The 55,923-nt window shown below is 67.2% G+C and carries 57 protein-coding genes and 1 riboswitch (2 of these 58 running past the window's edge); of the genes, 25 read left to right on the top strand and 32 right to left on the bottom strand.

Annotated elements, in window-relative coordinates; all coding sequences use genetic code 11:
* Positions 1–724 carry the 5' portion of an SDR family NAD(P)-dependent oxidoreductase gene (locus ACQPW1_RS46380; RefSeq protein WP_433660173.1) on the bottom strand. Its footprint begins 125 nt before the window's first position, so only the first 724 of its 849 coding nucleotides appear in the window; its start codon is at positions 722–724; the stop codon falls past the left edge of the window.
* Positions 721–2,310, bottom strand: coding sequence for a flavin-containing monooxygenase (locus ACQPW1_RS46375; RefSeq protein ID WP_433660171.1), 1,590 nt, complete (start codon positions 2,308–2,310; stop codon positions 721–723). Before ACQPW1_RS46375 ends, ACQPW1_RS46380 begins: the two co-directional genes overlap by 4 nt.
* 141 nt (positions 2,311–2,451) lie before the next feature.
* On the opposite strand from ACQPW1_RS46375, the gene ACQPW1_RS46370 reads away from it, so the two are divergent.
* Positions 2,452–3,174 carry a TetR/AcrR family transcriptional regulator gene (locus ACQPW1_RS46370; protein WP_433660169.1) on the top strand — a complete coding sequence of 241 codons (723 nt, stop codon included), beginning with the start codon at positions 2,452–2,454 and terminating at the stop codon, positions 3,172–3,174.
* 178 nt (positions 3,175–3,352) lie between these two features.
* Here ACQPW1_RS46370 and thiD read toward each other — a convergent pair whose 3' ends face one another.
* Complete coding sequence (thiD, locus tag ACQPW1_RS46365; RefSeq protein ID WP_433660167.1) at positions 3,353–4,198, bottom strand: bifunctional hydroxymethylpyrimidine kinase/phosphomethylpyrimidine kinase; 846 nt, start codon at positions 4,196–4,198, stop codon at positions 3,353–3,355.
* Positions 4,199–4,289: 91 nt separating this feature from the next.
* On the opposite strand from thiD, the gene ACQPW1_RS46360 reads away from it, so the two are divergent.
* The gene (locus tag ACQPW1_RS46360) at positions 4,290–5,438 is read left to right on the top strand and encodes a GTP-binding protein (protein ID WP_433660165.1); all 1,149 of its coding nucleotides are present in this window, start codon (positions 4,290–4,292) and stop codon (positions 5,436–5,438) included.
* Between the two features lie 66 nt (positions 5,439–5,504).
* On the opposite strand, the gene ACQPW1_RS46355 is transcribed toward ACQPW1_RS46360, so the two are convergent.
* The 3 genes from ACQPW1_RS46355 to ACQPW1_RS46345 all read right to left on the bottom strand — a co-directional run bounded on the left by ACQPW1_RS46355 (position 5,505) and on the right by ACQPW1_RS46345 (position 8,567).
* A complete protein-coding gene (locus ACQPW1_RS46355) occupies positions 5,505–6,128 on the bottom strand; it encodes an NAD(P)-dependent oxidoreductase (RefSeq protein ID WP_433660163.1) in 624 nt (207 codons plus the stop codon).
* 171 nt (positions 6,129–6,299) lie between these two features.
* The gene (locus tag ACQPW1_RS46350) at positions 6,300–7,436 is read right to left on the bottom strand and encodes an epoxide hydrolase family protein (RefSeq protein WP_433660161.1); all 1,137 of its coding nucleotides are present in this window, start codon (positions 7,434–7,436) and stop codon (positions 6,300–6,302) included.
* A 45-nt stretch (positions 7,437–7,481) separates the two neighbouring features.
* On the bottom strand, positions 7,482–8,567 hold the full coding sequence (locus tag ACQPW1_RS46345; RefSeq protein WP_433660159.1) for an epoxide hydrolase family protein: 1,086 nt from the start codon (positions 8,565–8,567) through the stop codon (positions 7,482–7,484).
* 86 nt (positions 8,568–8,653) lie between these two features.
* On the opposite strand from ACQPW1_RS46345, the gene ACQPW1_RS46340 reads away from it, so the two are divergent.
* From ACQPW1_RS46340 to ACQPW1_RS46320, 5 genes are all read left to right on the top strand, one after another.
* Complete coding sequence (locus tag ACQPW1_RS46340; protein WP_433660157.1) at positions 8,654–9,298, top strand: TetR/AcrR family transcriptional regulator; 645 nt, start codon at positions 8,654–8,656, stop codon at positions 9,296–9,298.
* 81 nt (positions 9,299–9,379) lie between these two features.
* Entirely contained in the window at positions 9,380–9,787 is a 408-nt protein-coding gene (locus ACQPW1_RS46335) for a VOC family protein (RefSeq protein ID WP_433660155.1), read from the top strand.
* A gap of 261 nt (positions 9,788–10,048) precedes the next feature.
* Positions 10,049–10,216 (top strand): hypothetical protein, encoded by a 168-nt coding sequence (locus tag ACQPW1_RS46330; protein WP_433660153.1) that lies wholly within the window; start codon positions 10,049–10,051, stop codon positions 10,214–10,216.
* A 220-nt stretch (positions 10,217–10,436) separates the two neighbouring features.
* Positions 10,437–10,913 (top strand): hypothetical protein, encoded by a 477-nt coding sequence (locus ACQPW1_RS46325; protein WP_433660151.1) that lies wholly within the window; start codon positions 10,437–10,439, stop codon positions 10,911–10,913.
* Positions 10,898–11,266: a hypothetical protein gene (locus ACQPW1_RS46320; protein ID WP_433660150.1), complete on the top strand. Its 369-nt coding sequence runs from the start codon at positions 10,898–10,900 to the stop codon at positions 11,264–11,266. The genes ACQPW1_RS46325 and ACQPW1_RS46320 overlap by 16 nt, the downstream gene beginning before the upstream one ends.
* Positions 11,267–11,304: 38 nt before the next feature.
* On the opposite strand, the gene ACQPW1_RS46315 is transcribed toward ACQPW1_RS46320, so the two are convergent.
* On the bottom strand, positions 11,305–11,703 hold the full coding sequence (locus tag ACQPW1_RS46315; RefSeq protein WP_433660149.1) for a hypothetical protein: 399 nt from the start codon (positions 11,701–11,703) through the stop codon (positions 11,305–11,307).
* Between the two features lie 436 nt (positions 11,704–12,139).
* Between ACQPW1_RS46315 and ACQPW1_RS46310 the strand changes: the two genes are divergently transcribed.
* Complete coding sequence (locus tag ACQPW1_RS46310) at positions 12,140–12,877, top strand: alpha/beta hydrolase (protein WP_433660147.1); 738 nt, start codon at positions 12,140–12,142, stop codon at positions 12,875–12,877.
* Positions 12,878–12,919: 42 nt separating this feature from the next.
* Here ACQPW1_RS46310 and ACQPW1_RS46305 read toward each other — a convergent pair whose 3' ends face one another.
* Positions 12,920–13,828, bottom strand: a complete 909-nt coding sequence (locus tag ACQPW1_RS46305) for an alpha/beta fold hydrolase (protein WP_433660146.1) — start codon at positions 13,826–13,828, stop codon at positions 12,920–12,922.
* A gap of 83 nt (positions 13,829–13,911) precedes the next feature.
* Between ACQPW1_RS46305 and ACQPW1_RS46300 the strand changes: the two genes are divergently transcribed.
* The 3 genes from ACQPW1_RS46300 (at position 13,912) to ACQPW1_RS46290 (ending at position 17,651) form a co-directional block, all read left to right on the top strand.
* Complete coding sequence (locus ACQPW1_RS46300; protein WP_433660144.1) at positions 13,912–14,538, top strand: winged helix-turn-helix transcriptional regulator; 627 nt, start codon at positions 13,912–13,914, stop codon at positions 14,536–14,538.
* Between the two features lie 132 nt (positions 14,539–14,670).
* A complete protein-coding gene (locus ACQPW1_RS46295; protein ID WP_433660142.1) occupies positions 14,671–16,704 on the top strand; it encodes a WD40 repeat domain-containing serine/threonine protein kinase in 2,034 nt (677 codons plus the stop codon).
* Positions 16,705–16,757: 53 nt separating this feature from the next.
* Positions 16,758–17,651: a hypothetical protein gene (locus ACQPW1_RS46290; RefSeq protein WP_433660140.1), complete on the top strand. Its 894-nt coding sequence runs from the start codon at positions 16,758–16,760 to the stop codon at positions 17,649–17,651.
* 64 nt (positions 17,652–17,715) lie between these two features.
* Here ACQPW1_RS46290 and thiC read toward each other — a convergent pair whose 3' ends face one another.
* Together thiC and ACQPW1_RS46280 are read right to left on the bottom strand one after the other, a co-directional pair.
* The gene (thiC, locus tag ACQPW1_RS46285) at positions 17,716–19,365 is read right to left on the bottom strand and encodes a phosphomethylpyrimidine synthase ThiC (RefSeq protein ID WP_433660138.1); all 1,650 of its coding nucleotides are present in this window, start codon (positions 19,363–19,365) and stop codon (positions 17,716–17,718) included.
* Positions 19,358–19,466: riboswitch (TPP riboswitch) on the bottom strand. It overlaps the preceding gene by 8 nt.
* A 130-nt stretch (positions 19,467–19,596) precedes the next feature.
* Positions 19,597–21,000, bottom strand: a complete 1,404-nt coding sequence (locus ACQPW1_RS46280) for a lipase family protein (protein WP_433660137.1) — start codon at positions 20,998–21,000, stop codon at positions 19,597–19,599.
* 97 nt (positions 21,001–21,097) lie between these two features.
* Between ACQPW1_RS46280 and ACQPW1_RS46275 the strand changes: the two genes are divergently transcribed.
* Entirely contained in the window at positions 21,098–21,787 is a 690-nt protein-coding gene (locus ACQPW1_RS46275) for a TetR/AcrR family transcriptional regulator (RefSeq protein ID WP_433660135.1), read from the top strand.
* 66 nt (positions 21,788–21,853) lie between these two features.
* On the opposite strand, the gene fahA is transcribed toward ACQPW1_RS46275, so the two are convergent.
* The 3 genes from fahA to ACQPW1_RS46260 form a co-directional block, all read right to left on the bottom strand.
* Positions 21,854–23,035: a fumarylacetoacetase gene (fahA, locus tag ACQPW1_RS46270; protein ID WP_433660134.1), complete on the bottom strand. Its 1,182-nt coding sequence runs from the start codon at positions 23,033–23,035 to the stop codon at positions 21,854–21,856.
* On the bottom strand, positions 23,032–24,228 hold the full coding sequence (locus ACQPW1_RS46265; RefSeq protein ID WP_433660132.1) for a homogentisate 1,2-dioxygenase: 1,197 nt from the start codon (positions 24,226–24,228) through the stop codon (positions 23,032–23,034). The genes fahA and ACQPW1_RS46265 overlap by 4 nt, the downstream gene beginning before the upstream one ends.
* A 327-nt stretch (positions 24,229–24,555) precedes the next feature.
* Complete coding sequence (locus tag ACQPW1_RS46260) at positions 24,556–25,182, bottom strand: TetR/AcrR family transcriptional regulator (RefSeq protein WP_433660130.1); 627 nt, start codon at positions 25,180–25,182, stop codon at positions 24,556–24,558.
* 183 nt (positions 25,183–25,365) lie between these two features.
* On the opposite strand from ACQPW1_RS46260, the gene ACQPW1_RS46255 reads away from it, so the two are divergent.
* A complete protein-coding gene (locus ACQPW1_RS46255; protein ID WP_433660128.1) occupies positions 25,366–27,288 on the top strand; it encodes an acyl-CoA dehydrogenase family protein in 1,923 nt (640 codons plus the stop codon).
* A gap of 215 nt (positions 27,289–27,503) precedes the next feature.
* Positions 27,504–28,061: a Uma2 family endonuclease gene (locus tag ACQPW1_RS46250; RefSeq protein ID WP_433660126.1), complete on the top strand. Its 558-nt coding sequence runs from the start codon at positions 27,504–27,506 to the stop codon at positions 28,059–28,061.
* 12 nt (positions 28,062–28,073) lie between these two features.
* Here the strand turns inward: ACQPW1_RS46250 and ACQPW1_RS46245 are convergent, their stop codons facing one another.
* Genes ACQPW1_RS46245 through ACQPW1_RS46235 form a run of 3 tightly spaced genes read right to left on the bottom strand, consistent with a single transcriptional unit; the run spans position 28,074 to position 30,510 of the window.
* Positions 28,074–28,889 (bottom strand): exodeoxyribonuclease III, encoded by an 816-nt coding sequence (locus tag ACQPW1_RS46245; RefSeq protein WP_433660124.1) that lies wholly within the window; start codon positions 28,887–28,889, stop codon positions 28,074–28,076.
* Between the two features lie 33 nt (positions 28,890–28,922).
* A complete protein-coding gene (locus ACQPW1_RS46240; protein ID WP_433660122.1) occupies positions 28,923–29,930 on the bottom strand; it encodes an N-acetylglutamate synthase, CG3035 family in 1,008 nt (335 codons plus the stop codon).
* Positions 29,920–30,510 carry a peptide deformylase gene (locus ACQPW1_RS46235; protein ID WP_433660120.1) on the bottom strand — a complete coding sequence of 197 codons (591 nt, stop codon included), beginning with the start codon at positions 30,508–30,510 and terminating at the stop codon, positions 29,920–29,922. The genes ACQPW1_RS46240 and ACQPW1_RS46235 overlap by 11 nt, the downstream gene beginning before the upstream one ends.
* 188 nt (positions 30,511–30,698) lie before the next feature.
* On the opposite strand from ACQPW1_RS46235, the gene ACQPW1_RS46230 reads away from it, so the two are divergent.
* The 5 genes from ACQPW1_RS46230 to ACQPW1_RS46210 all read left to right on the top strand — a co-directional run bounded on the left by ACQPW1_RS46230 (position 30,699) and on the right by ACQPW1_RS46210 (position 35,101).
* Positions 30,699–31,037, top strand: a complete 339-nt coding sequence (locus ACQPW1_RS46230) for a DUF3263 domain-containing protein (RefSeq protein WP_433660118.1) — start codon at positions 30,699–30,701, stop codon at positions 31,035–31,037.
* A gap of 19 nt (positions 31,038–31,056) precedes the next feature.
* Positions 31,057–31,650, top strand: coding sequence for a LytR C-terminal domain-containing protein (locus ACQPW1_RS46225; RefSeq protein WP_433660116.1), 594 nt, complete (start codon positions 31,057–31,059; stop codon positions 31,648–31,650).
* Between the two features lie 158 nt (positions 31,651–31,808).
* Positions 31,809–32,495, top strand: coding sequence for a superoxide dismutase[Cu-Zn] (gene sodC, locus ACQPW1_RS46220; RefSeq protein WP_433660115.1), 687 nt, complete (start codon positions 31,809–31,811; stop codon positions 32,493–32,495).
* Between the two features lie 13 nt (positions 32,496–32,508).
* Positions 32,509–33,654: a glutamate--cysteine ligase gene (locus tag ACQPW1_RS46215; RefSeq protein ID WP_433660113.1), complete on the top strand. Its 1,146-nt coding sequence runs from the start codon at positions 32,509–32,511 to the stop codon at positions 33,652–33,654.
* Positions 33,655–33,796: 142 nt separating this feature from the next.
* Complete coding sequence (locus tag ACQPW1_RS46210) at positions 33,797–35,101, top strand: DUF5933 domain-containing protein (protein WP_433665540.1); 1,305 nt, start codon at positions 33,797–33,799, stop codon at positions 35,099–35,101.
* 17 nt (positions 35,102–35,118) lie between these two features.
* Here the strand turns inward: ACQPW1_RS46210 and ACQPW1_RS46205 are convergent, their stop codons facing one another.
* The 12 genes from ACQPW1_RS46205 to ACQPW1_RS46150 all read right to left on the bottom strand — a co-directional run bounded on the left by ACQPW1_RS46205 (position 35,119) and on the right by ACQPW1_RS46150 (position 46,600).
* A complete protein-coding gene (locus ACQPW1_RS46205) occupies positions 35,119–35,376 on the bottom strand; it encodes a Txe/YoeB family addiction module toxin (RefSeq protein ID WP_433660111.1) in 258 nt (85 codons plus the stop codon).
* A complete protein-coding gene (locus ACQPW1_RS46200; protein ID WP_433660109.1) occupies positions 35,373–35,660 on the bottom strand; it encodes a type II toxin-antitoxin system Phd/YefM family antitoxin in 288 nt (95 codons plus the stop codon). Before ACQPW1_RS46200 ends, ACQPW1_RS46205 begins: the two co-directional genes overlap by 4 nt.
* Before the next feature lie 73 nt (positions 35,661–35,733).
* Positions 35,734–36,066 carry a monovalent cation/H(+) antiporter subunit G gene (gene mnhG, locus ACQPW1_RS46195; protein ID WP_433660107.1) on the bottom strand — a complete coding sequence of 111 codons (333 nt, stop codon included), beginning with the start codon at positions 36,064–36,066 and terminating at the stop codon, positions 35,734–35,736.
* 46 nt (positions 36,067–36,112) lie between these two features.
* Entirely contained in the window at positions 36,113–36,373 is a 261-nt protein-coding gene (locus ACQPW1_RS46190) for a monovalent cation/H+ antiporter complex subunit F (protein WP_379284312.1), read from the bottom strand.
* Positions 36,370–36,915 (bottom strand): Na+/H+ antiporter subunit E, encoded by a 546-nt coding sequence (locus ACQPW1_RS46185; RefSeq protein ID WP_433665539.1) that lies wholly within the window; start codon positions 36,913–36,915, stop codon positions 36,370–36,372. The genes ACQPW1_RS46190 and ACQPW1_RS46185 overlap by 4 nt, the downstream gene beginning before the upstream one ends.
* Positions 36,916–36,920: 5 nt before the next feature.
* The gene (locus ACQPW1_RS46180) at positions 36,921–38,501 is read right to left on the bottom strand and encodes a Na+/H+ antiporter subunit D (RefSeq protein ID WP_433665538.1); all 1,581 of its coding nucleotides are present in this window, start codon (positions 38,499–38,501) and stop codon (positions 36,921–36,923) included.
* A gap of 29 nt (positions 38,502–38,530) precedes the next feature.
* Complete coding sequence (locus tag ACQPW1_RS46175; protein ID WP_433660105.1) at positions 38,531–38,914, bottom strand: Na(+)/H(+) antiporter subunit C; 384 nt, start codon at positions 38,912–38,914, stop codon at positions 38,531–38,533.
* Entirely contained in the window at positions 38,911–41,829 is a 2,919-nt protein-coding gene (locus ACQPW1_RS46170) for a Na+/H+ antiporter subunit A (protein ID WP_433660103.1), read from the bottom strand. The genes ACQPW1_RS46175 and ACQPW1_RS46170 overlap by 4 nt, the downstream gene beginning before the upstream one ends.
* Positions 41,830–41,942: 113 nt before the next feature.
* Positions 41,943–43,292, bottom strand: a complete 1,350-nt coding sequence (locus ACQPW1_RS46165; RefSeq protein WP_433660101.1) for a hypothetical protein — start codon at positions 43,290–43,292, stop codon at positions 41,943–41,945.
* Positions 43,293–43,373: 81 nt separating this feature from the next.
* Positions 43,374–45,674 (bottom strand): AAA family ATPase, encoded by a 2,301-nt coding sequence (locus ACQPW1_RS46160; protein ID WP_433660099.1) that lies wholly within the window; start codon positions 45,672–45,674, stop codon positions 43,374–43,376.
* 49 nt (positions 45,675–45,723) lie between these two features.
* Positions 45,724–46,164, bottom strand: coding sequence for a hypothetical protein (locus tag ACQPW1_RS46155; protein WP_433660097.1), 441 nt, complete (start codon positions 46,162–46,164; stop codon positions 45,724–45,726).
* Between the two features lie 82 nt (positions 46,165–46,246).
* On the bottom strand, positions 46,247–46,600 hold the full coding sequence (locus ACQPW1_RS46150; RefSeq protein WP_433660096.1) for a UBP-type zinc finger domain-containing protein: 354 nt from the start codon (positions 46,598–46,600) through the stop codon (positions 46,247–46,249).
* 90 nt (positions 46,601–46,690) lie between these two features.
* Between ACQPW1_RS46150 and ACQPW1_RS46145 the strand changes: the two genes are divergently transcribed.
* Complete coding sequence (locus tag ACQPW1_RS46145) at positions 46,691–47,839, top strand: RNA-guided endonuclease InsQ/TnpB family protein (RefSeq protein WP_433660095.1); 1,149 nt, start codon at positions 46,691–46,693, stop codon at positions 47,837–47,839.
* A gap of 38 nt (positions 47,840–47,877) precedes the next feature.
* Here the strand turns inward: ACQPW1_RS46145 and ACQPW1_RS46140 are convergent, their stop codons facing one another.
* The 3 genes from ACQPW1_RS46140 to ACQPW1_RS46130 form a co-directional block, all read right to left on the bottom strand.
* Positions 47,878–49,389 (bottom strand): ATP-binding protein, encoded by a 1,512-nt coding sequence (locus ACQPW1_RS46140; RefSeq protein WP_433660093.1) that lies wholly within the window; start codon positions 49,387–49,389, stop codon positions 47,878–47,880.
* Between the two features lie 15 nt (positions 49,390–49,404).
* Positions 49,405–51,072, bottom strand: a complete 1,668-nt coding sequence (locus ACQPW1_RS46135; protein ID WP_433660092.1) for an FAD-dependent oxidoreductase — start codon at positions 51,070–51,072, stop codon at positions 49,405–49,407.
* A 67-nt stretch (positions 51,073–51,139) separates the two neighbouring features.
* A complete protein-coding gene (locus ACQPW1_RS46130; RefSeq protein WP_433660090.1) occupies positions 51,140–51,304 on the bottom strand; it encodes a hypothetical protein in 165 nt (54 codons plus the stop codon).
* 206 nt (positions 51,305–51,510) lie between these two features.
* On the opposite strand from ACQPW1_RS46130, the gene ACQPW1_RS46125 reads away from it, so the two are divergent.
* Together ACQPW1_RS46125 and ACQPW1_RS46120 are read left to right on the top strand one after the other, a co-directional pair.
* Entirely contained in the window at positions 51,511–51,966 is a 456-nt protein-coding gene (locus ACQPW1_RS46125) for an SRPBCC family protein (protein ID WP_433660088.1), read from the top strand.
* A gap of 51 nt (positions 51,967–52,017) precedes the next feature.
* A complete protein-coding gene (locus ACQPW1_RS46120) occupies positions 52,018–52,734 on the top strand; it encodes an SIMPL domain-containing protein (RefSeq protein WP_433660087.1) in 717 nt (238 codons plus the stop codon).
* 16 nt (positions 52,735–52,750) lie between these two features.
* On the opposite strand, the gene ACQPW1_RS46115 is transcribed toward ACQPW1_RS46120, so the two are convergent.
* Positions 52,751–53,788, bottom strand: a complete 1,038-nt coding sequence (locus tag ACQPW1_RS46115) for a beta-ketoacyl-ACP synthase III (RefSeq protein WP_433660085.1) — start codon at positions 53,786–53,788, stop codon at positions 52,751–52,753.
* A 261-nt stretch (positions 53,789–54,049) separates the two neighbouring features.
* Between ACQPW1_RS46115 and ACQPW1_RS46110 the strand changes: the two genes are divergently transcribed.
* The 3 genes from ACQPW1_RS46110 to ACQPW1_RS46100 form a co-directional block, all read left to right on the top strand.
* A complete protein-coding gene (locus ACQPW1_RS46110) occupies positions 54,050–54,322 on the top strand; it encodes a GlsB/YeaQ/YmgE family stress response membrane protein (protein WP_433660083.1) in 273 nt (90 codons plus the stop codon).
* A 99-nt stretch (positions 54,323–54,421) separates the two neighbouring features.
* On the top strand, positions 54,422–55,156 hold the full coding sequence (locus ACQPW1_RS46105) for a phosphatidylserine decarboxylase (protein WP_433660081.1): 735 nt from the start codon (positions 54,422–54,424) through the stop codon (positions 55,154–55,156).
* On the top strand, positions 55,156–55,923 hold the 5' portion of the coding sequence (locus ACQPW1_RS46100) for a CDP-alcohol phosphatidyltransferase family protein (RefSeq protein WP_433660079.1). 135 nt of this gene lie beyond the right edge of the window; only the first 768 of its 903 coding nucleotides appear in the window; its start codon is at positions 55,156–55,158; the stop codon falls past the right edge of the window. Before ACQPW1_RS46105 ends, ACQPW1_RS46100 begins: the two co-directional genes overlap by 1 nt.

The following is a 55,923-nucleotide window of genomic DNA, read 5'->3' as shown; positions in this document are numbered from 1 at the left end:
TCAATACCCGGGCCTTGTTCTTCTCGACGCCGTGCAGGATGGTCTTCGCCGCGGCGCCCGGGCTGGTCAGGGTGATGGCGTCCCAGCTGCGGCGCAACGTCTCGATGTCCACGTCGTCGGGAATGCCGCGCGCGTTCACCGCGATATTCGTCGTCACCCCGCCGGGGTGTACGCAGGTGACGCCGACCGGATGCCTGGCGATGCGCATCTCCTGCCGCAGCGCCTCGGTGAATCCACGCACCGCGAATTTTGCTGCGTTGTAGGCACTTTGGGAGGGCACGCCGACGAGGCCGAATACCGAGGACACATTGACGATGTGGCCGTCGCCGGAGGCGATGAGGTCGGGCAGGAAGGCCTTGGTGCCGTGCGCGACACCCCAGAAGTTGATGTTCATCAGCCAGTCGAAGTCGTCCCACTCCATGTCCTCGACGTCGGCCCCGAGCGCGACGCCCGCGTTGTTGAAGACCAGGTTCACCCGCCCGAATTCGCCGCGCACGTCCGCGGCGTGGGCGTACACCGCCGCCCGGTGTGCCACGTCGAGCTCATAGGGAATGGCTGTGGCGCCGAGCTTTTCGCAGCGACCGGCGGTATCGGCGACCGACTCGGTGTTGATGTCGGACAGCGCCAGCTGCGCGCCGCGCCGGGCGATTTCCAGCGCGAGGCCGCGGCCGATGCCGGAGCCCGCGCCGGTGATCACGGCGACTTTGTCTTTGAAGCTCTTCATTGAACGTCCTCGGGGTTACGGGCTGGGATCGGCCGGCCGTTGGTCAGAGTGGTGGGAAACGTTTGTGCCGGATGGTCTTCCAGTACCAAGGTGGGACGCGTCGGCGAACTCGCCGCGGGACTGAAGAATTCGTACTCCGCGGGGTCGAGCCTTCTGGTCTGTAGCCAGTACTGCCAGGTGAAGCCCGACCACAGCGTGCGGTTGCTTCCGTGTTCGTCCAGATACCAGCTCTGACATCCGCCGGTGTTCCATACCGAGCGCGCCAGTCCGTCTTGCAGCCGGGCGTTGAATCGATCCTGCGCCGCCCGCCGCGGCGCCAACGCGACCGCGCCCTGCTCGCGCACCTGCCGAATGGCTTGCAGCACATAGTGGATCTGCGCCTCGATCATGAAGATCATCGAGTTGTGGCCGAGGCCGGTGTTCGGGCCGACCAGGAAGAAGGCGTTGGGCATGTCGGCGACCGTGATCCCGCGATGTGCCTGCACGCCTTCCCGGTCCCAGCGTTCGGCCAGGTCGACGCCGCGCAGCCCGACCATCGGCAGATTCTTGAACGAGTCGATGACGTGAAAGCCGGTGCCGTAGATGATCACATCGGCCTTGCGCTCGACGCCGTCCGCGGTAACGATGCCGTCCGCGGTGAACCGGTCGATGCGCTCGGTGACCAGCTCGGTCTTCGGATCGGCGAGCGCCGGATAGTAGGTGTCGGAGCCGAGTAGCCGCTTGCAGCCTGCCCGATAGTCGGGCGTAACCTGCGCCCGCAGTACCGGATCGGCGACCTGTCGCTCGATGTGCCGCCTGCCGACCCGCTCCAGCACCTTCAGCAGCGCGGGCCGCCAGTTCATCGCATACCCGCCCACCTCGGCACCCCAGTAGATGCCGTTGCGCAGGGCCAGGCGCAGGCCCGGCACCCGCGCGAGCGCACGCCGGAACCGCCCGGAGAACGCCACGTCTGCGCGCGGCATCACCCACGGCGCGGTGCGCTGGTACACCGTCAACTCCGCCACGTCGTCGACGATCTCGGGCACGAATTGGATTGCGCTGGCGCCGGTTCCGATCACGGCGACCCGCTTGCCTGCGAGCTCGGCCCCGTGATCCCACTGCGCCGAGTGGAACGCCGCACCCGTGAAGTCCTCGCTACCGCGAAACTCCGGAATGCTCGGAATGTGCAGCGCCCCAACCGCGGACACGAGGAACTGGGCGACGTACTCCTGACCGTCGGCACTGAACGCGTGCCAGCGCTGCTCGGTCTCGTCCCAGTACCCGTGATCCATCTGCTGGTGGAAGCGGATGTGCGGACGCAGTCGGTACTTCTCGGTGACTTCCTTCAGGTAGTCGAAGATCTCCTGTTGCCCGGAGAACAGCCGCCGCCAATTCGTCCGTGGCTCAAAGGAATACGAATATAGGTGGGACGGCACATCGCAGGCGCAACCGGGATAGGTGTTGTCCCGCCAGGTTCCGCCGATCTCGGCGGCCTTCTCCACGATGAGGTAGTCGTCGAGGCCCGCTTCGTCGAGCGCGATGCCCATGCCGAGGCCGGAGAACCCGCTGCCGACGATCAGGACGCGGGTGTGGATTGCGGACGCCATCGTCCCCACCGGCTCTCTGTGCTAAGTATCCAATACCACCGGTTCCGTGTACTTTTCCGAGTGTGTCCCACGCCTCATCCGATGTCAACGCCTCGACGCGGTCATCGGTACCGCTGGTAGCAGGTAGCATCCGGAATTGTGATGCGCAGCGGCCGGAAAACAGACGAGGTGCCACGCAAGCGCGTCGACGCACGGACCGAGCGCTGGCGGGAGCACCGGCTGAAGGTGCGTGAGGAGTTCGTCGACGCGGCGTTCCGCGCGCTGGACAAGTTCGGGCCGGAAGTCAGCATGGGCGATATCGCCAAGGAGGCCGGCGCGGCAAAGCCGAAGCTGTATCGGCATTTCGAGGACAAGACCGACCTTTACAACGCGATCGTCGATCGGGTCCGCGACATGCTGTGGGAGCAGCTGATCTCCGGCGTCGACCTGACCAACGACTCGGCCCGCGAACTCGTGCGCCGCGGTGCCGCCGAGTACGCGCTGGTGGTGTCGGAGCACCCCAACGTCTTCCGCTTCATGTTGCACAGTCACTTCGCGCAGCAGTCCGACGATTCCGAACGCGCGCTGCAATCCGCCCGTCAGTCGGCGAAGCGGGCCGCCGACCTGTTCGCCGACTTGGCGGCCGACACCTCGGTCGACGTGGACAGTGTCGAACTCGTCATCTACTCGATCTTCGGCGCGGTCGGCTCGGCCACCGATTGGTGGCTCGGCGCGAATCGGTTGAAGACACAGCCGATGCCGATCGAGAAGTTCGTCGCCTATCTCGCCGAAACCATCGCCGCGCTCACGGCGGCCAATGCCCGGCTCAACGGCATCGTCATCGACACTGATCTGCCACTGCACCTAGCCTTTTCCGGCGAGTAGCGCCTTGCTCTGCTGACCCCGGCCAGCACTGAATCCGTCGTCGCATCCACCCGAACAACGCCGTTCTCGTTGGGCCGCCTCGTCGAGGCCAACTGCTTCTGCGACACCCTTATTGTCTCAGGACCCACCGACAAGAATCGGCCCGCTAAGTGGGGATCTGACGAATCACCGGCAGTGGTCAGTTGGTGTGCAGCCGCCAGAGCGGTGACACCGGTCCGTGGCCCGCGCCGAGGTTGTACGAGGCGGCGAGGCAGCGGTAGGTCCAGTCCTTGGCGAACTCCACGGCCTCGGGTACCGAGTAGCCGTTGGCCAGTGCGCACGCGATTGCTGCGGCGAGGGTGTCGCCGCCGCCGTGGTCGTTGCCGGTGCTGATTCGGGGGGCGGTGAATTCGAGGAACTTGTCGCCGTCGAAGAGCAGGTCGGTGCTGTATTCCGAGGCGCGCAGATGGCCGCCCTTCACGATCGCCCACTGGGAGCCGAGCTTGTGTAAGGCCTCGGCGGCTAGGCGGGCCGAGGCGTCGTCGGTGACCTCGATGCCGGTGATCAGGCGCACCTCGTCGAGGTTCGGCGTCACCACCGTCGCCAGCGGCATCAGCGTGTGCCGCACCGCGTCCAGTGCTTCCTCGTGCAGCAGCGGGTCGCCGTGCATGGAGGCGGCGACCGGATCGACGACCAGCGGAATGTCCCCGTCGCGGCCGATGCCCACCTCGCGGCAGACGCCCGCGACGGCCTCGATGATGGCGGTCGAGGCCAGCATGCCGGTCTTCGCCGCGCCGATGCCGATATCGGTCGCCACGGTGCGCACCTGACCGGCCACGATGTGCGGCGGAATCTCGTGGAAATCGCTGACCCCCACCGAGTTCTGCACCGTCACCGCCGCGACCGCGACACAGGCATGCACCCCGCACAGGGCCATGGTGCGCGAATCGGCCTGGATCCCGGCGCCTCCACCCGAGTCGGTCCCGGCAATGGTGAGCACCCGGACGGGGGTCTGCCCGTCGGGGGTCAATGGCAGCAGCTTCACGAGACAAACCCTACGACCGTCGGCCCGCGCGGCCACGCGCAACCGGCGACCCTGCTCTCTGGCGGCAAATGAAAACCATTATCATTAACGAATGATCACCTCGCCGACCCCCGACCTGCTCCCCGTCACCGTGCTGTCCGGTTTTCTCGGTGCGGGCAAGACGACCCTGCTCAACCACATCCTCGCCAACCGGGAGGGCCGCCGGGTGGCGGTCATCGTCAACGACATGAGCGAGGTCAATATCGATGCCGCGCTCGTCGCGGGACAGGGGCAGCTGGATCGGACCGAGGAGAAGTTGGTCGAGCTGACCAACGGCTGCATCTGCTGCACGCTGCGCGAGGACCTCATCGAGGCGGTCGGCAGGCTGGCACGGGAAGGCCGGTTCGATCAGCTGGTCATCGAGTCGACCGGCATCTCCGAGCCGATGCCGGTGGCCGCGACCTTCGACTGGGAGTTCGAGGACGGGTTCAAGCTCGGCGATATCGCACGGCTGGACACCATGGTGACGGTGGTCGATGCGTCCACGTTCCTCGCCGAGGTGACGAAGGGTCAGGCGCTGGCGGAGCGGAATCTGCAAGCGGGCGAAGGGGATGCGCGCACCATCGCCGACTTGCTGGTGGATCAGGTGGAATTCGCCGATGTGCTGTTGGTGAACAAGACCGATCTGGTCGGCGAGGTGGCCGCGGGTGCGGTGGAATCGACTGTGCGCAAGCTCAATCCGCGCGCTCACGTGCTGCGCACGACCAATGGTGTCGTCGACTTGGCCGACGTGCTCGGCACCGGCCGGTACAACCCGGTGGTCGCTGCCGAGGCGGAGGGCTGGGAGGACGAGCTCGCGGGTGGGCACACGCCGGAGACGGAGGAGTACGGCATCCGCAGCCTGACCTACACCGCCGACCGCCCGTTCCATCCGCTGCGCCTGTCCGAGGCGCTCGGTGAACTGCGCGGGCTGTTGCGCAGCAAGGGTTTCTGCTGGATCGCCAGCCGCGCGACGCTGGCGGCCATCTGGTCTCAGGCCGGTCCCAATCTGGTCTTCGAGCCCGCCGCGTGGTGGTCGGCGCTGGAAGTGCCTGCGGGACAAGAGATCGTCTTCATCGGCATCAAGCTCGATCGGGACAAGGTTCGTGCCTTGCTCGACAACGCGCTGCTCACCGATGCGGAGTTCGCCGAGGGGCCTGCGGAATGGGTGAGCTATCCGGACCCGTTTCCGGCCTGGGGTGAGCTGCACGAGCACGCGTGATCGAGGGCGACCCACGCTCCCGATAACGGGGCGTGGGTCGCGACTGCGGCGGCACGGTGTCCGGCCTCAGTTCGAGATGCCCGGGGCCTGGTACAGGTAGGTCGTGTCGTTCAGCTGCTCCAGCATGAAGTCGGCGATGTCGGCGCGGGAGATCTTCAGCGCGAGCCCGCGCTCGTCGGCCGGGAAACCACGCCGGAAACCGCGGGTGCGCGGGCCGTCGGTGAACGCGCTCGGCCGCACGATCGTCCAGTCCAGGTCGCTGGCCCGCACGTACGCCTCCTGCTGCACGTGGTCGGCGTAGGCCTGGCGCAGCAGCATCCCGAACATCAGGTACTTCCAGACGAAGTTCAGGTTGCCCCGGCTGTCGCCGACGCCGAGGGTGGTCTGCACGATCAACCGCTTCACGCCCGTCCGGCTCATCGCCTCCAGCACCGCAAGCGTGCCCTCGGCCCGGATCACGCCCTTGCGTCCCGCGCCGAGCGAGATGAGCACCGCGTCCTGGCCGACGATCGCCCGACCGACCGAATTGGTGTCCAGCACATCACCTTCCACGATGTGCAGCCGCTCATGCCGCTGCGCGATGCCTGCCGCGCTGCGAGTGAAGGCGGTCACCTCGTGTCCCTCCTCGATGGCCTGCGCGACGACCAGGCGACCGACCGTGCTGGTGGCTCCGAAGACTGCGATCTTCATGGTGTTTCTCTCCTTGGTTGAAAGCTGTTGAGCTGTTGGTGAATCAAGTACAACAGCGCGGAGTGAGACGAACCATGGCCGTGAGTCTCGATGACATAAGAGACTGTCTCGAGTGGGTGGCACATGCGACGGCCCGCACCCGGCGTGGGTGCGGGCCGTCCGGAACTGGACTCAGCCGATTTTGGCGACGAACCGCCGGATATCGCCGACGAGCAGTTCCGGCGCCTCGTGCGCGGCGAAGTGCCCCGCGGCATCGTTCGGGCCGCCGACCAGCGAACCGGAGTCGTAGGAGTTCCAGCTGACGATGTTGCGGTGATCCCGCTCGGCGAACCGCCGGATCGACTGGAAATCACCCTTGAACATGGCCAGCGCGGTCGGGCTGGTGGTCGGCCCGGTCGGGCGGTCGGTGCTGTGCGCTTCCTCGTAGTAGAACCGGACCGACGACGCGGCGGTGCCGGTCAGCCAGTAGAGCGCGACGTTGCCGATAACGAACTCGGCATCCAGGCTCTCGCCGAAAAGCTGTGCGTTCCAACCGAGTAGGCCGATCGGCGAGTCCGACAGCGCGTAGGCCAGTGTCTGCGGCTGCTGGCTGCACAGGATGTTGAACGCCATCTTGTTGTCCTGGAACCACTTCAGGTGCTCCAGTGCGGCCAGATCCGCCGGCGAGAGGTCGATGAACTCGGCCGGATCGCCGGAGGGGAAGGAAAACAGTTGCGTCACATGGACACCCATGACCCGGTCCGGCACCAGGCGGCCGATCTCCGGGGAGACCATCGAGCCACCGTCATTGCCGATCGCGCCGAAGCGCTCGTAACCGAGTCGATCCATCAGCTCGATCCAGGCCTTGGCGACGCGCCGCATGGTCCACCCGGTGCTGTGCGTCGGGCCGGAGAAACCCATCCCCGGCAGCGCCGGAATCACCAGGTGGAAGGCGGGATCCGCGGCCGACTCCGGCGCGGTCAGCAACTCGATGACGTCGAGGAACTCCAGCACCGAACCGGGCCAGCCGTGCGTGAGGAGCACCGGCAGCGCATCCGCGCGGGCCGATCGGATGTGCAGGAAGTAGACGTTCTCGCCGTCGATCTCGGTGGTGAACTGCGGGTAGGCATTCAGCTTCGCCTCCAGCGCCCGCCAGTCGAAGCTCTCCAGCCAGTACGCCGCGAGGGACCGCACCCGATCGCCGGGCACGCCGTAGGAGTCGCCGACACCGGGCAGTTCGCTCGGGAAGACGGCGCGGCGCAGCCGGTCGGCCAGATCATCGAGCTGAGCCTGGGGGACATTGATCTGGAAGGGGGTGATGGCGGTCATTCGAACTCCTCTTGAAACTGACTGCGTGGTGGCCTGATTGGGTGCTCAGCGGTACTGCGCGAAGAACTCGGTGATCTCGCCGGACATCAGTTCGGGCGTGACGTGATGCAGGTAGTGCGTGTACACGTCGTGGGTCCGCCACGAGACGATGTTGCTGTGATCCCGCTCGGCGAACCGGCGGATGCCGTGGAAGTCGCCGTTCGAGCCGGACAGCGACAGGGGGACCGCGATCGGCTCGGTGGGCTGGTCGGCCTTGGCCTTCTCGAAGTAGTGCCGGATCGCGGAACCCGCTGTGCCGGTGAGCCAATGGATCGCGATGTTGGTCAGCACGAAGTCGTCGTCGAGGTCCGGTCCGAGCAGCTGGCCGTTCCAGCCGACGAGTCCGGCCGGCGAATCCATCAGCGCGTGCGCCAAGGTCTGCGGCTGCTGCGACTGCAGGATGTTGAAGCCCATCTTGTTCTTGACGAACCAATCGAGCGTCGCCAAGGACTGCGCCTCGTCCTCGGTGAGGTCGGCCATCTCGGTCGGGTCGCCCGTCGGGAACGAGTAGATCTGCGAAACCTGCACGGCGACAACGTGCTCCGGATCGACGCGACCGAGCTCGGGTGAGATCTGCGCGCCGCCGTCGTTGCCGACCGCACCGTACTTGTCGTACCCGAGCCGCCGCATCAGCTCGGCCCACGCCTTGGCGATCCGGGTGTCGTGCCAACCGGTTTCCGTTGTCGGACCGGAGAATCCGTAACCCGGTACCGACGGAATCACCAGGTCGTACCCGGCCGCGGTGAGCGGCTCGATGACACCGAGGAACTCGACGAAAGTTCCCGGCCAGCCGTGGGTCAGAATCAGCGGAAAGGCGTTGTCCTGCTTCGACTTCACGTGCAGGAAGTGAATCCGCTGCCCGTCGATCCCGGTGGTGAACTGCGGGTAGGCGTTCAACGTCTCCTCGACCTTGCGCCAGTCGAACCCGTCGCGCCAGTAGTCCACCAGGTGGCGGACCCGGTCGACGCTCACCCCGTAGGTGTCGCCCGAGCCGGGGATCTGATCGGCCCAGCGGGTGCGGGCCAGGCGCGCCTGCAGATCGTCGAGGTCGGCCTGGGGAACGTCGATGCGGAAAGGGGTGATGGTGGTCATCTGAACTCCTTGCGAAACGGAATGATTCGTTCTGTTTGAAACAGTAGCAGAACGGATCATTCCGTTTCAAGTGCTATTCTGAAGTCATGCCGAAACCCGATACGCCAGCTCAGAAGCCGCTGCCCGGCCGGAAGGCGCAGGCGGCCCGAAACGACGGGCTGATCCTGGATGCCGCGCGCGCCGTGTTCCTCGCCGACGCCAACGCGCCGATCGCCGCCGTCGCCGAGCGGGCGGGGGTGGGCATCAGCGCGCTGTATCGCCGCTACCCGAGTAAAGAAGTGCTACTACGCACGCTCTGCTACGACGGGTTGCGCCGCTACAACGTGGAAGCCGATGCGGCACTGGAGGATTCGGACGGCTGGCAGGGCCTGGTCGGATTCCTGGAGCGGGTCGTCGACGCCGACGTGCACTCGCTGACGGTGCACCTGGCCGGAACCTTCACCCCGGACGAGTCGATCCTGCCCGCCGTCACGCACTCGGCCGAGGCGAACGACGAGATCGTGCGCCGGGCGCGGGCCACCGGGCGGCTGCGCCCCGGGGTCACCTCGGAGGACCTCGGCCTCATTCTGGAATCGTGCGCGGCGATCTCGATGCCCGATCCGAACCGCACCGCACAGCTGCGCCGCCGCGTGCTGGCCATGCTGGTGGCCGGGCTGTCCGTGGACGGTGATCTGCCCGGCCCCCCGCCGAAGGCGGGCGAGTTCGCTTGGCGCTGGGAGCGGCGGCAATGAGCTGCCGGGCAAAGCCGACGAATTCGCCCGCCGCGCGCGGTCTGTACTGGTAGGAATACGGCTGTCGCGAAAGGACCCGTTATGAACTGGACGCTCGAGGTCGTGATCGTCCCGGTGTCGGACATCGACCGGGCCAAGGACTTCTACTCGCAGAAACTGGGATTCGTCGTCGACCACGACACGGTGGTCGGCGAGGGGATGCGCATCGTGCAGCTCACCCCGCCCGGCTCCGGCTGCTCCATCGTGATCGGCCAGGGTGCTGTCCCGAAGATGGTGCCCGGCTCGGTGCAGGGCTTGCAACTGGTCGTGCCCGATATCCGAAAGGCGCACGCCGAGTTGGTATCTCGGGGCGTGGAGGTGACCGACGTCCAGGTCCTCGGCGAGAACCCGAGCCCGATGCCCGACCCGCTCGACAACGTCGGCTTCGTCTTCTTCGCCGACCCCGACGGCAACGGCTGGGGCGTCCAGCAGATCTCCACCCGCGCCTGAGCGCTACTGCCGGGTGGTGAGGAACAGGGTCTGAGCTTGTGATTTAACCTGCCCGCCTCGGCTTGGTGCCCTTCTTGTGGTGGGTGGGGCGGGTGTGCGCCTGGCCGGTAGCCAGGATGAGTCCGACGTCGTGACGGGTGGCGCGCTGGCGGTTTTTCGAGCCCGTGGGGCGTCCTGGACCCGGCTGGGTGAGTTTCGTTGCAGCCGTGGGAGATCCGGTCTTCGTGCGAGCGTGCGCGGGACGATGCCGATCGACGACGGATGACGGTGCGGATCACTCGCACCGGACGCGCCGCTCTGACTGCCCTCAACAAAGAGGCCCGCCAGGTCAGCGACGACCTTCTCGCCCCACTGAACCCGCAAAAGCGAGCCCAACTGTCCGACCTGATGCGTCGCCTCTTCGACCACGCCTACCCGCCCACCGCCTGACCGTGAGTGGCACATGGCTGCGGCAAATCGCGAGAAGCGCCCGCCATGGTTGCCACTCACGGCGGAAACTAGTGGGAGCCGGTAACCCGGAAGCCTTTGGGGACCAACCAGACTGCGACGATAGCGACGTGGTGACGATCGCCGCGGAGACGTAGGCGGTAGTGGTGAGCGCTACGTCGAAGGCGTGACGGCCGTGTCGAGGACTTGCTCGCGAGTCGCATTGTCCAGGCGGCTCGCTACTTCCACCGCACCACCGAATTTCGTCGGGTTCGCGCTGATCGGCGCCGGGCTGTCGCTGCTGGTCTACGGGCTCGGCGAATTCGGCAGCCGCGGTGAGTTCTTCGCGCCGACAGTGGGTGCGCCGGTGGTGCTCGGTGCGCTCGCTATGATCGGGTATGTGCTGCGGTCGGTGCGCGGGCGCGGGCCGAAGCTGTTGGACGTCAGCATGTTCCGCAGCCCGGTGTTCAGCAGCGCCAATGCGGCCAACCTGTTCAATGGTGCCTCGCTGTTCGGCTCGATGCTGTTGCTGCCGTTGTACTTTCAGCTGCTACACGGGCAGAGTCTGATCGTGACCGGGTTGTCCTTGGCGACCTTCGGGATCGGCGGCATCATCGCGCTGCCGATCGCGGGCCGGTTGACCGACCGGTACGGCGGCGGGGTGGTCGCGATGGTCGGCATGCGTTGTCGGTGCTGGTGACGGTGCCGTTCGCCTTCGGTGACGCGTCGATGAATATCGTGTTGATCCAGATCCTGCTGCTGGTTCGCGGCATCGGTACTGCGTTGACCGGCATACCGGTCGTGGCGGCCGCCTATGCGGCAGTCCGCCACGACCAGCTCTCCGATGCCGCGTCGACGGTGAATATCCTGCAGCGCGTTGGTGGTTCGATCGGTGCGGCGTTGCTCGCGGTGGTGCTCTATCGGTCGGCCGCCGCCGGGCTGCCCGTCGACGCCGGTTTCCGGCAGGCGTTCTGGTGGCTCACCGGTGCGACGGCCCTATCGCTGATCGCATCAATCTGGTTGTGGCGCACCGAGGCTCGCCTGCGCCGCTGATCGCCAGTGCTGGCCCGGCCGAGGTGATTACATCGGCCTCAATTGGTCGCGCCGTCGGAGTCGTCTGTGCCGTCGGCCGTCGTCGTAGAGAACGAGCCATTTTCAACAAGCTCGGCCCCGTCCAACCCGTCCAGCCCGTCAGCCCCGTCGGGCTGCCCGGCCTTGATGCTGATCTTGCTGCTGACTTCGTCACCGTGCTTACCGGCGCCCAGATCGGTCTCGACGGTGACGAAGGTCGGGTCCCCACTGCATTTCAGGTTCTTGGCGGTCCCGCTGCCCTCTTTGCCGGTTGTTTTGTAGCTCACCTTGACCGTGATCGTCGCCGTGTCACCCTTGGTGCAGTCATATGCGGCGATAACGGAACCGTCGATGTGGGACACCTTGAACACCGCGACGTTCGCATCACCTTTGGCTGGTTCGGCGTGCGCGACAGGCATCGCGATCAGCGTGACGGCACTCGAAAGTGCAAGCGTGCCAATGAGTTTTCCGCACAGTAATCTTCCCTCTCGTTGGGTGATGTGGGTATGCGTTCTCGCAACGATCGGTCCGAGCAACCGCTACGCCACACACCCACCCATTCGTTACCGCAGAGATTTCATTCCAGCAGCAAGAACTGCGGCTCGGAGCTACGGCGCTCGGGCTGGCGTGTCGCTGCGGCCGACCGCCAGTTCCGGCTGGACAAGTGCGCGGAACCGCCGCAAAACCCGTTGCCGGACCGCGGCGACCACTGCTACTTTTCTGGAGACCGTGCGAGAGCAAGAGGAGGTGGTACCCGTGAACGCAGTATCGACATGGGTGCTCCCCGCTGGAGTCATGGTCGGGCGATAGGTCGTCCGGGAGCGCCGTTCATGAGCACTCCCGAAAGGCACGACCATGCAATTCATTTCAGAACAGCGCTTCGACGACGACAGCGTCCTCGAGCGCGAATTCACGCTCGGCGAGATCCCCGGCATCCTGTGGACGCCCGCATCCGCAGCCACACCGGTGCCGCTGATCCTGCTCGGCCCGCCGCCCCTCGGGCTGCGCAAGGTGTACCCGCGACTACTTGCCCGGGCCCGGCACGCCGTGGCGGAGGGCTATGCCGCGGCCACCATCGAGCTCCCCTGGAGCGGTGAACGGCCCCGTTCGGCCGCCGCCGATCAAGCCCTCGCCGACCTGCATCGGGCGCTGGCGGCCGGCGGGCGGGTCGACGACGAGATCGTCGACCGGCTCATCCTGCCGCTGGTCGACAAGGCGGTCCCGGAATGGCAGACCACCCTGGACGCCCTGCTCGCGCTGCCGGAGATCGGCGGACCGGTCGGGTATTCGGGCGGGGTGATCTCCATCGGCGTCCGGCTGACGGTAGTCGAGCCGCGGATCTCGGCCGCCGTGCTGTTCGCGGGGAGTTTCGTGCCTCGCAGCATCATCGAGGAGGCCCGGCAGGCCACCATCCCACTGCATGTCCTGCTGCAGTGGGACGACGAAGGAAACGACCGGCAAATGGCCCTGGATCTGTTCGACGCCTTCGGCTCCAAGGAGAAGACGCTGAACGCCAATATGGGCGGGCACACCGGCGTCCCGCAGTTCGCGGGGGAGGAGGCGAACCGGTTCTTCACTAGGCACCTGAAGTAAGGCAGGCCGACAGCGGATAGGAGCTGTCGGCCAGGCCGCCGCTCAGCCGTCGGAAGGCTGGTCTCCACGCTGCTTCGCTGCCCACTCGCGGAACGCGGCGACGAACTCCTCGGGCGCATCGGACTCCACATAGGTTCCGGCGCCCTCGACGATCACGGTCTCGTGGTCTGGGAAGGTCGCTTCCAGTCGCTCGCGCTCCAAGGGGCGGAAGGCGATGTCGGCGTCACCCCACACGATCAGTGTCGGCAGGTGCGCGACGTCGGGAAGGCGGGCCTCGACCTCGGCGAAGAAGTCCCGGCTGGCGAGGAGACGGTTGGGGAACATGGCAGAGGCCTGGCGCCGCGCGGGGGTGTCCATAGGTCGGCGGTAGTGGGTCATCTCGGCCGCGGTCGGCTTCCGCCTTCGGTGGCCGGTGGGGATGAACGTATTGACGACGAGGTTGAACCGCCGGACCAGGAAGCGGCCCGGAAGTCCGCCGATGGTGCGAGCGAAGGCCTCGAAGTGCAGGATGCCGTTGACCGGCCAGGCCCAGGTGTTGGCGAGCACCAGCCGCTCGAACATGCCCGGCCGCCGCTGGGCAACTGCCAGGCCGATCAGGCCGCCCCAGTCCTGCCCGACCAGGGTGACGCGATCGAGGTCGAGCGCGTCGACGAACCCGGTGACCACATCTGCGTGCTCCTCGGGCCGAAAACGGTAGCCGGGCTTCGCCGTCGACAGCCCGAAGCCCGGGTAATCGAGAGCGACGCAACGGAAGTCGTCGCGCAGCGCGCGGATCACGTCGCGCCAGAGGAACGACCAGGTCGGATTACCGTGCAGGAATAGCAGTGTGGGACCGGATCCCTCGTCGACGTAGTGCACGCTGTGCCCGTCGATTTCGACGAAGCGGCTCTCGAACGGGAACAAGGTGTCGTCGACCCAGGCGGGCCGCGCGCTCTTGGTGATATCGGCCATGGCGGCCCCCCTCTGGGCTCGGTATCCAGGTACGCTTGAGCATGTCACGTGCACTTTAGAATATCAAGCGATAGTAGGGAATGATGCGTAGTTATGGCCAGTACTGCGGGCTAGCCCGATCCCTCGAAGTCGTCGGCGATCGGTGGAACCTGCTCATCGTCCGGCAGCTTCTCATCGCGCCCGCCCGTTACCGTGACCTGATCGACGGCCTCCCCGGCATCGCGACCAACCTGCTCGCCGACCGGCTCCGCGAACTCGAGGCCGCAGGCGTGGTCGAACGGCGACTAGCTGGCGTGGGCAGCGTGGTCGAGTACGCCCTCACCCCGTGGGGTGCCGAGCTACGTCAGCCGATCGAGGGCCTGATCCGCTGGTCCACCCCGCTCATGGTGCGCGGCCCCGAGGGTGATGCCTTCCGTCCCGAGTGGCTCGCTCTCGCCGTCCCCGCCCTGCTCAACGCCCGAGTCGAGGTCCGCACCTCGGCGACGGTCGGTCTCGAGATCGGCGACGCGCCCTTCCAGCTCCGCGCATCGTGCTCCGGCTTCGAGGTCGGCCTCCAAGACGGCCGCGAACTCGACGCCACCGTTCGCGCCGAGCCCGGCTACATCCTCGGCCTCGCCGCCGGCGCCATCACCCTCGACGACGCCCGCGCCCTCGGACTGGTTGAGGTCGACGGCGACGAGTCCGTCATCCGCACCGTATTCGCCGCCTGACGCGGCCGCTCGGTGGTGGCTTGTTCGCTGTGCCGTTCAGTCGCGCTCGGGCTGCTACTGCGTTACATTTCCGTGGATCCGCATCGCTTTCGCCGTTGCGTGCTGTGTCTGGTGCAGGAGTGGGAGTCGAGGGTGGTTTTGCAGGCGAAGGCGGTTTTCGCCGGGTACACCATCGAACGTCTCCTCGGTACCGGGGGAATGGGTGCGGTCTACCTTGCGGGCCATCCACGGCTGAAACGCCTGGTGGCGCTGAAGGTTCTCTACGACGCCTTCGCAGCCGACCCTAAGGCGCACGCGGCATTCGACCGCGAGGCAGATCTTGCGGCGCAGCTGGATCACCCGAACATCGTTCCCGTCTACGACCGCAGCGGACCTGACGACCCGGTATTGTGGCTGTCGATGCGCTATATCACCGGCGGTGATGCGAACGCGGTGCTGGCCGCGGCTCCCGACGGGCTACCGGCTGATCGAGCGGTGCGGTTGATCGCCGGTGCCGCACGTGCCCTGGATTTCGCGCACACCCGAGGCGTGCTGCACCGCGACGTCAAACCCGCCAACCTGCTCATCGAACGCGAAGCCGACGACGGGGAACGCGTCCTGCTCGCCGACTTCGGCATCGCTCGCACGCTCGATGACACTGCCACCCTGTCCAGTGTTGCCGCCACCTTCGCCTACGCCGCCCCCGAACGCTTCAGCAGCCAGACCACCGATCACCGCGCCGACATCTATTCCCTCGGCTGCACCCTCTACCAACTGCTGACTGGACAACCCCCCTTTCCGTGCTCCAACCAGGCCGCGATCATGGCTGCCCACATCACCGAACCCCCGCCGGTACCCAGCGGACTGCGGCCGCACTTGCCTACCGCGCTGGACACGGTGATCGCGACCGCAATGGCCAAGCAACCCGCCGACCGGTACACCACCTGTGCCGATCTGGCTGACGCCGCGGTCCGCGCCCTCACCGCCATCCCGACGCGCACGGCCGGTCGTCATCGGCTGGCAGCAGAACCCGCCACACCGCTGACCGACGCGACGGCAAATCCGCACGCCCACGGGACTGCGTGGGTGCGTGCCGGCACGACAACGTCGGAACCTGTACAGACACCACCAGTTTCGTTGAGCCGGCTCAGCCGACGCCGAGTACTGATCGGTGGGATGGTCGCTGTCCCCGTCGTCGCCGGGGTCGCTGCCGGACTTGCCGCCCATCGCGCTACCGTGACCTTGGATGGCGGCCACGCCGGCCACGCCGGCCACGTCTACTCCGTGGCGTTCAGCCCGGACGGCACACTGTTGGCCTCCGGGAGCCACGACGGTACGGTGCGGTTGTGGAACTGGCGGACTCGCCAACCCGACGGACAACCCTTTATCGGTAGTACCGAGGCAGGACGCTCGGTCGCGTTCAGCCCGGACGGGTCTCTGCTGGCCGCAGGGACGGGTGGCCAGCACGTCCCCAGTGTCGACCACGTCAATGCGCTGTTATGGAACGTGCACACGCGCCAACTCGACAGCCTGCGCATGTTCGATGGACGAGCAGTATCTTTCGGCTCGGTGGCATTCAGTCCGACCGGCGCGTTGATGGTCGCAGGCGGTCTGTACGGAAGCGTGGGGCTCTGGAACACCGACACCCGCCAACCCGACGCCCCACTGGTTGCTACCGATTCCTCCGATGTGCAGTCCGTGGCATTCAGTCCGGACGGGTCTCTGCTGGCCGCTGGTCATATCGACGGAACGGTCCGATTGTGGGACGTGCGCACCCGCCAACTCGACCCCCGGCCTCTCACCGGCCACACCGGGGCCGTCTACTCGGTGGCGTTCAGCCCGGACGGCACACTGTTGGCCTCCGGTGGCCTCGATTCCATGGTGCAGTTGTGGAACGTACGGACCCGTAAAACCGACCGACCGCCCTTCTCTGTCGATGGCAAGGTGTCGTCGGTCGCGTTCAGCCCCGACGGAGCCCTGCTGGCTGCGGGTTCGGGCAACACCGTGTCGCTGCGGAACATGCACAGGTCGTGGTCGAACGTGGACATCCGTCAACCCAGCGGACAACCCCTCACCGGCCACATCGACGAGGTGTCGTCGGTGGCATTCAGCCCCGACGGCACCTTGCTGGCCACCGGTAGCAGAGACACCACGGTGCGGCTATGGAAACTCGGCAAGACGTGGTAGCTGGAAGCTGAAGACCACTCTCTCTCGAACGTATGTTCGATACACTGGACTCAGTGGGTTTCGACCGAGAGCGAGGGGTCATGCGGGAGTCGTCCTCGGGTCTATTGAAGTTGCTGGTCAACGAGGTTGCGGTGCGGCACGGGTATGGGTGCGAGGAATCCGACGGCGAGTTCGCGCTCACGGGGCGCGGGGCCGGGCGGATCGTGCTGCCGTGTACTCGGCTGGAACGTCGGGTTGCCCGCGCGCCGCGGCAACTGTGGTCGACGCTTGTCGGCGACCGGTTGGATATGCAGATCGCCGACCTGGCCGCCGGGCATCTCGACCTGTCGCGGCTGGAGTCCGTGCGATCGCTGCTGCGTACCCGGCTGTGCTCGGCGCGCACGAAAGGGCTGATCAATGATGTGCGGCGTTTGGTCGCGCCCGGCCTGTTGCAGCGGGTGTTGATCGACTTCGGCGAAATCATGACGCCGGTGACCTATGTCAACGCACAACGTTGGGGCGCAAGGGAATCCGATCTGTTCGAGATCGCCGAGCGCAACACCCGGGCCGACGGCGGGCTCGATCTGATGGCCGCCGAGATCGATGGCATGAACGACGTCGACATCCAAATGCTCTACGGTGCTTCGGATTTCGTCACCGCACACGTGCGCTGGCTGGACGACTATCCGGTGGTCGGCCCCTGGGGCGCGCTGCTCGTCATTCCGGGCCACACCCACCTGCTGGTCCACCCGATCACCGGCCCCACCGTCTTCGCCGGGACCAGCCTGCTCGCCGAGCTGCTCGTCGCGGGCGAAGCGCATTCGCGGCCGGTCAGCCGCTCGATCTACTGGTGGCGCAACCGAATCGCCGTCGACATCGCCGCCACTATCCGCGGCGACGGTGACTGGATGGAAGTCGTCCCGGCCGACCACCTGGAGTCACTGCTCGAGATCATGCGGCGGGATTGAAACGTCCGATGCCCGCACGTCCAGGGGGCGTGCGGGCACCGGATGTGTTGCCGGACAGTCGAACCTACGTGACGATCGGCAGATAGACCGCGTTCCCGCTGTCGGCGAACTCGGCGGACTTCTCCGCCATCCCGGCCTCGATCGCCTCGACATCGGTGAGCTGGTTGCGCGCCGCGTACTCGCGCACGTCCGCGGAGATGCGCATCGAGCAGAACTTCGGCCCGCACATGGAGCAGAAGTGTGCGGTCTTGGCGGGCTCGGCGGGCAGGGTTTCGTCGTGGTACTCCCTGGCCGTGTCCGGATCCAGCGACAGCGCGAACTGGTCGCGCCAGCGGAATTCGAAACGCGCCTTGGACAATTCGTTGTCCCGGTCCTGCGCGTGCGGGTGCCCCTTGGCCAGATCGGCGGCGTGCGCGGCGATCTTGTAGGTGATCACGCCGACCTTGACGTCGTCCCGATTGGGCAGCCCGAGGTGCTCCTTCGGGGTGACGTAGCAGAGCATCGCGGTGCCCGCCTGCGCGATGATCGCGGCGCCGATGGCCGAGGTGATGTGGTCGTAGGCCGGCGCGATATCGGTGGCGAGCGGCCCGAGGGTGTAGAACGGCGCCTCCTCGCACAGTTCCTCTTCGAGCCGCACGTTCTCCACGATCTTGTGCATCGGCACGTGACCGGGTCCCTCGATCATCACCTGCACGCCAAAGGATTTCGCGACCTTGGTCAGCTCGCCCAGGGTGCGCAGCTCAGCGAACTGCGCCTCGTCGTTGGCGTCGGCGATGGAGCCGGGCCGCAGGCCGTCACCCAGGGAGAACGTCACGTCGTACTTCGCCAGGATCTCGCACAGCTCCGCGAAGTTGGTGTACAGGAACGACTCCTGATGATGCGCCAAACACCAAGCGGCCATGATGGATCCACCACGCGAGACGATGCCGGTGACCCGCTTGGCGGTCAGCGGCACGTAGCGCAGCAGCACGCCCGCGTGCACGGTCATGTAGTCCACACCCTGCTCGCACTGCTCGATCACGGTGTCGCGGTAGATCTCCCAGGTGAGCTGGGTCGGATCGCCGTTCACCTTCTCCAGCGCCTGGTAGATCGGCACGGTGCCGACCGGGACGGGGGAGTTGCGCAGGATCCACTCGCGGGTTTCGTGGATGTTCTTGCCGGTGGACAGGTCCATGATGGTGTCCGCGCCCCACCGGGTCGCCCACACCATCTTCTCGACCTCGTCGGCGATCGACGAGGAGACGGCCGAGTTGCCGATGTTGGCGTTGATCTTCACCAGGAACTTCTTGCCGATAATGGTCGGCTCGAGCTCCGGATGCTTGTGGTTGGCGGGAATCACCGCGCGACCCAGGGCGACCTCATCGCGCACCAGCTCGGGTGTCACACCCTCGCGGGCGGCGATGAAGCGCATCTCGGGCGTGATGATGCCCTGCCGGGCCCAGGCGAGCTGGGTCGGCGGTCCTTCCACCTCGGGCTTGGTCCAGCTGTCACGCAATTTCGGTAGGCCCGACTCCAGATCGATCTGGGCTGTGTCGTCGGTGTACGGGCCGGAGGTGTCGTAGACGTCGAAGTGCTCGCCGTTCGTCAGATTGACCCGACGGACCGGAATGCGCAGCCCGTCTACCTCGGTGTAGTGCTTGACACTGCCTTCGATGGGTCCGGTGGTGACGGATTCGATGGTCTCGGATCCGTCTTTGGACGTAGCAGTAGCCATGATGTTTCCTCCCTACGCCGGCATTACCCGGTCAGGTTCATACGGTCGACGGCCCTAGCCGTCCTCTCAGCCCGCTGGTGCGAGCCCCCGTTGGCGATGTGAAATTCCAGCCCGACAGTACCTGGAGACCCTGAGGATCGCCCCATGATCGGACGAGCTGCCCGCGGAAACGAAAAAGGCCTGGCCCCGACCGGTTGGGTTCCGGTCGAGGGCCAGGCGACTGGCGCGGAATCAGCGCTCGCGTGGGCCGATCGGGAAACCCAGCGCGCCGAAGGTGGCGTTCAGGTTGATCTCGATCTGCGTGAGCAGGGCATTGAAGTCGGCCAGCATGGACACCACGTTCTCGGTGCGGCAGCCGAACTGGTCGGGCGCGTTCGGCGCGAGCCGCGACTTCAGCCAGTTGAGCGTGTCGGCCATGCCGAGCGACGGCAGGGTCAGATGCTCGCTGAGGTGATCGCGTTTGTAGATGACGGACGCGCCGCCCGCACACCATTGCTGGGACAGCCGATCATTGGTCCACACCGGCACCGCCTCGTCGAAGACGCCTTGGTACAGGAAGATCGGTGCGGTGGGGATGTTCCGGCCGAGCACCGTCTGCTCGAAGGTTTCCTTGATCTCCGGAACTTGCAGGAAGTCGGGAATCGGAATGGTCAGCAGTCGCCCGTAGTCCACGAACATCTGGGTGACCGCGTTGCGCGGCAGGCAGGTTCGCTCGGTCCGGTCCATCAGCGCCTGTCCCTCGGGCGTCAGGTACCGATCGGCCGCCTCCTTGAACTTCGGATAGGCCTTGCGCAGCGAGGAGATGCCGATGCCGATCAGCGACGAGAACATCGACCCGTTGACGTGCAGCAGCGAGACCACATCCGAGGTCGGCGCGCCGAGGGCGATGCCCTTGACGTTCAGCTCGGGTGCGTAGGTCGGCTGCATTTCGGCGGCCCAGCCGGAGCCCATGCCGCCACCGGAGTAACCCCACATCGCGACCGGGGTATTGGTGCCGTCCAGCCCGAGCGGCTGGAAACCTTCGGCGGCGCGGATGCCGTCGAGGGTCATGTAACCGGGCTCCTTCGGCACCGTGAGGTGACCGTCGAGACCCTCGTAGTCCGGCACCGAGATCGCCCAGCCCTGGCTGATCAGCCCGGCGATCGCGATGAGTTCGCTCTGTGAGTGGATGCCTTCGAGTCCGGCCAGGCCCGAACCCTGTTGCAGCACATACGACGGCGAGCAGTCGTTGCTGGCGCTGTCGTAGTAGAACTGCAGCGAAACCAGCGGACGGGAGCGGTTCGGATCCGCGCCCGCGGGCAGGATGACCGTGGTGACGGCGACGGTGGGCTGTTCGTTGAGATCGGTGGTGCGGTAGAGCAGCTGCCAGGAACGCACGTTCAGCGGCAGCGCGGTCAGGACCGCCAGGTGCACCTCGCGCGATCGGAGAATCGCGCCGGGTGCCTGGTCTGCGAATCCTTCGGGGGGTTGGTAGAACGAGTCATCATGCGGGAGTGGCGCCGCGGCTGCGGGCGCGGGATCTACCACGCCGGACAGCAGCACGGTTGCCATGGCGATCGCCATCGTCACCAGCACCGCCACCGCGCGTTTTCCGGTCCGCAAGCGGCCGGTCGGATCACCATTGATCACTGACACGTATGCGTCCTTCCTCATCAACGTGACAGCGATTACAACACGAGAACGTGTTATCAACAAGAACTCTTTCTAGAAGTGGTCGAGCTATGGTCGAGGTATGACCCGCAGCAAATCCGCCGCGCGGCCTGCCGAGGGGTCGGCTCGCCGCCGGATCCGTGGACTCGACGCCGAACAGCGCAGCGCACAGCGGCGCAATCAACTGCTCGACGCGGCCACCGAACTGTTTGCCGAGCACAGCTATTCGGGAACATCGATCGAGCAGATCTGCCAGCGCGCCTATGTCGGAACCAAAGGGTTCTACGACCATTTCGACAGCAAGGAAGCGTGCTACATCGCGCTGCTCCAACAGCTCACCGCGCAGATCCAGCAACGAGTGATCACCGGCGCCGTCGCGGCCGCCGAGCTGGCCTGGCCGCAGCGAGCGGTCCCGGTGATCGAGGCGTTCGTGCACGCCATCGCCGACGACCCGCGCCTGGCCAAGGTGACTTTCGGTGAGGCGGGCGGTATTTCGCCGACGGTGGAGCGGATCCGCCGCAGCAACCGGCGTTGGTCGGCGGCCTTTCTGGACCACGAATGGTCCGGCGAACCCGCGAGCGACGCCGGTGTGCAGCGGGCGCGGCTGGCGCTGGCGCTGGCCGCCATCGGCGGCATGTTCGAACTGGTCGCGGACTGGCTGCACCATCACGACGACGGCGGCACCCCGGACGGGGTCGGCATGCTCATCGAGGATCTGACCGGGTTCATCACGGTGGTCTACGCGGGCCGGGGAGCCGTTGCGGGACAATAGATCATAGAAAACGACGCGAGGCGGGCCGATCGATTCGGCCCGCCTCGCGTCGTTGTGGTGTGTTGTTTATCCGCGCGGGTGCGCGGGCCGGATACGGCCCCGGACCTCGCCGAGGCCGATGCGCCGCACGTCTGGGCCCGGCGCGGACGCGGTGATGACCACCTCGTCGCCGTCCTCCAGGAAGGTGCGCTTCTGGCCGTTCACCAGGACGGGTTCGCTACCGCCCCAGGACAGTTCGATGAACGAGCCGCGCTGATCGGGTTCCGGGCCGGAGATGGTGCCGGAGGCGTACAGGTCGCCGGTGCGGGTGATGGCGCCGTTCGCGGTGAGATGGGCCAGCATCTGTGCGGGTGACCAGTACATCCGGGAGAAGGGCGGGTGCGAAACGGCATCCCCGTTCCAGGACACCGTCAGGTCGATATCGAGACCCCACGGCTCCTTTTCCTGCAGGTAGGGCAGGGGTTCAGGGGACTGCTCGGGCGTCGGCACCCGGGCGGGTTCCAGCGCGGCCAGCGGGGTGACCCAGGGCGCGATCGATGTCGCGAAGGACTTGCCGAGGAAGGGGCCGAGTGGCTGGTACTCCCAGGCTTGGATGTCGCGGGCGGACCAGTCGTTGACCAGCACGACACCGAAGACGCGCTCGGCGAACTCGCCGGTCTCGACCGGATCGCCGAGTTCAGAACCGACGCCGACCAGGAAACCGAGCTCGGCTTCGATGTCCAGTCGCCGGGACGGCCCGAAATCCGGTGTGCCCGAATCGGTTCGACGCTGACCGCTGGGGCGGATCACCTCGGTGCCGGAGACCACCACGGTGCCCGCCCGGCCGTGGTAGCCGACCGGCAGGTGCCGCCAGTTCGGCAGCAGCGGTTCGCTGTCCGGCCGGAACAGGCGGCCGAGGTTCGTCGCGTGGTCGAGGCTGGCGTAGAAGTCGACGTAGTCGCCGATCGGCACCGGCAGCCCGAGGCGCACCTCGGACAGCGCATGGATTGCGGCACTGTCGATCTCGTTGTCGACCAGTTCGCGGACGCGCTCGCGCACCTCGCGCCAGCGCCGCGGGCCCTGCGCCATCAGGGCGGCCAGGCTCGGCTCGGCGAATTCCGGATCACCCAGTGCCGTAGCGAGATCGATGACGGAATCACCCAATCGCGTTCCGACACGGTAGTTCTGGCCCTCGGGCGCGAACACGCCGTAGGGCAGGTTGTCTTCGCCGAACAGCGAATCGCTGGGTACCTCTACACGAGTCTTCACGCGGGCCCCCGGCCCGACCAGGTCCAGGCGTAGGCCGGGTCCTCGCAAGCGAGGGCGCCCTCGCCGAGTTCCAGCGGCCGGAAGGTGTCGACCATGACGGCGAGCTCGTCGAAGTAGTCGAGTCCGATGCTGCGCTCGTAGGCGCCGGGCTGCGGGCCGTGCGCGTAGCCGCCGGGGTGCACCGACACCGAACCCTGCGCGATGCCGGATCCCTTGCGCGCCTCGTAGTTTCCGCCGCAGTAGAACATGATCTCGTCGGAGTCCACGTTGGAGTGGTAGTACGGCACCGGGACGGACAGCGGGTGATAGTCGACTTTGCGCGGCACGAAATTGCACACCACGAAGTTGGTCCCCTCGAAGACTTGATGGGCGGGCGGCGGCTGGTGGATGCGGCCGGTGATCGGTTCGAAGTCGCTGATATTGAAGGCGATCGGGTACAGGCAGCCGTCCCAGCCGACCACGTCGAACGGGTGGGTGGCGTACACCAGCCGGGTGCCGACGACCTTGCCGCCGGGGCGGTGCTTGACGAACACTTCCACGTCGGTGCCGGTCGCGGTCAGGGTTTCGGCCGGGCCGTGCAGGTCGCGCTCGCAGTAGGGCGCGTGCTCGAGCAGCTGGCCGAACTTCGACAGGTACCGCTTCGGCGGGGTGATGTGGTTCGTTGCCTCGATCACGTACGCGCGCAACGGTTCCGGGCCGGTCGGCAGCCAGCGGTGGGTGGTCGCGCGCGGGATGAGCACCTGGTCGCCCTGGCGCGCGGGCAGCGGGCCGAAGACCGTTTCCACCACGGCGGCACCGGATTCCACATAGACCAGCTCGTCGCCGATCGCGTTGCGGTACAGCGGGGACGCGCCCTTGGCGACGACATAGGAGATGCGCACATCGGAGTTGCCGAGGATCAGGCGTCGTCCGGTCACCGGGTCGGTCCTGGCCGGGGTGTCGTCCGGAAACAGGTCCGGCAATCGCAGATGTCGGTGCCGCAGTGGATGATTCGGGGTGGTGGTCTGATCAGGCAGCTCCCACACCGTCGAGTCGACGATCGCGGGCGGCAGCCCACGGTGGTACAGCAGCGACGAGTCGCCGGAGAAGCCCTCCTCGCCCATCAGCTCCTCGTAATAGAGCTGTCCCTGCTCATCCCGATGTTGCGTATGCCGTTTCGGCGGCACCGCTCCTACCTGTCGATAGAACGCCATGACCGCACCTCCTTGCCTGGCTTGTGGCCTGGTTCAACTGGTCACCATCGTAGTGATGGCCGGTCGGGCGCAGTGGCGGAATCCACCCCCGACGGCGCGAATTCTGCCGGAACATCGGGGCATCGGGAGGCATTTCGACTAGTTGTTCAGCTTTCAGCCGACGATTTGCCAAACATGACTATTTGGGTCGAACAGGCCGACTGATCTCGGGAGCACATGGGTAACTCGTCGGGTACGGGCTAATCCAACCGCCTCTACGCCGCCAGTCGCCTAAGCGACTGTTGCCCCACCTGAGTCTGGCCTGAATACGCGGAGAGGCGGGGGAGCTCAGGCGTGCCGGAGGGCGCGGTATACCGCCGCGCCGACGAAGGCGCCGAGATCCTGCGGTGTCCAGTTGTCCGCGTCCGCGAGCAGGTTGCGCACCGCACCTTCACCGGCCGACACCCACAGCTCCACCAGCACCGGCAGCTTGCGTTCGGCGTCTTCGGTGCCCCAGGCGCGCAGCGTCGGCCGCAGCAGCGCGGTGCAGCGCTCGATGGCGAGCGCGCGGCCGCGTCCGAACGAATCCACCACTGCCGGATCGGGATTGCCATACAGCAGCCGCCAGGCGTCGGGCCGGGCGGCGGCCTTCTCCAGCAGCGCGCGGAAGCCTTCGATGAACACGGTCTCGCCCGCGTCGACGTCGCGGCGGCGCATCACCCCGAGCAGGTCGTCGACCAGGTAGCTCTCCTCGCGCTGGATCAGCGCCTCGATCAGTTCGACGCGATCGGCGAAGCAGGCGTAGACCACCGGACGGGTCACGTTCATCCGCTCGGCGATGGCGGCCATGGTGATCGCCGCGATGCCGTGCTCCACGGCGATGGCCAGCGCGGTGTCGAGCACCTGCGGGCGGCGGCGTTCCGGGCCGAGGTGCGGCGCCCGTTGTCGCGGCCGCACGGCCGAATCGCTACCCATGGGCACCAACATAGCAGCGTAAGTTGCGGAGTTCTCGCTGGTCCAACGCCTGTAGATCAACTTCCTACATCAGCGAAGGTTAATGCTACAGTCATGAATGAAGTCGGCTGGATCCTGCCGGCTGCCCTTGTCGAGCGACCTGCCAGCAGGCGCCAGCGCGATGCCACGGCCGAGGAGTCAGCGATGACCGAAACCCTGTTCAACCCGAAGACCTGCGAGTTCGCCGAGTTCGATGCGGAGACCCGGCGACTGCTGCGCGCGACCGTCGATTGGTTCGAGGGACGCGGCAAGGCGGTGCTCAAGCAGGAGGATCGGGACCGGGTCTGGTACGCCGAGTTCCTCGACTTCGTGAAGCGCGAGGGTGTCTTCGCGACCTTCCTCACACCGGCCGCCGAGGCCAACGGCGATCCGAACAAGCGCTGGGACACCGGGCGGATCGCGACGATGAGCAAGATCCTCGGCTTCTACTCCATGCAGTACTGGTACGTCTGGCAGGTCACCATCCTCGGCCTCGGCCCGATCTGGCAGAGCGACAACGCGGCGGCCAAGCAGCGGGCCGCCGCCCTGCTGGACTCCGGCGAGATCTTCGCCTTCGGCCTGTCCGAGAAGGAGCACGGCGCCGACGTCTACTCGACCGACATGATGGTCGAGCCGCAGTCCGGCGGCGGCTACCGCGCCACCGGCGGCAAGCACTACATCGGCAACGGCAACCAGGCCGCGCTGGTCTCGGTGTTCGGGCGGCGCTCGGACAAGCCGATCATCGACAGCTCCAAGGCGCTGGAAAGTAAACCGACACAAGAGGATTACGAGGGCTACCTGTTCTTCGTCGCGGACAGCAAGCACGAGAACTACCACCTGCGCGGCAATGTCGTCGACAGCCAGATGTACGTGGCCGCCTTCGATCTCGACGGGTATCCGGTTGCCGAGGAGGACATCCTGCACCGTGGCGAGGCGGCCTTCCACGCGGCGATGAACACCGTCAACGTCGGCAAGTTCAACCTCGGCTTCGGCGCCGTCGGCGCCTGCGAACACGCCTACTACGAGGCCATTACGCACGCGGAGAACCGAATCCTGTTCGGGCACCGGGTAACCGAGTTCCCGCAGGTGCAGTCGCTGATGACCGACTCGTTCGCGCGGCTGATGGCGATGAAGCTCTACAGCGAGCGGGCCATCGACTACATGCGCTCCGCTTCGCCGGACGACCGGCGCTACCTGCTGTTCAACGCGATCGAGAAGATGACCGTCACCCGGCAGGGGCAGCGGATCATCGAGGATCTCGCGGACGTGATCGCCGCCCGCGGTTTCGAGAAGGACATGTACTTCCCGATGGCGATGCTCGGCCTGTTCGGGCTGCCTCGGCTCGAAGGCACCGTGCACGTGAACATGGCGTTGTCACTGAAGTTCATGGCCAACTACATGTTCCATCCCGCCGACGCCGGGCTCGCCGCCCTGCAATTCCTGCCCGGCGCGGGTTCCGCGCCGAAGGGCACCGTGCGCGCGGTCTCCGGTGCGCTGAGCTGGTCGAGCCGTCGACTCGCGCCGCGCGCCAGTGCCGCCGTGCCGAAGCTGCGCGCCGAATTCGCCGGTGCCACATACGCTCCGGTGCCGACCCGCCGCGACGCAGCCGACGACGAATTCCTCTTCCGTCAGGGCCCGAGCAGCGGCCTCGGCCGCATCCGCTTCAGCGACTGGCGCCGAGTCTTCGAGAAGTTCACGCACGTCCCGAATGTCGCCGTCTTCCTGGAACAGGCCCTCGCCTTCCAAACCCTGCTCGCCGCCGCCGCACCCACCGCGGCCCAGCAACGCGACGTCGACTTCCTCTTCGCCCTCGGCGAGCTCTTCACCGCCCTCCCCTACGCCCAACTCATCCTCGAACAAGCCGAGATCGAAGCCACCGACCCCGCCGTCCTCGACCAGATCTTCGACAACTTCGTCCGCGAGTTCGCCAAGAACGCCCTCACCCTGCACACCAAGCCAGCCGCCACCAAGGCCCAGCAAACCCGAGCCCTCGACCTCATCCGCCGCCCCATAGCCGACCGAGCCCGCTTCGAACAGGTGCTGGCCCAGGCCAGGGCGCTGGCTGGCACCTACGAGATGAACCCGTAGAGAACAGGGACTTTCGCGATTACCGTCATTCGGGCAGACGGTGCGGCCGACGACTACCGGCGGACTGCCTGCTCGAATCCCTCGGCTAACTGAGCGTCCGACCGTGCAGGTCGTCGATTGTGTCAGCGCACCTGCGACAGTGGGAGTCGAAAGCCTGCCGAGTTGTCGGACGATGTCGGTACGGTTCTGTCATGGCAGCAGTCCGAGAGCCGCTGATGAGCATCGAAGAGTTCGAGGAACTCGCTCAGGCGGCCCACCGCATCGCGAACGGGCTTCGATTGGAGTTCGTCGAGGGGAAATTGAGTGCCAAACCCTTGCCGAATGCGAACCACGGCTGCATCGTCGCGTGGCTGATACGCATGTTCGTGCTGAACCGTCCGGAGTTGTGGTTGTCGACCGCGCAGGGGCTTGTCGTCGGTGACGATCGCACGGGTCGGGCGCGTCCGGATGGCGTGCTGGCTGACGCTGAAGCCTTTGTAGGTCAAGGCAAATGGGCGGATGCGGATCCGGTACTCATGGTTGCCGAAGTCACTTCGCACGATGAGGACGCTGATCGGCGGAGCCGAACAGACAAGCCGCGGGCCTACGCGACGGCGGGTATTCCCGTCTACTTGCTGATCGACAGAGCGGCCCGCGAGGTCGGTGTCTACAGCGGTCTCAGCGCGGATCGATACCAGCAGGTTGTGACGATGCCGTTCGGGACAGAGGTACTGCTCCCCGAGCCGCTCGGTATCACTCTTGATACCGAGCCGCTCGAACAGTGGGCGCCGTGACCCTCGTCGACCTCAGTCGGTGAATTCGGCGATCACGGGGGCGTGATCGCTGGCGCCCTTGCCTTTTCGTTCCTCGCGGTCGACGACGGCGTCGGTTGCGGTGGTGGCTAGGGCGGGGGAGGCGAGGATGAAGTCGATGCGCATGCCCTCTTTGCGGGGGAAGCGGAGTTGGGTGTAGTCCCAGTAGGTGTAGATGCCGGGGCCGGGGGCGAAGGGGCGCATGACGTCGGCGAAGCCGGTGTCGAGGAAGGATTGGAAGGCGTCGCGTTCGGGGACTGAGGTGTGCGTCTTGTTCTCGAAGAACTCGGGGGACCAGACGTCGTCGTCGGTGGGGGCGATGTTCCAGTCGCCGACGAGGGCGATCTTGGCTTGCGGGTCTTCGGCGAGCCAGCGGGCGCCGTTTTCCCGAAGGGCGGCAAGCCATTCCAGCTTGTAGGTGTAGTGCGGGTCGTCCAGCGCGCGGCCGTTGGGCACGTACAGGCTCCAGACCCGGACGCCGCCGCAGGTGGCGCCGAGCGCGCGTGACTCGACCACCGGGGCGCTGATCAGCGATTCACCGGCCTCCTTGTCGAAGCCGGGCTGGTTCGGGAAGGCGAGCTCCACGTCCTTCAGCCCGACCCGCGAGGCGATGGCGACGCCGTTCCACTGGTTGATGCCGAGGTGGGCGACCTCGTAACCGAGTTCGTCGAAACGCTCGAACGGGAACTGGTCGTCGCGGCACTTCGTCTCTTGGATGGCCAGCACGTCGATATCCTGGCGGTCCAGAAACTCCGCCACCCGGTCCAGCCGGGAGCGGATCGAATTGACGTTCCAGGTGGCGAGGCGCACAGCGGCCTTCCTTCGTAGGGGTATTACTCCGTTTTACCGGAGGTCGGCGGACGCGTGTGGGTGGTTCGTCGGAGACGCGTACCGATACATGTGGTGCTCGACGAAACCCAGCTCGCGATACAGCGCGAGGGCACCGCTGTTGCCGGCTTCGACCTGAAGGTACGCGTGCGTCGCGCCGCGCCCGTGACCCCACCGGATCAGCTCGGCGCACACCAGCGAACCGAGGCCCTTCCTGCGGTGCTCCGCGCCGACTGCCACGCAGGTCAGCCCGATCCACCGGCGCCCGTCCGGTGCGGTGGTGACCGCGCCGCGCCCGATCGCGATCGGCGTCGGCACGCCGAGCGAGGCGAACCCCAGTTCGCCGTCGCGCACGGCGGTCAACACCTCGACATCGGGTTCCCGCGCCGAAAGTCGCTGCGGCGTCGGCAATTCGCCTTCGTAGCGGTTCAACTCCAGCCAGGCGTCGTCCGGTGCGGCGGCGACGCGCACCATCGATGGCCCCTGCGGGAGCACGAAGTTCTCGATGTCGATGGCCAGCATGATGGTCTCGCGCCAACTGTCCCAGCCCGGCGGGATGGGAGCGAGGCGATCGGGCAACGCAAGCAGCAGCGGCAATCCGTGCCCGGTGTACCACTCACCGATGCGATGGATCGCCTCCTGCGTCACCACCGCGGGCCCATCGGAACCACCCAGCGGCACAGCGGAATTGGCGCGACCGGTGTACCCGTGACCCGCGCGCACCAACCACCCGTCGATCCATGTGTGCTCGACACCAGGCCAGGCATCCGCGGCGGCGGCCTCCAGTGACCTGATCTCGCGCGTGCGAATCGGCCTGGGCCCCACCGCTTTCAACGCGACCACCCGATCCGGCGTCACCGAAACGACCTGTCCGTCGGCCCCGCGCACGGTCGGCGGATCCAGCGAGACCAGTTCGCCGATCACATCTGTGAGTGGCTGTGGATAACCGGCGGGCAGCCGGTAGCGCAGCACCACGCGACGGCCGAGCGGGATGTCCGGAATGCCGTTTCCGTCAGTCGTCATGACCGAACGGATCCGCGACGGTCCCGGGGATCCAGCTGAGTCCCGGTGTGCCCCAACCGTTGCGCTTGATCGCCTTCTTCGCGGCACGGGCGTTGCGCCCGATCAACACGTCGACGTAGAGGAACCCGTCCAGGTGCCCGACCTCGTGCTGCAACATGCGGGCGAAGAAATCCTTGCCCTCGAGTTCGATCGGATTGCCGTGCTCGTCGGTGCCGGTGACCTTGGCCCATTCGGCACGACCGGTCGGGTACTGCTCGCCGGGCACCGAGAGGCAGCCCTCTTCGTCGTCGTCCGGGTCCGGCATGGTCTCCGGGATCGCCGAGGTCTCCAGCACCGGGTTGATCACCGCGCCGCGGCGTCTGGTCGCGGTGCCGTCGGGCGCGACGTCGGGGCAGTCGTAGACGAACAGCCGCAGCGGCACGCCCACCTGGTTGGCGGCGAGGCCGACACCGTGCGCGGCGTCGAGCGTCTCGTACATATCCGCGATGAGCTCGGCCAGTTCCTCCGGTGTATGGGTGACCCGCTCGGTCGGATTGTGCAGAACCGGGTCGCCGACGATCACGATCGGGAGGATAGCCATGTGCACAATTATTGCCGCGTCGCCCGGTCGCCGACCGTGCGGGGGCGGCAACCTTCCCGCGACACGCCTACCGGCAGGTAGGGAACACGCCGCGCCGTACCCCCGGCGATCCCACGCTCTCGTGGTTGAATGATCCGCGACGTACAAGCACCATTTTTCGTCTGGTGGTAACTCGGCGAGGGAGCAAGATGGACGGCGCAGCGGCACGGAATCTTTCCGCGATCCAGGGCGACCCTTCCGCGAGCGACGATGTCACGGCAGCGGAAACGACCGGCGACGGACTCAGCCGTCGCGAACACGACATCCTGGCCTTCGAACGCCAGTGGTGGAAGTACGCGGGGGCGAAGGAAGAAGCCATCCGCGAGCTGTTCGGCATGTCGCCTACCAGGTACTACCAGGTGCTCAACGCCGTCGTGGACCGGCAGGAGGCGCTCGCCGCCGACCCCATGCTGGTCAAGCGGCTGCGCAGGCTGCGGGCGAGCAGGCAAAAAGCCAGGGCCGCGCGACGGCTCGGTTTCCAGGTATGACCGAGCTAGGCTCGACTAGGTGAGCTATCCGAATCCCACCTCCGGTGGGCCGCCATTGCGAGCGTTGGCGATGGTGTTGATCGCACTGGCCATCGTCTTCGGCGGCCTTGGTGCGATGTCGCTGTCGAAGTCCGACGCCGACAGCTCCGGATCCGGTCCATCGGAGTCGGCCACCTCGACCACCGTGGCCGCCGCCCCGCAGGTGCCGCAGAGCAGCACGGTCCCGAAGACAACATCGGACTCCGTGGCGTCGGCCACCTCCTCCGCCGCGCCGTCTTCGTCGACCACCACACCGTCGACCACGCCCCCCGCGACCACCACCGCCGCGGCGCCCGCAAAGTCGGCTCAGGTGACCGTGCTGAACAACAGCATGATCGTCGGCCTGGCCGGCAAGACCGCGAGCCAGCTCACCGCCGAAGGCTGGAATGTCGTCGAGACAGGCAACTACCCCGGCGCGAATATCCCGAAAACCACCGTGTACTACGGCAATTCGCCGGGCGACAAGGAGGCCGGGATGGCGATCGCGCAAGAGTTGGGCATCACCGCGGAATCGAAGTCGAGTGGATTGGGCGAGACCTCGCCCGGTGTAACCGTCATCGTGACGGGTAACTGACAACTGGCGACCTGCCGCTCCAACTGGCGACCTGCCGCTGAACGGGCCTGTCACGGCGCGACACGGCGGACGTGGCATCATCTTGTCCGGTAACGAATGTGTCCACCCAGCTTTACTCGTAAACTTCGTAAACTCGGTACTCATAAAGGAGTTCCCCGATGGCCCCGTCCACAACTCGTCGCCCGTCCTGGCGGACTGTGACCCCGGTGCTCGCGGTCGCGGTCCTCGGCCTCGCAGGCTGCACCAACAGCCAGGAGTCTAGTGACGTCAAGGGAACGACCCCGCCCGTGTGGAGTGGCGCGGCCGCCCCGCCGGCGAGTGCATCCGGCAAGGAAACCGGTAGCGCGGAGTCGAACACGGGTGTGAAGGTCGACCTGAAGGACGCCGCGGGCGGCTCGGTCGCCACCGCGAACATCGTCAAGGACGGCAACCACCTGCAGATCACCGTCGAGGCGCACGGCCTGCGGCCCGGCTTCCACGGCCTGCACGTGCACTCGATCGGCAAGTGCGAGGCCAACTCGGTCGCGCCGACCGGCGGCCCGTCCGGCGACTTCCTTTCGGCCGGTGGCCATCTGCAGGTCGGCAGCGCGAACACGCACCCGGCCAGCGGCGACCTCACCTCGCTCGAGGTCCGCTCCGACGGCACCGCCAAGCTGGTCACCACCACCGACGCGCTGACGCTCGACGATCTGAAGAACAAGGCGTTGATGATCCACGCCGACGCCGACAACTTCGGCAACATCCCGAACCGATACCTCCGAGCCGACGGCGTTGCCGGCCCGGATGATACGACGCTAGCGACAGGCGACGCGGGCGGCCGCGTTGCCTGCGGTGTGATCCAGTAGCGCAGGAGCCGATATGGCCGGGGCAGGCAGAGAACACGTTCCCTTCCATGGATCGCCCCGGCCCACCATAGGCATCGAGTGGGAGATCGCACTCGTTGACAAGGTGAGCCGCGATCTGTCGAATACCGCTGCGGCGGTGTTCGATTCGCTGGGTGACCTGCATGCGCACGACGGCACCCCACAGGTGACCAAGGAACTGTTGCGCAACACGGTCGAGCTGGTCACCGGCGTGCACGAGACCGTCGGCGACGCGGTCGAGGATCTGCGCGGCACCATGGACGCGGTCCGCCGCGCCGCCGACCCGCTCGGGGTCGACCTGTTCTGCGCGGGCACCCATCCTTTCGCCCAGTGGTCGGCGCAGCAGCTGACCCGCTCCGAGCATTACGACGAGCTGATCGAGCGCACCCAGTGGTGGGGCCGCCAGATGATGATCTGGGGCGTGCACGTGCACGTCGGAGTTTCGCACCGGGACAAGGTCTTTCCGATCCTGAACGCGCTGCTGATGCAGTATCCACACCTACTATCGCTGTCCGCGTCGTCGCCGATGTGGGCCGGTTCCGACACCGGCTACGCCAGCAACCGGACGCTGATGTTCCAGCAGCTACCCACCGCCGGTCTGCCGTTCCAATTCGAAAACTGGCGTGGCTTCGAGCATTTCGTGCACGACCAGTTCAAGACCGGGGTGTTCGAGCAGCTCGGCGGGATGCACTGGGACATCAGGCCGGCGCCGAAGTGGGGCACGATCGAGGTGCGGGTGTGCGACGGGGTGTCCACCCGCGCCGAGCTGGCGGCGATGGCCGCGCTGATCCACTGCCTGATCGTCGACCTGGACCGCAGGCTGGAGGAGGGCGAGACGCTGCCGTCCTTGCCGCCGTGGCACGTGCAGGAGAACAAGTGGCGGGCCGCCCGCTACGGCCTGGACGCGATCATCATCGTGGACGACCACAGCAACGAGCGACTGATCACCGACGACGTGACCGACTTGCTGAACCGGTTGGAGCCGACCGCGAAACGGCTCGGCTGCGCGGACGAATTGGCCTTCGTCGCGGAGATCCCGGAGCGAGGTGCGTCATACCAGCGGCAGCGCAAAGTCGCCGCCGCCGCGCAGGGCGACCTGGTCGCGGTGGTAGACGCGCTGGTCAAGGAGCTCGAGCAGTAGTATCCGCGGTAACTAGCACAGTGGGTTCGGTCGCCCACTGTTCAGTCGGCCAGTGGGATGGCGTTCACCCCCCGTTTACTATGGTCGAGTGCTTGTCGAAGACCCGGGACCCAGAGTAGGAAGTGCCGCTCCTCGGTTGCGTGTGCCGCCGACCCGGGTATGGGTCGCGGCGGGCGTTGCCGCGGTGCCGGTACTGCTGATCGCGCTGCAAATCGTGGCGATGAGCGAAGGGTTCCAGGGTCCGCTGGGGAGTCTGTGGCAGGACTACGTGGGCACGCCCAAGTCGATGTCGGTGCCGTGGGCCGGCTTGGTGCTTGCGCTGGTTGGCATTTCGACGCGACGCCGGATCCTCGCGCTGAGCGCGGCCGTGGCCATCGACGTGGTGTGGGCGGGCATGCGGCTGCTGGCCGGTGCGTCCTTCGCGATCGGGAACGGTCCGGTGATCGTGCTCACCGGGCTCGCGGCGTACGCATGGCTGCGCTGGGACGGCACCGAACGACGCAACGCACTGCACGCCGCCGCGCTCGGTGCGCTGCTCATCCTCGCCACCAAGGTCGGCGACGTGTGGTTGCACGTCACCATCATGAGCAGGCCGACGGTGCTCGACGAATACGTGCTGCTCGCCGATCACGCGCTCGGCGATCCGTCCTGGGTGATGGGTCGGGTGCTCGACGTGCTCGGGCCGGTCGTCTACGGGGTACTGCACTGGGTCTATATCGAGTTGCCGGTCGCGGCGATCGTGGTCGCGGTGTGGCAGCTGCGCCGGGTGGTGTCCAGCGGCCGCTGGCCGACCCACTATCTGGTGCGCACGTTCCTGGTGCTCGGGCTGGTCGGCCCGATCGTCTATGTGATCTTCCCGGTGGTCGGGCCGATGTTCGCGTTCGGGTCGGACGGGCACGGGCTGCAGCTGGGCAACTACTGGCCGAGCGTGGTGCCGCCACTGGACCGCAACCCCATGCCGATGCCGTTCGACTCGGCGACACCGCGTAACTGCATGCCGTCCATGCACACCGCCTGGGCGCTGTCAGTATTCCTGCACACCCGTCGCGACACCGACGGCGGACCCGCACCGAGCGTGGTGCGCTGGGGCGGCGCCTTCTGGCTGCTCGCCACGGTGACCGCCACCCTCGGCTTCGGCTACCACTACGGCGTCGACCTCGTCGCAGGCGCGGTGCTGTGCCTGACCGTCGAATCGGCACTGCGCGACCCCGAACGCGGCTGGGGCTGGTTCCGTATCCGCCTCGTCGCGGGCGGCACCCTGGTGCTGGCCGTCCTACTACTGTCCTACCGCTACCTGCCGGTCCACATGGCCGAATACCCCGTCCTCGCAGGCACAGTCGTACTCGCCCTGCTCGCAGGCCTGGCCGCAGGCTTCCACGCCACCTGGTTCGCCGGTCAACGACAGACCGTTGCCTCGCAGCGCGAAGTGGAGACAGCTTCGCGCTGAGTCCGCCGTGCTCTGAGCTATTCGTAGTGGTGGCGGCAGGCGACGATCTTGGCTGTGTCGTCCTCGATGACATACACGATGCGATGTTCTTGGCTGATGCGGCGGGACCAGAGCCCAGCGAGGTTCTGGCGCAACGCTTCTGGTTTGCCGATGCCTTCGTAGCCGTTGCGGGTGATGTCGTCGATGAGTTTGTTCACCCGTTTCAGGGTCGCCCGATCATTGGCCCGCCACCACAAGTAGTCGGCCCAGCCATTAGGGGTGAAGGCTATCTTCACTCGACGATTTCCTCGTCAGTGTCGATGAGATCGTGGGCTTCGGCTTCTCCGGCTCGCAGTTGCGCTATCGACTGCTCCAAGTGCCGGGCATTGGCGGGATTGCCCAGGAGGTATGCGGTTTCCTTCAGTGACTCGTACTCGCGAAGGGAGATGACCACGGCGGGCTCGTGCCCGGCGCGAGTGATGACGACCTCCTCGAAGTCTTCGGTAGCCGAATCCAGGACTGCGGCTAGGTTGGCTCGTGCCTCGGTGATGGAGATGGGGCGCATCGCAGTTCCTCTCATGGCGGTCACCTAATCCACTGTACGGGATTCTGTACAGTGGGCAAGGTTGTTGAATCGTGTGCGCGGACCGAACTCAGTCGATGGTGTCGCCGAGTTCGTTGACGGTGAGTAGGCCGTCGCGGTGGCTTTGTTCGCGGTAGGCGGTGCGGCTGATGAGGTGGGCTACTACCGGGGCGGTGAGCAGGGTGAAGAGGCCGACTAGGACTAGGGCCCAGACGTTGCCGTGGCCTAGTAGTTCGATGCCGGCGCCTGCTAGGACCAGGATCAGGCCGATCACCTGGGGTTTGGTGGCGGCGTGCATGCGGGTCAGGGTGTCGGGGAAGCGCACGATCGCGATCGACGCGGTCAGGGCCAGGGTGGCGCCGAACAGGATGAGTGCGCCGGAGATCCACTGCCACACGGTCATCGGTCGCCTCCGTATCGGAATACCGGTCGGCTGAGCGGAATTGGGTTCACTGTTCGTCCTTCACGCGGAAGCGGGTGACGGCGGCCGAGCCGAGGAAGCCGACCAGGGCCAGCGCGATGATCGCCGGGATGATCGTGGTGTCCTCGCTGTAGGCGGCCCAGACGGCCAGGCCGGAGGCGGCGATCGCCATCAGCGAGTCGATGCCGACGATCCGGTCCAGGGTGCTCGGCCCGGCGAGAATGCGGTAGCTGGTGATCACGGCGGCGGCCGTCAGCAACACTCCCGCGATGATGGCGACAACGGTCACGGCTCCACCTCCGGGGGTCTGGTCGGAGTCGACCGCCATTCGGAATGGCGCTCGAACGAGGAGATGAGCAACTTCTCCAGGCGCCGGGTCGTCCGGTAGAACTTGTCCACTGCCGCGTCGCTGCTCACGTCGAGTACGTGCACGTAGACGACGCAGCGCCGCCGATCGATCTCCAGCACCATGGTGCCCGGGATCAGGTTCAGCAGGTCGGTGCACAGCACCAGCACCAGATCGGACTTGGTACTCAGGTAGACGCGCAGCACTCCGGAGACCGGCGGCGGCGCGGGCCGGATCGCGAACCACGCCACCTGCAGGCTGGATTCGATCGCGTAATACGAAGCCACAACGATCAATTCGAGCATCGACAGCGGATGCAGCCGCCCGTTCACCGGCACCCGGGGCAACGGCAGAGCCACCATGATCAACGCACCGACCGCCACCCCCGCCAGCAGATTGGCAACGCTGAGGTCCCCCCACAGCGCGATCCAGACCACGGTGAGCCAGCTCAGCACGCCGATCCGCACGACGGACTCGCGACTCACCCCCCTCATCGGGGATCTCCTTGCCCGGCGGGCGAATTACCAAGCACCGCAGTGATATACACGCCGGGATCACGCAGATCCTCGGCCGCCCGGTCGGCGATGCGCAGGATCGGTCCCGCCAGCACCGTCAGGCTGAGCCCGACCGCCACCAACGCGGCCGTCGAGCCGACCATCAGCAGCGGCATCCGGCCGGGATGCGTGCGCTCGTCGTAGAGCACGTCCGTCGAATCCTCGATCAGCGAAGGAGTTCTCGCTGCGGTGAGATGCCCCTCGGGTGCTTCCACCCGCGGCCGCCAGAACGCCTTGCTCCACACCCGCGCGATGGCATACAGCGTGAGCAGGCTGGTCAGCACCGAGCCTGCCACCAGTGTCCAGGCCAGCACGCTGCCGTCCTCTGCGCCCGCCTGCAACAGCGCGACCTTGCCGATGAACCCCGAGAACGGCGGAATACCACCGAGATTCAGCGCGGGAATCAGGAACAGCACGGCCAGCAGCGGACTCGCCGTGGCCAGGCCGCCGAGCCTGCGCAGCGAGGTCGAGCCCGCCTGCCGCTCGATCAGGCCGACCACCAGGAACAGCGCGGTCTGCACCAGAATGTGGTGCGCCACATAGAAAACCGCACCGGCCAGCCCCGCCGTGCTGGCCAGCCCGACGCCGAAGATCATGTACCCGATGTGACTGACCAGGGTGAAAGACAGCAGTCGCCGGATATCGCTCTGCGCGATCGCGCCGAAGATGCCGACCAGCATGGTGAGCAACCCGCACACCAGCAGAATCGAATCGAACTCTCCGCCGGGGAACAGCAGCGAGTGCGTCCGGATGATCGCGTACACACCGACTTTGGTGAGCAAACCGGCGAACACCGCGGTCACCGGCGCGGGCGCGGTGGGGTAGGAGTCGGGCAGCCAGTTCGACAGCGGGAACACCGCCGCCTTGATGCCGAACGCGACGAGCAGCACCGCGTAGATGGCCGTGCGGGTGCCCTCCGGTACCGCGCCGATCCGCTGGGCCAGCTGCGCCAGGTTCAACGTGCCGGTGGCCGCGTAGGTCATGCCGATGCCGGTCAGGAAGATGAGCGACGCCAGCATCGACACCATCACATACGACACACCCGCCCGGATCCGTTCCTCGGTGCCGCCGACGGTCAGCAGCACGAACGACGCGGCGAGCAGGATCTCGAAGCCGACGAACAGGTTGAACAGGTCACCGGCCAGGAACGCGGCCGAAACCCCGCCGGTCAATACCAGATACGTGGGCCGGTAGATCGAGGTCGGCTGCCGTTCGTCGCCGTCGCGAATGTTCTGTCCCGAACCGTAGAGCGCGACGGCGAGCAGCACGATCGACGAGACGAGCAGCATTCCCGCGGACAGCCGGTCCGCCACCAGGGTGATGCCGATCGGCGTCTCCCAGTTGCCGACCTGCAGCGCGGTGGTGCCGTCGCGGTCGGCCAGATACAACAGCAACCCGCAGATGACGACCACAGCGGTGAGCGCGCTGAGCATGATGGTGCGCTGGGTCCGTGGCCTGCGCCCGAAGACCAGGGTGCCCGCGGCCGCGAGCAGCGGCACCAGCACGGGCAGCGGCATGAGGATCGGCAGCAGGCCGGGGGAGAGGTTCAATCTTCCGGGTCCTCTCGCTCGCGCCTGCGGGCGACATCGACGTCTTCCTGGTCGTTCTCGACATCGTCGGTGGTGGTGATCGTGTAGGAGCGGTAGGCGAGGGCGAGCACGAAGGCCGCGAGACCCATGGTGATCACGATCGCGGTGAGCACCATCGCCTGCGCGAGCGGGTCGGCGGTGTCGCGGTGCGTGGTGTCGGTCTGGCCCTGGATCGGCGCCCGGCCGTCCGGGCCGGCCAGGGTGATGATCAGCAGGTTCACGGCGTTGCCGAACAGGATCATGCCGAGCAGCATCTTCGACACCGCGCGCTCCAGGATCAGATACACGCCGCAGGCGACCAGGATGCCGATGACGATCAGCAGCGTCAGATTGGCGGTCACTTGACGGAACCTCCTGTCGCCGTGCTGGTTTCGCTCGCGGCGAGTTCGCTGTCCAGTCGCGCGCCGAGGCTGCGCAGCACATCGAGCACCAGGCCCACGACGATCAGATAGACGCCGAGATCGAAGAACAGTGCGGTGACCAGTTTGATGTGGCCGAGCAGCGGCAGCGTCACCTCGAAGATCGCCGAGGACAGCGGCGGGACGCCGAAAAACAGTGAGCTGACCGCGGTTCCGGCGGCCAAGGTCAATCCGGCCCCGAGCAGATGACCCGCGTCGACCGGCAGCGCCTCGCCGAGTTCGTAACGGCCACCGGCGAGATAACGGAGCGTCAGCGCGAGTCCGGCGGTGAGCCCGCCCGCGAAACCGCCGCCGGGCGCGTTGTGACCGGAGAAGAAGAAGTACACCGACAGCACCATGATGGTCGGGAACACCAGCCGGGTGGTGATCTGCATGACCATCGAGCGGTCTGCGCGATCGACCAGTCGTCCGGCGGGCAGCCAGCTCACCAGGTCCGGGTCGTAGTTCGGTGAGTCGACGGCGCGCGGGGCGCTGCCGAAGCGGCGGCTGCGGAACACCAGCGAGGCGACGCCGGTCGCCGCGACCACCAGCACCGAGATCTCGCCGAGGGTGTCCCAGGCGCGGACGTCGACGAGCAGCACGTTGACGGCGTTCTTGCCGCCGCCGAATTGGTATGCGGCGTCGGGGATTCGGTGCCAGATCGGTTCGGCCGTGCGTGCTGCCTCGGCGAACGCGCCGAGCGCAGTAACGGCGGCGCCGACCAGTGCGGCCAACACCGCCCGGCGTGCCTTGAACGGGGTGGCCCGGCCCGCCTCGATCTCCGCCGGGAAGGCGCGCAGCACCAGCACGAAGATCACCAAAGTCAGTGTCTCGACCAGGAATTGGGTCAGCGCCAGATCGGGTGCGCCGTGCAGCGCGAAGATCACGCCGCAGCCGTAGCCGGTGACCCCGACGACGAGCACGCTGGCCAGCCGGTTGCGCAACACCGTCGCGCCCAGCGCCATCGCGACCATGATCCCGCCGATCACCGCCTGCAACGGCGAATCCCACAGGCGCAGTTCGACTCCGGTGCGGGTGCCGATGGCGAGCAGCACGCTCGGCAGGATGATCAGCGTGCCGAGGATCGTCGCCTGACTCAGCGGCAGCGACCCGCGCTGCACCGCGCCGGTCATTCGCAGCGACAGCCGATCCATGCCGCGCAGGGTCGCGTCGTAGGCCCGGTCGGCGTTGCCGAGCCGCGGCCGGGTGGGATCCCGGAGCCGGTCGCGCAGCTGGAACAGTGTCACACCGCCCGCGATGACCAGGACGGTCAGTGCCAGCGGGACCGTAAAGCCGTGCCACAGCGACAGATAGGACAGCAGATCCTCGGAAAATGTTTCGGCATAGGGGCTCAGCAGGCGGTTCGTGCCCGGTGCCGCCAGACCCGCGGCCAGGCTCGCCACCGCCAGCACCGCGGGCGCGCCCAGGAACAACGCCCCTGGCGCATGCCAGCCGCCGTCCTTGCCGTCGCCCGAATCCCCTGTCGGCTCAGCACTTTCGGTGGCGTAGTCGGAGACCCGCCGAACCCGATGCGCGCCGTGCGCCGTCGGCCGCGCGACCCCCGGCTTGTCCGCGAAAGCGCCCCAGACGAAGCGAATGCTGTAGCCGACGGTCAGCATCGACCCGAGCACCACACCGACCGCGAGCAGCACCCGCGCGGGCCCGGCGAGGGTGTCCGCGTCCAGGATCGCGGCGAGCGCGCTCTCCTTGCCGACGAACCCGACCAGCGGCGGAATCCCGGCCATGCTCAACGCGGCGAGTATCGCGATGCCGCACAACACCGGAGCCCGGCGGCCGAGCCCGGACAGCCGCCGCAGATCTCGCGTGCCCGCCCCGTGATCGATGATCCCGACGACCATGAACAGGCACGCCTTGAACAGCGCGTGCGCCACGATCATCGCCACCCCGGCCAGCGCCGCCTCGGGCGTACCGATGCCGACCAGCACGATCAGGAAGCCCAGCTGGCTCACCGTGCCGAAGGCCAGCACCAGCTTCAGATCGACCACCTCGAGCGACCGCAGCCCGGCGAGCAGCATCGACGCCACCCCGAGGGTCAGCACGAGCGGATGCCAGACCGGGTTCTCCGCGAACACCGGCGCCAGCCGCGCCACCAGGTACACACCGGCCTTCACCATGGCCGCGGCGTGCAGATACGCGCTGACCGGCGTCGGCGCCGCCATCGCGCCGGGCAGCCAGAAGTGCAGCGGCACCACGGCGGACTTGCTCAGCGCGCCGATCAGGATCAACACCACCGCGACATTCACCGCGAGCCCGTCCGGCGGATGCGCGCGCGCCAGCAGATCGGACAGCAGGTAACTGTGGTTGGTCTCGCCGAGGATGATCAGCCCGACCAGCATTGCCAGCCCGCCCGCGGCGGTGACCAGCAGCGCCTGGATAGCCGCGCGCCGACTGTTCGCCTGCTCGGCATTGTGGCCGACGAGCAGGAACGACAGTACCGTCGTCACTTCCCAGAAAACGAACAGCAACAGCATGTTGTCGCTGGTCACCAGGCCGAACATGGCACCGGCGAAGCCAACCATCTCGGCCGCGAACACCCCGAGCCGCGGCTCGTCGTCCTCGAAGTATCTGGCGCAGTAGCAGAGCACCAGCGCGCCGATGCCGAGCACCAGCGCGGACATGATCGCGGCGAGCGAGTCGAACCGCAGATCGATGTTCATCTCGATGCTCGGCGCCCACTCCACCCGAACCCGCTGTGTGCTACCCCAATTCGCGATGACCCAGACCAGGCCGCCGAGCGGGACCAGGGCAAGCACGTAGAAAGCGTTGCGTCCCAGCGCCCTTACCCACAGCGGTGCGACCAACGCGGCTGCGGCGAGGGCGAGCAGGATTGCGAGCAAACTGCACTCCGTCGGGTAGGGGCGGCGGGGTGGTGCGGGGACAATCTTACGTGGCGCCTGGGGATTTCCGTGTCCTCGTCGAGTATGGCGTCGGGTACATGGCGGCGATGGGGCTATATGTCCGCTAACGCTTCGTCGGCCGACGGGTCGGTCGATTGCGGTCGGGCGCGCGGTCGGAAGTGGTGCAACACGGCCAGGCCGACCGCGCTGCCGAGCACGATCGCCAGTGCGGCCCGGCCGGGCGTCGTGTCGTGTGCCGCGCCGTCGGGCAGATGCCAGCTCTTGCTGTCATCCGGCAGCACGGAGATGACCGTCGGTAGATAGAGGGCGGCGATCGCCAGTACGCCGCTCGGCGCGAACTGCGGCCGGGCGGCGGCACAGCAGTAGCCCGCGGTGAGCGCGAGCACCGCGCTACCGGCCGAGAAGAGGATCCAGTTCGTATCCGGGGGTGTGAGGATAGCGAAGACGGCGATCCCGGCGAGCAACGCGACGGCCAACGGCACCGAGGGCCGCCGCGCACCGGCGTACAGGCCGACGGCGGTCAGCGTGAGCAGCACCCAGACGCTCCAGCCGGGCCGGGCGGCGTACCCGAAGGCGTCCGCGACCGCGGTCAAACTGACCGCGAGATAGACGCCGTATCCGTCGCGGCCGGGCAGCAGCATGGCCGCCGCGGTCGCGGCGAACACCGTGGCGGCGGCGGTGAACCCGATATCGACGGCGTGGTTGAGGGCTGGCGCGTTGGTGTATTGCCGTTGCAGCCATTCGGTGACCGCGAGGATCACCAGGGCGAGCACCATCGCCGCGAGGATCGGCGCCACCGGCAGCTCGATCGACAGCCGCGCGGGCTCGGGCGCACCGGCTTTGGACCGATTCCGCAGCGCGCTGAGGACGAGCAGCACCATCGCCAAGCTGATCAGCCAGCTCGGCGGCGTCTCCAGCACGTCGAACGGGTCGTCATCGATGTCGAGGAAGTCCGCGAGGTCGCTGAACACGAAGAACCCGGCGCCGCCGAGCGCGAACCCCCCGGCGAGCGGCGGCTTGCGCAGCGCCGCGACACCGAGCCCGCCGAGCAGGATCCCGGCGCACACCGCGTCGACGTAGTTCTGCGTGGTGAGCATGTCGGCGGACGAAACATGGCGTCCGGCAATGTGATTGACCAGCTGCGCGATGGTGCCGAGCAGCGCGACCAGCCACGCGGTCGCCGGGCGGAAGGCGGTGCCGACCAGCACCGCGACCGCGACGGCGACGATCACCCCGATGGCCGCGCCGCGCGGCACGCTGTCCCACAGGTTGGTGATCTGATACGGCGTGCTCTGCCGGATCGAGGAGAAGGTGACCGGCAGGAACAGCGTCACACCCGCGACCGCGGCTCCGAAGAAGACCGTGACCGCGTCGAACGCATCGCCCATCCGCCGCACGTGCCGAACATACCTGCGCGCGACCTGGGATTCTGTGATTGCCATCACTTCGCCGGGGCATGTCGAAATGGGCGAAATGCGAGAAAGCTGCGGTTTACAGTGAGTTTGCCGTCTGGTCGGCAATCGTTAGAGATAGCGGCCTTCGCTGCCCGTCGGCTGGCCCCGCGTCTCCGCATACCGGCGCAGCGACTCCACTTGGAGCGCGTCCAGTGACGGCCGGACCGTCGCCCGCGCCGCCGCCACATCCGCCGCGGTGACGTCCGCGGCGTCGAGGTCGCGGCGCATCGCGGTGAGCGCGGCCTCGCGCAGCAGCGCGGCGCAGTCCGCCGCGGAGTATCCGTCGAGCTTGCGAGCCAGGGCGGCGAGGTCGACGTCGCGGGCCAGCGGCACCGAGCGTCCCGCGGTCCGCAGGATCTCCAGCCGGGCCGCACCGTCCGGCGGCGGCACGAAGACCAGTCGCTCCAACCGGCCAGGTCGCAGCAGCGCGGGGTCGATCAGTTCCGGCCGGTTCGTCGCGCCGAGCACCACTACATCGCGCAGCGGCTCCACCCCGTCGAGCTCGGTGAGCAGCGCGGCGACCACCCGGTCGCCGACGCCGGAATCGCCGCTCTGGCCGCGCCGCGGGGCCAGCGCGTCCACCTCGTCGAGGAAGATCAGCGACGGCGCGGAATCGCGTGCGCGCTGGAACAATTCGCGCACCGCGCGCTCGGAGGAGCCGACCCACTTGTCCATCAGCTCGGCGCCCTTCACCGTGTGCACGCTGAGCTGGCCGGTGCTGGCCAGCGCGCGCACCAGGAAGGTCTTGCCGCAGCCGGGCGGGCCGTAGAGCAGCACGCCGCGCGGTGGGTCGATGCCGAGCCGGGCGAACGAATCCGGGTGGCGCAGTGGCCATAACACCGTTTCGGTCAGCGCCTGCTTGGTCTCCACCATGTCGCCGACCTCGTCCAGGGTGAGGCTGCCGATGGCGAGCTCGTCCATGCCCGAACGCGACAGTGGCCGAATCACTTTCAGCGCGCCGAGCAGATCCGATTGGGCCAGTTGCGGTTCGGAGCGCTCCCTGCTGGCCCGCGACGCGGCCCGCAGCGCCGCCTCTCGGCACAGCGCGGCCAGGTCGGAGACCACGAATCCGGGTGTGCGCGCGGCGATCTCGTCGAGTTTCAGCTCAGCCGTCGGGACCCGGCGCAGCAACTGCTCCAGCAGCGACTTGCGCACCGGGGCGGTCGGTAGCGCGAGGGCGAGTTCGCGGTCGCACAGGTCGGGCGCGCGCAGCCGGGGATCGATCCCGGCGGGGTGCGCCGTGGTGGCGAGGAAGGCGACGCACGGCTCGGCGACCGCGGCACGCAGCTGATCGAGGATGAGCGTGGCCACCGGTTCGGCCTGCGCGGGCAGCAGCGCGTCGATGTCGGTGATCAGCAGGATGCCGCCCTGTCCCGAACAGACGTCGGCGACCGCCTCGGCCACCTCGCGCAGCCGGGTGCCGCTCTCCGCGGCGCCGACCGTCGGGCCGTCCAGCTCGACCATGCGGCGCGGTGCGGTGACGGCGCGGGCCAGGGTGGCCTTGCCGACACCGGCCGGGCCGGTGATCAAGACCCCGAGACGTGGCGTGGCGCCGAGGGTTTTGAGCAGTTCGGGCTCGTCGAGGGCGAGGCTGAGCCACTCGGCGAGCTTGGTCGCCTGACTGTGCGCGCCCGCCAGATCCTTGACGGTGATCAGCGGATCGGTATCCCGGACGGCCGCGCTCCTGCCGTTCGCTGCGCCGTGCGAGCCCGCCGCGCCCTCGAACGCGGCCGCCTCGGTCGCGCCGCGGGAGGCCTCGCCCGCTGGGATCGGGGTTCCGGCTAACGCCCGGTCGGCGGCGTCCCTGGCCGCCACCACCCCGGCACCCCAGACGACCGCGGTGTTCGGCTGCACGCTGACCGGGCCGCGCAGATCGGTGGCGGTGACGGTGAGCAGCTCGGTGGTCCAGGCGATGCCGAAGGTGCGCGAAAGTGCTTGGGAGGCAGCGGCGGAACTGATATCCGGGCCGAGATCGCGCGGCAGCAGCGAGACCGTGTCGCCGATCGTCACCACCTTGCCGAGCAGCGCCTGACGCAGCGTCGCCGCCGGGATGGTGCGGGTGGCGTGCACCGAGCCGCTCACCGAGATCTGCTTGGCGCCATAGACGGTCACCGGCGCGACGACCACCGTCGCGTCCTCCCGCAAACCCGCGTTGGACAGCGTCACGTCGTCCAGCAGGGCGACCCCGGCCGGGGTGTCCGCCGGGGCCACCCCGACCACCGCCGCGGTGCGGCGCGCGCCGACCAGCGCGATGCCGTCCCATTCGCGCAGCCCGAGCGCGGTCAGCGCCTCCGGATGCAGCCGCACCACGCCCCGGCGTGCGTCGGCCGCGGACGGGTTCAAGCGAGCGGTGAGCGCGAGTTCTGCCACCGTGCCATTCTGCCGCGCCGAAGCACGCTCGTGGCCTGGGATGCTGCCGCTACTTGTTCTTGGGGACGATCCCGGCGGCCTGCGCGACCGGGGTATCGGCGACGCTGCCGGACAGGCAGACCAGCTTCGCGGTGCCGAGCGCGACATTCGGGCTGCCCGCGAACGTGCTGTCCGGGTTGGCCGCGAGGATCTGCTCGATCACGACCTTCTCCGCCTCGGTGTCGAGTTTCTTGAACTCGCCGCAGGTGGTCTTGACCGGATCACCGGACGCGGGGGTGCCCGGCTGCTCGGCGGTCGGCGCACTGCCCGGTGTGCCGGTGCTCGGCGCGGCCGCCGGGGACGACGGCTTGACCGCCGAGGTCGCGCTCGTGGTCGAGTCGCCCTTGCGCAGGCCGTTCGCGTCGGCGGAATCGTTCCCGGACTGGCCGCAGCCTGCCAGCAGCAAAGCCACCGTCCCGGTGACCAGGACGATGGCGGAAGTTCGCTTCATACCGTGCTTTCCCCGGTGGATAAGGTCGATTAGCGCCGGAGCCCCCGGCACGTCCGGTGCAGCGTACCGGGTGCGCGGGGTTTCAGTGGATGTGTGCCTGCCAGTCCGCGGGCACCCGGTTGCGCGGGCCCGGCGCGCCCTGGTCGGCCGGGTGGCTGGTCGGCGGGGCGAGTTCCGGTCCGTCGCCGTACATCTCCTCGGTCACGAAGTTGAAGTACCAGTCCTCGCCCGGTTCGAAGCTCTGAATGAACGGGTGGCCGGTGTCTTTCGCGTGCTTGCCTGCGTGCTGTTCCGGGGAGGAGTCACAGCAGCCGATGTGACCGCACTGCGCACAGCGGCGCAGATGCACCCACCACCCCTGGGCGGCTTCACATTCCACACAGCCGGTACCGCTCGGCGGCACCGCGACGTCTATACCCTCGAGCTCCTGTGTCATCTGATGTTTAGCGCGGATACCCCCTCGTTTACGAAGGGGTGGATGCGCTGTCCTCCATTCGGTGTCGGTGGTGCGGGCTAGGTTGTGGACATGGATGAGCTGGTGCGGTACAGCTTTCGTTTGCGGCCGGGCCGTACTGCGGAATCGGCTTTGCTGGCGGAGTGGGATCGCTGCCGGTTCCTGTGGAATGAGGCTGTCCATCAGCAGAAGTCGGGCCGCACTCCGACTTTCGGCATGTTGAGCAGGCTCCTGACTCAGGCCCGTTCCGAGAACATGTGGTTGCGGGAGGGATCGCAGGTCGCGCAACAGCAGACGTTGCGGACCTACTCGCAAGCGCTGACTCAGTCGTTCACGGTCAAGGGTCGGGGTCGGCCGGTGTTCAAGGCGCGCAAGAGGGCTCGGGTGTCGTTGGAGTACACGCGCCGTGGATTCAGTATCGGTGATGGGCGGCTGGTGCTGGCCAAGGGCATCAGTGTCCCGGTGGTGTGGTCGCGGGAGTTGCCGTCCGAGCCGAGCAGCGTGCGGATCACTCGGGATTCGCTGGGACATTGGTATGGGTCGTTTGTCGTTCGTCGCGCCGTCGAACCCGCTGCCGTGGCTGAGTGCGGCATCGGCGTCGACTGGGGTGTGCGTACTACTGCCACGACGACCGACCCTGCGTTCGATCTGCCGTATCTGGGGCACCGAGCCCGCTGCGCGGCGGAACTGGCTCGGGCGCACCGCACCATGGCCAGGCGCAGTAAGCGTGGTCGGCAGTCGGGTGGGTATCAGCGGGCCGCGCGGGTGGCGGCGAAGCTGTATATGAAGGCGGCTCGGCAAACCCAACACGATTCGCGGGTCTGGGCGAAAAGTGTTGTCGATCATCATGATGTGATCGCGGTGGAGGACTTCCAGCCGAGGTTTCTGGCGAAGTCCACCATGGCTCGCAAAGCGGCCGATGCGGCGATCGGTGCGGCGAAGCGGGAGTTGGTCGAGCGTGGTGTGCGGGCCGGCCGGAGGGTGGTGTTGGTGCGGCCCGCTCATACGAGCATGACGTGTTCGAGTTGCTTCGCGAGAGCCAAGCAGCGACTCGAACTCGGGGAACGAACCTTCCGGTGCCACGACTGCGGGTACACCGCCTGTCGGGATCGGAACGCCGCCAGGGTGATTCTGGCTGTGGCAGAGCGCCGCCACACACGTGTCGAGGACGTCAGACAATCGGATCACCTCCTTCGGGCGGTTGGTTCGGTTGCGGTCTGAGCGTGAAATCTCCTGCCTTCAGTCAGGCAGGGGAAGCGTTAACGTTGACCTCCTGAAGTGGTTTCCGGTTCGACCTGATTCTGCTCCGCCGGATCTTCGGGCGTGCGGTTCAGTGGCAGCCACACGGTGAATCTGGTGTTGCCCGGCTCGGAATCGACCTGGATGTCGCCGTCGTGCTTGTTCACCACGATCCGGAACGAGATGTCCAGACCTAGGCCGGTGCCCTCACCCATCGGCTTGGTGGTGAAGAAGGGTTCGAAGATCCGGCTGCGCAACTCTTCCGGAATGCCGGGGCCGGTGTCGCCGATTTCGATGACGGCACAGTCGTTTTCGTGCCTGGTGCGGACGCTCAGTGTGCCCTGTCCGGCCATCGCGTAGACCGCGTTGTCGATCAGGTTGGTCCACACCTGGTTCAATTCCGCTGCGTAGCAAGGCACCTGGGGCAGCGAGCGGTCGTATTCCTTGACCACCTCGACGCCGTCGCCGATCTTGCGGCTGAGCATCACCAGCGTGCTGTCCAGCAGATCGTGGATGTCCACCACCTGGAACGGCGCGCGGTCCATCTGCGAATACTGTTTGGCCGCATTGACCAGTGACGAGATGCGCGTGGTGGAGTCGGCGATCTCGTTCATCATCAGCTCGGTCTCGATGGTGTAGTTCAGCCAGCGGATCGCGCCCTCGAACACCTTCTCCGTGGAGCCTTCGAGGGTGGCGGACACCCGCTCCAGCCAGTCGACGTCGAACCCGGCCTGGACGAAGTTCGGCGCGAGGCTCCAGCCGTCGATGATGTTGCGCTCCGCCAGCCACTCGCCGAGCACGTCCTCGCGATCGGCGGCCTCCATCGGCGTCAGCTCCGGCGCCTTGGCCACCTGGGCCGCGGCTTCCTCCTGCAAACGCACCAGCGCGCCGAGCGAGGCGGTGTCGAACTTGCCGTCGGCCATCATGGCCAGCTTGTGCCGCATGCCCGCGACCCGTTCGCGCAGGCCGGAGGTGGCCCGCACCGCGGCGGCCGCCGGGTTGTTCAGCTCGTGCGTCAGGCCCGCCGACAAGGAGCCGAGGGCGAGCAGCCGCTCGCGTTGACCGACCCGCGCGTTGGCGTTGCGGTTGCCGAAGAACACGCCCTCCAGCAGGTGCACCGCCATCGGGAACCATTCGTTCATCATCTGGGCGAAGGTGTCGGCGTCGAGCACGAAGAACCGCGACGGCCGCGTCACCTTCAGCGACCCGTTGTAGGTCTGGTCGACCTTGTCACCGATGTAGGCCATCCAGGCGCCCGAGTAGGCGCCGTGGTGCGAGGTGCGGACCAGCTCGATCTCGGTGCCGCCGGACAGCTTGGTCAGTACGACCTCGCCCTCTATCAGCACGTAGAAGCAGGTGGCCGGTTCGCCCTCGCGGAAGACCAGGCCTGGCTCGATGGTTTCGATCCGCCCGTCCCGGCACAGCCAGTCCAGCTGTTCGTCGTTCAACTTCTCGAACAGGAACAGGGTGCGCAATTCCGCTGGGTCGCAGACCATTCGGCTGCTGCGGTCCGCGTTTTCCGTTGAATTCATTTGCCAGCCTCCTGTTTAGGCTAGGTACCGGTGCACGAGCATGACCGCCATCGCACCCTCACCGACCGCCGATGCGACGCGCTTGGCGGAATCGGCGTGTACGTCGCCCGCCACGAAAACGCCGGGCACGTTTGTTTCCAAATGGTGTGGCGGACGGGGCAATTCCCAGCCCGCGGGCCGCGCGCCGTCGACGATCAGATCGGGCCCGGCCAGCACGTAACCGGCTTGGTCGCGCTTGATCATGCCGTCGAGCCACTCGGTCTGCGGTGCGGCGCCGATGAACAGGAACAGCCGTTCGGCCTCTGCCTTTTCCTCGTTGCCGGTCTCGTTGTTGCGCAACACGATCTGTTGCAGGTGCTCGTCACCGTCGGCGGCGATCACTTCGGTATTGGTGTGCACCTTGATATTCGGCAGTTGCGCGATCTGCTGGACCAGGTAGTGCGACATCGAGTTGTCCAGCGAGCCGGACCGCACGACCAGATGGACCGTTTTCGCGTTGCGCGACAAGAACACCGCCGCCTGGCCCGCCGAATTCGCGCCGCCGACAATGTAGACGTCGCGGTCGGCGCATTCGGAGGCTTCGGTCATCGCCGAGCCGTAATACACACCGCGCCCGGTGAAGTCGTCGACGCCGCGGGCCGGGTGCCTGCGATAGTCGACGCCGGTCGCGATGATCACCGTGTGCGCGCAGAGCTTGCCGCCGTCGGCGAAGCGCACCGTGCGCGCGGAACCGTTCACCTCCAGCGCGACCACCTCGCGGGTGGTGATCACCTCGGCGCCGAACTTCGCGGCCTGCCGCCGCGCCCGATCGGCCAGCTGGCCGCCGGACACCCCGTCGGGGAAGCCGAGGTAGTTCTCGATGCGCGAACTCTGCCCGGCCTGTCCGCCGGTGGCGGTGCGCTCGACCAGCACCGTGCGCAGGCCTTCGGAGGCGCCGTACACCGCGGCGCCGAGACCGGCGGGTCCGCCGCCGACCACGATCAGGTCGTAGAAGTCGCCGGTCGCGTTGACGGTGAGCCCGACGTTCTGCGCGAGCTCGTTGTCCGACGGCTGCACCAGGGTGTCACCGGCCGCGGTGATCACCACCGGACAGCGCTCGGGGTCGGCGCCCGCGGCCTCCAGCAGTCGCGCGCCCTCCGGCTCGTCGGCCAGGTACCAGCGGTAGGGCAGTTGGTTGCGGGCCAGGAACTCGCGCACCTCCGAGGAACGCGGCGACCAGCGGTTGCCGACCACCTTGGTCTCGGTGACCGGCCGATGCTCGCTGCTGCGCCAGGCGTCGAGCAGGCCGTCCAGTACCGGGTACAGCTTCTCCTCCGGCGGGTCCCACGGCTTGAGCAGGTAGTGGTCCAGGTCGACCACGTTGATCGCGCTGATCGCGGCGCTGGTGTCGGCGTAGGCGGTGAGCAGTACGCGGCGCGCGAACGGGTGCAGGTCCATCGCCTGCTCCAAGAATTCGATGCCGTCCATGCCCGGCATCCGGTAGTCGGCGATCAAGACGGCGACCGGCTGGCCGCGCAATTTCATCTCACGCAGCGCATCGAGCGCTTGGGCGCCCGATTCCGCGCGCAGAATCCGGTATTCGGCGCCATAGCGGCGCCGCAGGTCGCGCACGACCGCTCGGGAAACACCCGGATCGTCGTCGACGCTCAGGATGGCCGGTTTCGTGGCAGCGGGTGAAGTCACCTAACGAGTATGAATCGTCGGTGCAAACTGTGTCGTCGGTGTTTCACTCGAGGCGGACAGGTCGGTGTCACAGCATGTGATGCCGGATCAGGTCGAGTTCGTTGGGCGTAAGCAGCCGCTCGAGTTTCTCGGCGGTGGCGCCGCGGGTGAGCGGGCCGCCGTCGGACTCGTCGGCGGGCAGCAGCGGAACATGTTCCGCGTGCCGGCGGTGTAAGAGGGAGCGCAGGTTCACAGCCGATCACCTCACGTTGGACGGAAGATATCTGGAGGCAGTGTCTTTGCTTCTTCTATCCGGCATTGTGCGCTGGCCATTACCAAGATCGATGGACAACATGCGGAATGTGACCCAACTGTCTTCCCGATTAAAATGTGCATGACTCATCAAGCGCGCTCGGCCGGACATCTGTCGGTTCGTTCGCACCTATCCCGGAGGCAGCGTTGCCGAAGAATCTCGAAGCCGTCATCGATATCTCCGCCCCGCCGGACCAGGTGTGGGCGGTGGTCTCGGATCTGAAGCGGATGCCCGAGTTCAGCCCGCAGTGCGTGCGAATGCTGCCGCTCGGCACGCCGAAGGCCGGTACCTGGGTGCTCAACCTGAACACCGACGGCAAGAAATACTGGCCGACCACCGCGCGCATCGTGCGGTACGAGCCGAACCAGGCGTTCGCCTTCAAGATCAACGAGAACCGCTCGATCTGGAGCTACACGCTGGAGCCGACCGAGACCGGCACCCGGCTGATCGAGCGCCGCGACGTCCCCAACGGCACCAGCTGGTTCTCCCGCAAGTCGATCGACGCCGCGCTCGGCGGCGAGGCGCCGTTCGAGGAGCTGCTGGTGCGCGGCATGAACGAGACGCTCGGCAAGATCAAGACCGTGGTCGAGGCCCGCGGCTAGTTCGGCGTGTTCGCGCTCGGCGGGCCGCGTTCGGTGCGTAAGTTGCCGAGTATGCGACGAATGACCCGCTGGTCCACGGTGGTTACCGCACTCGCGGCGACCACCGCGCTGGTTACCGGCTGCGGCACCTCCGATTCGGATCCCGAGCGCGAAGTCACCGTGGTCGGCAGCGGCCAGGTGCGCGGCGCCCCGGACATCCTGAACGCCGACATCGGCGTCGAGGTGACCGCCGACAACGTCTCGGCCGCGATCACCCGCGCCAACGACCGGGCCAAGACGATGACCGACGCCATCGTCGGCGCGGGTGCCACCAAGGAGGACATCCGCACCACCGACGTCTCGATCCAGCCCCAGTACGCGGGCGGCACCGACGGCGGCAACGCCGTCATCGGCTACCGCGCGAGCAACTCGGTGCGGGTCGTCGTGCGGAATCTGAGCAAGGCGTCCGCCGTGCTGGACAGCGCGATCAAGGCGGGCGGCAACGAAACCAGGCTGCGCTCGGTGTCTTTCGCGATTGACGACAACTCGCAGCTGCTCGCCGACGCGCGGGCGCGCGCGTTCGCCGACGCTAAGGCCCGCGCGGAGCAGTACGCGGTGCTCGCCGGGGTGAAACTGACGAAGGTCATCACCATCACCGAGGCGAACAGCAGTGGCGGCGACGACAACTCCAAGCTGTCCGCGCGAGACGCGGCACCGCAGTCGGTGCCGCTGGAACCGGGCACCCAGACGGTGACCTTCACCGTGAAGGTCACCTGGGGGCTCGGCTGAATCGGCGCGAGGCCGACTACACCGTGAGCGCGAACTTGGGCAACGTCACGACCTGCGCCGCATAGGACAGCCCCGCGCCGAACGCGATGAGCAGCGCGGTGTCACCCGGCTTGGACTCGCCCTTGCGCAGCATCGCCTCCATGGCCAGCGGGATCGACGCGGCCGACGTGTTGCCGGTCTCCTCGATGTCGTTGGCCAGCGCGCAGTTCTCCGGCAGCTTCAGCACCCGCGCCATGATCTCGATGATCCGGCCGTTGGCCTGGTGCGGAATCATCGCGTCCAGGTCGTCGGTGGACAGCCCGGCCCGGTCGATGGCGTCGCGGCACACCTTCTCCAGCGAGTGTGCGGCCCAACGGAATACCGCCGTGCCCTCCATCGCCAGGTAGGGACGCACCGCCTCGGTGCCCTTCTCCTCGATCTCGCGGAAGAACTCGACCCAGTCCTTGTCCTGCCGGATCGCGTGATGCTGGGTGCCGTCCGAACCCCACACCGTCGGCCCGATGCCTGGTTCGTCGGATGGGCCGACGATCACCGCGCCCGCGCCGTCGGCGAACAGGAAGGCGGTCGAGCGGTCCGTCGGGTTGATGGTGTCGGTCAGCTTCTCCACGCCGATCACCAGCACGTGTCCGGCGGTCCCGCAGCGGACCAGGTCCGACGCCAGCGCGAGCGCGTGGCAGAAGCCCGCGCAGCCTGCGGAGACGTCGAAGGCGGCCGAGCCGTTCATGCCGAGTTCGGTCGCGATCCGCGGTGCGGCGGCCGGGGTGAGCAGCAGATGGGTCGACGTCGCGACGATCACGCAATCGACCTGATCGACCGCGACCCCCGATGATTCGAGCGCTCCCTGCGCAGCGGCGACGCTCATGCTCTGGACGGTTTCCGATTCTCCGGCGAAGCGCCGGGTCTTGATCCCGGATCTCGTCTGGATCCACTCGTCGCTCGAGTTGATCGGACCCGCCACCTCGTCGTTGGTGACGACTCGAACCGGGCGGTATACGCCGAGCCCGAGGATCGCCGTGTGCTCTGCCCCGGTGGTCTGGGCGATTCGAGCAGCCATGTGCGTCTCCTATGTACCTGCGGCACCGCCGCCGGGTTGTCCCCGAACCTTCGAAATGGATCCCTCATCAGCCGCCACCTACGGAGCCGTAGACATGAGGCGCCCTCATATTAGCCCGAGAATCGGCGTTTCGCCGTGCGTATTCTCACAAACCCGGGGTATCCGCCGATTAGCATGCTGAATGCTCAGTCCAGCGTGCCCCAACTATGTGTCTGCCGTCTTTCCTCATTACGGACGGCGGGTGCGGATTGCGAGGACACCATGCTCGGTCTCGGGATTATCGGGTGGATCATCATCGGCGGTCTTGCCGGGTGGATCGCCAGCAAGATCATGAAGACGGACGGTCAGCAGGGCATCCTGCTGAACATCGTCGTTGGCATCGTCGGCGGCCTACTCGGTGGCTTCCTGCTGAATCTGTTCGGCGTCGACGTCAAGGGCGGCGGCCTCTGGTTCAGCTTCTTCACCTGCCTCGCCGGTGCGGTGATTCTGCTGTTCCTGGTCGGTCTGGTGACAGGACGTCGAGTCCGAAGCTGACACCGTGCCACAGGCTCCTTTCCCGTAAGGTGTGAACGCTTGCGCCGGTCCTATCGTTGACGGCGCGATCCGACTGCATCTAGCACGAAAGAGGAGCCTGTGGCCCGCCGTCCCACGCCGCCCGGCACGCCTGAACGCACCGGAGTCGGCCACGTCGCCGACCTGGTTCGCAACGCGATTCCCCCGCTGCATCCCGCGGGCCTGCCGTTTGTTGCCGCACCCCTGGCGGTCGCCGTCCTCGGCGGCAAGCGCAAGTGGGTGCGCCGGACCGGTCTGCTGGCCGCCGCCGCGTGTGCGACGTTCTTCCGCCACCCGAACCGGGTGCCGCCGAACCGGCCGGGCGTCGTTGTCGCGCCGGCCGACGGCGAGATCGCCCTCGTCGATACCGCTTCCCCGCCCGCCGAATTGGGCCTCGGCGACCAGCCGGTGCCCCGGGTGAGCATCTTCCTTTCCGTGCTCGACGTGCACGTGCAGCGCACGCCGGTGTCCGGCATCGTGCGCACCGTGCTGCATCAGCCGGGCCAGTTCCGCTCGGCGGATCTGCCCGAGGCCAGCTCGGTGAACGAGCGCAACACCATGGTGCTGGACACCCCGGCCGGACAGCAGGTGATCGTGGTGCAGATCGCGGGCCTGCTCGCGCGCCGCATCGTCTGCGACGCCCAGGTCGGCGACGTGCTGACGATCGGTGACACCTACGGGCTGATCCGCTTCGGCTCCCGGGTGGACACCTACTTCCCGGCGGGCACCGAGCTGCTCGTCGAACCGGGGCAGCGCACCATCGGCGGCGAAACCGTCCTGGCGGTGCTCGGGTCCAGCTCATCCGCGGCTTCATGATGGAGGCGGCAGCTCCGACCCAGCGACGGCGGCGCCGCTCCATCCGGTTGCTGCCGAGCGTGGTGACCATTCTGGCGTTGTGCTCCGGGCTGTCCGCGGTGAAGTTCGGCCTGGACAACCGCCTGGATATCGCGTTGGCGATGATCGGCGCCGCGGCCGTGCTGGACACCCTCGACGGTCGGCTGGCCCGAATGCTGGACGCCACCAGCAAGATCGGCGCGGAGCTCGATTCGCTCTCCGATGCGGTCTCCTTCGGCGTCGCGCCCGCCCTGGTGCTCTACGTGACGCTGCTGCACACCGAGACCGCGGGCTGGATCATCGCCCTGCTGTTCGCGGTGAGCCTGGTGCTGCGGCTGGCCAGGTTCAACACCCTGCTCGACGACGACACCCGGCCGGAATGGTCGCGCGAGTACTTCGTCGGGGTGCCCGCCCCGGCGGCGGCGCTCATCGCGATGACGCCCGTCGCGTTGTTCGTGCTGTTCGGTGACGGCTGGTGGGTCAACTTCTACGCGGTCGCCGCGTGGACCGTGCTCGCGGCGGCCCTGGCGGTCAGCACCGTGCCGACGCTGGCGATGAAGTCGGTGTCGGTGGCACCGCAGGCCGCGGCCGGGCTGCTGGTGCTCGTCGCGCTGGCCGCGGCGCTGCTGGTCACCTATCCGACCGTGTTGCTGCTGATCTTGGTCGCGCTGTACCTGTGCCACATCCCCTTCGCCTGGCATTCCCAGCGCTGGGTCGCCGCGCGCCCGGAGACCTGGACGCACAAGCCC

The sequence above is a fragment of the Nocardia sp. CA-128927 genome (assembly GCF_050955855.1).
In the GTDB taxonomy this organism is placed as follows: Bacteria; Actinomycetota; Actinomycetes; order Mycobacteriales; family Mycobacteriaceae; genus Nocardia.
The sequence above is the reverse complement of the archived record's forward strand: the minus strand, read 5'-3'. Positions and strand labels throughout refer to the sequence as shown.

Bases quoted from the DNA above. Each gene is read 5' to 3' on its own strand.
- ACQPW1_RS46375 (WP_433660171.1), bottom strand. From the start codon at position 2,310: ATGGCGTCCGCAATCCACACCCGCGTCCTGATCGTCGGCAGCGGGTTC.
- ACQPW1_RS46370 (WP_433660169.1), top strand. From the start codon at position 2,452: ATGCGCAGCGGCCGGAAAACAGACGAGGTGCCACGCAAGCGCGTCGAC.
- ACQPW1_RS46360 (WP_433660165.1), top strand. From the start codon at position 4,290: ATGATCACCTCGCCGACCCCCGACCTGCTCCCCGTCACCGTGCTGTCC.
- ACQPW1_RS46355 (WP_433660163.1), bottom strand. From the start codon at position 6,128: ATGAAGATCGCAGTCTTCGGAGCCACCAGCACGGTCGGTCGCCTGGTC.
- ACQPW1_RS46350 (WP_433660161.1), bottom strand. From the start codon at position 7,436: ATGACCGCCATCACCCCCTTCCAGATCAATGTCCCCCAGGCTCAGCTC.
- ACQPW1_RS46345 (WP_433660159.1), bottom strand. From the start codon at position 8,567: ATGACCACCATCACCCCTTTCCGCATCGACGTTCCCCAGGCCGACCTC.
- ACQPW1_RS46340 (WP_433660157.1), top strand. From the start codon at position 8,654: ATGCCGAAACCCGATACGCCAGCTCAGAAGCCGCTGCCCGGCCGGAAG.
- ACQPW1_RS46335 (WP_433660155.1), top strand. From the start codon at position 9,380: ATGAACTGGACGCTCGAGGTCGTGATCGTCCCGGTGTCGGACATCGAC.
- ACQPW1_RS46330 (WP_433660153.1), top strand. From the start codon at position 10,049: ATGACGGTGCGGATCACTCGCACCGGACGCGCCGCTCTGACTGCCCTC.
- ACQPW1_RS46315 (WP_433660149.1), bottom strand. From the start codon at position 11,703: ATGCCTGTCGCGCACGCCGAACCAGCCAAAGGTGATGCGAACGTCGCG.
- ACQPW1_RS46310 (WP_433660147.1), top strand. From the start codon at position 12,140: ATGCAATTCATTTCAGAACAGCGCTTCGACGACGACAGCGTCCTCGAG.
- ACQPW1_RS46305 (WP_433660146.1), bottom strand. From the start codon at position 13,828: ATGGCCGATATCACCAAGAGCGCGCGGCCCGCCTGGGTCGACGACACC.
- ACQPW1_RS46300 (WP_433660144.1), top strand. From the start codon at position 13,912: ATGCGTAGTTATGGCCAGTACTGCGGGCTAGCCCGATCCCTCGAAGTC.
- thiC (WP_433660138.1), bottom strand. From the start codon at position 19,365: ATGGCTACTGCTACGTCCAAAGACGGATCCGAGACCATCGAATCCGTC.
- ACQPW1_RS46275 (WP_433660135.1), top strand. From the start codon at position 21,098: ATGACCCGCAGCAAATCCGCCGCGCGGCCTGCCGAGGGGTCGGCTCGC.
- ACQPW1_RS46265 (WP_433660132.1), bottom strand. From the start codon at position 24,228: ATGGCGTTCTATCGACAGGTAGGAGCGGTGCCGCCGAAACGGCATACG.
- ACQPW1_RS46260 (WP_433660130.1), bottom strand. From the start codon at position 25,182: ATGGGTAGCGATTCGGCCGTGCGGCCGCGACAACGGGCGCCGCACCTC.
- ACQPW1_RS46255 (WP_433660128.1), top strand. From the start codon at position 25,366: ATGACCGAAACCCTGTTCAACCCGAAGACCTGCGAGTTCGCCGAGTTC.
- ACQPW1_RS46250 (WP_433660126.1), top strand. From the start codon at position 27,504: ATGAGCATCGAAGAGTTCGAGGAACTCGCTCAGGCGGCCCACCGCATC.
- ACQPW1_RS46240 (WP_433660122.1), bottom strand. From the start codon at position 29,930: ATGACGACTGACGGAAACGGCATTCCGGACATCCCGCTCGGCCGTCGC.
- ACQPW1_RS46235 (WP_433660120.1), bottom strand. From the start codon at position 30,510: ATGGCTATCCTCCCGATCGTGATCGTCGGCGACCCGGTTCTGCACAAT.
- ACQPW1_RS46230 (WP_433660118.1), top strand. From the start codon at position 30,699: ATGGACGGCGCAGCGGCACGGAATCTTTCCGCGATCCAGGGCGACCCT.
- sodC (WP_433660115.1), top strand. From the start codon at position 31,809: ATGGCCCCGTCCACAACTCGTCGCCCGTCCTGGCGGACTGTGACCCCG.
- ACQPW1_RS46215 (WP_433660113.1), top strand. From the start codon at position 32,509: ATGGCCGGGGCAGGCAGAGAACACGTTCCCTTCCATGGATCGCCCCGG.
- ACQPW1_RS46200 (WP_433660109.1), bottom strand. From the start codon at position 35,660: ATGAGAGGAACTGCGATGCGCCCCATCTCCATCACCGAGGCACGAGCC.
- mnhG (WP_433660107.1), bottom strand. From the start codon at position 36,066: ATGACCGTGTGGCAGTGGATCTCCGGCGCACTCATCCTGTTCGGCGCC.
- ACQPW1_RS46180 (WP_433665538.1), bottom strand. From the start codon at position 38,501: ATGCCGCTGCCCGTGCTGGTGCCGCTGCTCGCGGCCGCGGGCACCCTG.
- ACQPW1_RS46165 (WP_433660101.1), bottom strand. From the start codon at position 43,292: ATGGCAATCACAGAATCCCAGGTCGCGCGCAGGTATGTTCGGCACGTG.
- ACQPW1_RS46155 (WP_433660097.1), bottom strand. From the start codon at position 46,164: ATGAAGCGAACTTCCGCCATCGTCCTGGTCACCGGGACGGTGGCTTTG.
- ACQPW1_RS46150 (WP_433660096.1), bottom strand. From the start codon at position 46,600: ATGACACAGGAGCTCGAGGGTATAGACGTCGCGGTGCCGCCGAGCGGT.
- ACQPW1_RS46145 (WP_433660095.1), top strand. From the start codon at position 46,691: ATGGATGAGCTGGTGCGGTACAGCTTTCGTTTGCGGCCGGGCCGTACT.
- ACQPW1_RS46140 (WP_433660093.1), bottom strand. From the start codon at position 49,389: ATGAATTCAACGGAAAACGCGGACCGCAGCAGCCGAATGGTCTGCGAC.
- ACQPW1_RS46120 (WP_433660087.1), top strand. From the start codon at position 52,018: ATGCGACGAATGACCCGCTGGTCCACGGTGGTTACCGCACTCGCGGCG.
- ACQPW1_RS46115 (WP_433660085.1), bottom strand. From the start codon at position 53,788: ATGGCTGCTCGAATCGCCCAGACCACCGGGGCAGAGCACACGGCGATC.
- ACQPW1_RS46110 (WP_433660083.1), top strand. From the start codon at position 54,050: ATGCTCGGTCTCGGGATTATCGGGTGGATCATCATCGGCGGTCTTGCC.